Source organism: Streptomyces sp. NPDC016677, from assembly GCF_055562815.1.
Map to the genome: position 1 here is coordinate 856,858 of NZ_JBVHEO010000002.1, position 56,398 is coordinate 913,255.

At 72.9% G+C, this 56,398-nt stretch carries 50 protein-coding genes and 1 pseudogene (2 of these 51 running past the window's edge); 19 read left to right on the forward strand and 32 right to left on the reverse strand.

The features are described 5' to 3' along the window. From shc to ACZ3IG_RS09195, 13 genes are all read right to left on the reverse strand, one after another. Positions 1-1,100, reverse strand: partial view of a squalene--hopene cyclase gene (gene shc, locus ACZ3IG_RS09135; RefSeq protein ID WP_467430337.1) — the 5' portion only. The gene continues 931 nt to the left of window position 1, outside the view; 1,100 of the gene's 2,031 nt are visible here — the first part of the coding sequence; it begins with the start codon at positions 1,098-1,100; the stop codon falls past the left edge of the window. Positions 1,101-1,207: 107 nt separating this feature from the next. Beyond that, positions 1,208-2,272 carry a polyprenyl synthetase family protein gene (locus ACZ3IG_RS09140; protein WP_467430568.1) on the reverse strand — a complete coding sequence of 355 codons (1,065 nt, stop codon included), beginning with the start codon at positions 2,270-2,272 and terminating at the stop codon, positions 1,208-1,210. Positions 2,273-2,337: 65 nt separating this feature from the next. Beyond that, a complete protein-coding gene (gene hpnE / locus ACZ3IG_RS09145; RefSeq protein ID WP_467430339.1) occupies positions 2,338-3,756 on the reverse strand; it encodes a hydroxysqualene dehydroxylase HpnE in 1,419 nt (472 codons plus the stop codon). After that, complete coding sequence (locus ACZ3IG_RS09150; RefSeq protein WP_467430340.1) at positions 3,753-3,866, reverse strand: DUF6380 family protein; 114 nt, start codon at positions 3,864-3,866, stop codon at positions 3,753-3,755. Before ACZ3IG_RS09150 ends, hpnE begins: the two co-directional genes overlap by 4 nt. Then, entirely contained in the window at positions 3,866-4,813 is a 948-nt protein-coding gene (hpnD, locus tag ACZ3IG_RS09155; protein WP_467430342.1) for a presqualene diphosphate synthase HpnD, read from the reverse strand. The genes ACZ3IG_RS09150 and hpnD overlap by 1 nt, the downstream gene beginning before the upstream one ends. Further along, complete coding sequence (gene hpnC / locus ACZ3IG_RS09160) at positions 4,810-5,712, reverse strand: squalene synthase HpnC (protein WP_467430343.1); 903 nt, start codon at positions 5,710-5,712, stop codon at positions 4,810-4,812. Before hpnC ends, hpnD begins: the two co-directional genes overlap by 4 nt. Before the next feature lie 360 nt (positions 5,713-6,072). Further along, the gene (locus tag ACZ3IG_RS09165; RefSeq protein ID WP_467430344.1) at positions 6,073-6,852 is read right to left on the reverse strand and encodes an ABC transporter ATP-binding protein; all 780 of its coding nucleotides are present in this window, start codon (positions 6,850-6,852) and stop codon (positions 6,073-6,075) included. Further along, complete coding sequence (locus ACZ3IG_RS09170; protein WP_467430346.1) at positions 6,845-7,780, reverse strand: ABC transporter permease; 936 nt, start codon at positions 7,778-7,780, stop codon at positions 6,845-6,847. Before ACZ3IG_RS09170 ends, ACZ3IG_RS09165 begins: the two co-directional genes overlap by 8 nt. Before the next feature lie 95 nt (positions 7,781-7,875). Next, positions 7,876-8,748, reverse strand: a complete 873-nt coding sequence (locus tag ACZ3IG_RS09175; protein ID WP_467430569.1) for a glycosyltransferase family 2 protein — start codon at positions 8,746-8,748, stop codon at positions 7,876-7,878. 8 nt (positions 8,749-8,756) lie between these two features. After that, positions 8,757-9,500, reverse strand: a complete 744-nt coding sequence (locus ACZ3IG_RS09180) for a CDP-alcohol phosphatidyltransferase family protein (RefSeq protein WP_467430348.1) — start codon at positions 9,498-9,500, stop codon at positions 8,757-8,759. Between the two features lie 13 nt (positions 9,501-9,513). After that, complete coding sequence (locus ACZ3IG_RS09185) at positions 9,514-10,575, reverse strand: iron-containing alcohol dehydrogenase family protein (protein ID WP_403543436.1); 1,062 nt, start codon at positions 10,573-10,575, stop codon at positions 9,514-9,516. Beyond that, entirely contained in the window at positions 10,563-11,318 is a 756-nt protein-coding gene (locus tag ACZ3IG_RS09190; protein WP_467430350.1) for a phosphocholine cytidylyltransferase family protein, read from the reverse strand. The genes ACZ3IG_RS09185 and ACZ3IG_RS09190 overlap by 13 nt, the downstream gene beginning before the upstream one ends. Then, the gene (locus ACZ3IG_RS09195; protein ID WP_467430353.1) at positions 11,315-13,129 is read right to left on the reverse strand and encodes a DUF5941 domain-containing protein; all 1,815 of its coding nucleotides are present in this window, start codon (positions 13,127-13,129) and stop codon (positions 11,315-11,317) included. The genes ACZ3IG_RS09190 and ACZ3IG_RS09195 overlap by 4 nt, the downstream gene beginning before the upstream one ends. Positions 13,130-13,567: 438 nt before the next feature. On the opposite strand from ACZ3IG_RS09195, the gene ACZ3IG_RS09200 reads away from it, so the two are divergent. Beyond that, positions 13,568-14,512, forward strand: coding sequence for a cation diffusion facilitator family transporter (locus tag ACZ3IG_RS09200; protein WP_467430355.1), 945 nt, complete (start codon positions 13,568-13,570; stop codon positions 14,510-14,512). 284 nt (positions 14,513-14,796) lie between these two features. Next, entirely contained in the window at positions 14,797-15,390 is a 594-nt protein-coding gene (idi, locus tag ACZ3IG_RS09205; RefSeq protein WP_467430356.1) for an isopentenyl-diphosphate Delta-isomerase, read from the forward strand. Positions 15,391-15,419: 29 nt separating this feature from the next. Here the strand turns inward: idi and ACZ3IG_RS09210 are convergent, their stop codons facing one another. Beyond that, complete coding sequence (locus ACZ3IG_RS09210; protein WP_467430570.1) at positions 15,420-15,938, reverse strand: ATP-binding protein; 519 nt, start codon at positions 15,936-15,938, stop codon at positions 15,420-15,422. 281 nt (positions 15,939-16,219) lie between these two features. On the opposite strand from ACZ3IG_RS09210, the gene ACZ3IG_RS09215 reads away from it, so the two are divergent. The 4 genes from ACZ3IG_RS09215 (at position 16,220) to ACZ3IG_RS09230 (ending at position 20,987) form a co-directional block, all read left to right on the forward strand. Then, positions 16,220-16,975: an enoyl-CoA hydratase/isomerase family protein gene (locus tag ACZ3IG_RS09215; RefSeq protein WP_467430357.1), complete on the forward strand. Its 756-nt coding sequence runs from the start codon at positions 16,220-16,222 to the stop codon at positions 16,973-16,975. A 52-nt stretch (positions 16,976-17,027) separates the two neighbouring features. Next, entirely contained in the window at positions 17,028-17,897 is an 870-nt protein-coding gene (locus ACZ3IG_RS09220) for an SCO6745 family protein (RefSeq protein ID WP_467430359.1), read from the forward strand. Positions 17,898-18,382: 485 nt separating this feature from the next. Then, on the forward strand, positions 18,383-18,514 hold the full coding sequence (locus tag ACZ3IG_RS09225; protein WP_252100478.1) for an LPFR motif small protein: 132 nt from the start codon (positions 18,383-18,385) through the stop codon (positions 18,512-18,514). A 103-nt stretch (positions 18,515-18,617) separates the two neighbouring features. After that, positions 18,618-20,987: a Tex family protein gene (locus ACZ3IG_RS09230; protein ID WP_467430361.1), complete on the forward strand. Its 2,370-nt coding sequence runs from the start codon at positions 18,618-18,620 to the stop codon at positions 20,985-20,987. A 28-nt stretch (positions 20,988-21,015) separates the two neighbouring features. Here ACZ3IG_RS09230 and ACZ3IG_RS09235 read toward each other — a convergent pair whose 3' ends face one another. Next, entirely contained in the window at positions 21,016-22,656 is a 1,641-nt protein-coding gene (locus ACZ3IG_RS09235) for an ABC-F family ATP-binding cassette domain-containing protein (protein ID WP_467430362.1), read from the reverse strand. Between the two features lie 36 nt (positions 22,657-22,692). Then, positions 22,693-23,727: an oxidoreductase gene (locus ACZ3IG_RS09240; protein WP_467430363.1), complete on the reverse strand. Its 1,035-nt coding sequence runs from the start codon at positions 23,725-23,727 to the stop codon at positions 22,693-22,695. Between the two features lie 65 nt (positions 23,728-23,792). Here ACZ3IG_RS09240 and ACZ3IG_RS09245 point away from each other — a divergent pair, with 65 nt between their 5' ends. Beyond that, complete coding sequence (locus ACZ3IG_RS09245; protein ID WP_467430364.1) at positions 23,793-24,746, forward strand: FAD-dependent oxidoreductase; 954 nt, start codon at positions 23,793-23,795, stop codon at positions 24,744-24,746. A 247-nt stretch (positions 24,747-24,993) separates the two neighbouring features. Here ACZ3IG_RS09245 and ACZ3IG_RS09250 read toward each other — a convergent pair whose 3' ends face one another. Both ACZ3IG_RS09250 and ACZ3IG_RS09255 read right to left on the reverse strand, forming a co-directional pair. Continuing rightward, positions 24,994-26,673 (reverse strand): BCCT family transporter, encoded by a 1,680-nt coding sequence (locus tag ACZ3IG_RS09250; protein ID WP_467430572.1) that lies wholly within the window; start codon positions 26,671-26,673, stop codon positions 24,994-24,996. Positions 26,674-26,855: 182 nt separating this feature from the next. After that, the gene (locus ACZ3IG_RS09255) at positions 26,856-27,254 is read right to left on the reverse strand and encodes a VOC family protein (protein ID WP_467430367.1); all 399 of its coding nucleotides are present in this window, start codon (positions 27,252-27,254) and stop codon (positions 26,856-26,858) included. Between the two features lie 102 nt (positions 27,255-27,356). Between ACZ3IG_RS09255 and ACZ3IG_RS09260 the strand changes: the two genes are divergently transcribed. Next, complete coding sequence (locus tag ACZ3IG_RS09260; protein WP_467430368.1) at positions 27,357-28,370, forward strand: helix-turn-helix transcriptional regulator; 1,014 nt, start codon at positions 27,357-27,359, stop codon at positions 28,368-28,370. Between the two features lie 24 nt (positions 28,371-28,394). Here ACZ3IG_RS09260 and ACZ3IG_RS09265 read toward each other — a convergent pair whose 3' ends face one another. Then, the gene (locus ACZ3IG_RS09265) at positions 28,395-29,885 is read right to left on the reverse strand and encodes an amino acid permease (protein WP_467430369.1); all 1,491 of its coding nucleotides are present in this window, start codon (positions 29,883-29,885) and stop codon (positions 28,395-28,397) included. Between the two features lie 265 nt (positions 29,886-30,150). On the opposite strand from ACZ3IG_RS09265, the gene ACZ3IG_RS09270 reads away from it, so the two are divergent. Further along, the gene (locus ACZ3IG_RS09270) at positions 30,151-30,933 is read left to right on the forward strand and encodes a MerR family transcriptional regulator (RefSeq protein ID WP_467430370.1); all 783 of its coding nucleotides are present in this window, start codon (positions 30,151-30,153) and stop codon (positions 30,931-30,933) included. A gap of 88 nt (positions 30,934-31,021) precedes the next feature. Here the strand turns inward: ACZ3IG_RS09270 and ACZ3IG_RS09275 are convergent, their stop codons facing one another. The 6 genes from ACZ3IG_RS09275 to ACZ3IG_RS09300 all read right to left on the reverse strand — a co-directional run bounded on the left by ACZ3IG_RS09275 (position 31,022) and on the right by ACZ3IG_RS09300 (position 37,445). Beyond that, entirely contained in the window at positions 31,022-33,199 is a 2,178-nt protein-coding gene (locus ACZ3IG_RS09275) for a 3-hydroxyacyl-CoA dehydrogenase NAD-binding domain-containing protein (RefSeq protein ID WP_467430371.1), read from the reverse strand. Between the two features lie 142 nt (positions 33,200-33,341). Then, positions 33,342-34,556, reverse strand: a complete 1,215-nt coding sequence (locus tag ACZ3IG_RS09280; protein WP_467430372.1) for an acetyl-CoA C-acetyltransferase — start codon at positions 34,554-34,556, stop codon at positions 33,342-33,344. Continuing rightward, on the reverse strand, positions 34,553-35,716 hold the full coding sequence (locus ACZ3IG_RS09285; protein ID WP_467430374.1) for a CaiB/BaiF CoA transferase family protein: 1,164 nt from the start codon (positions 35,714-35,716) through the stop codon (positions 34,553-34,555). The genes ACZ3IG_RS09280 and ACZ3IG_RS09285 overlap by 4 nt, the downstream gene beginning before the upstream one ends. Before the next feature lie 293 nt (positions 35,717-36,009). Beyond that, positions 36,010-36,267: a morphogenic membrane protein MmpA gene (gene mmpA, locus ACZ3IG_RS09290; RefSeq protein WP_467430375.1), complete on the reverse strand. Its 258-nt coding sequence runs from the start codon at positions 36,265-36,267 to the stop codon at positions 36,010-36,012. A gap of 68 nt (positions 36,268-36,335) precedes the next feature. Further along, positions 36,336-37,031 (reverse strand): endonuclease V, encoded by a 696-nt coding sequence (locus ACZ3IG_RS09295; protein WP_467430376.1) that lies wholly within the window; start codon positions 37,029-37,031, stop codon positions 36,336-36,338. A gap of 54 nt (positions 37,032-37,085) precedes the next feature. Then, complete coding sequence (locus ACZ3IG_RS09300; RefSeq protein ID WP_467430377.1) at positions 37,086-37,445, reverse strand: plasmid stabilization protein; 360 nt, start codon at positions 37,443-37,445, stop codon at positions 37,086-37,088. A 317-nt stretch (positions 37,446-37,762) separates the two neighbouring features. Here ACZ3IG_RS09300 and ssgD point away from each other — a divergent pair, with 317 nt between their 5' ends. Further along, on the forward strand, positions 37,763-38,179 hold the full coding sequence (gene ssgD / locus ACZ3IG_RS09305; protein ID WP_467430378.1) for a spore wall synthesis regulator SsgD: 417 nt from the start codon (positions 37,763-37,765) through the stop codon (positions 38,177-38,179). 22 nt (positions 38,180-38,201) lie between these two features. On the opposite strand, the gene ACZ3IG_RS09310 is transcribed toward ssgD, so the two are convergent. Next, positions 38,202-38,834: a GOLPH3/VPS74 family protein gene (locus tag ACZ3IG_RS09310; RefSeq protein ID WP_467430380.1), complete on the reverse strand. Its 633-nt coding sequence runs from the start codon at positions 38,832-38,834 to the stop codon at positions 38,202-38,204. Between the two features lie 427 nt (positions 38,835-39,261). Here ACZ3IG_RS09310 and ACZ3IG_RS09315 point away from each other — a divergent pair. The 3 genes and pseudogenes from ACZ3IG_RS09315 to ACZ3IG_RS09325 all read left to right on the forward strand — a co-directional run. Beyond that, positions 39,262-39,768 (forward strand): annotated as a pseudogene (locus ACZ3IG_RS09315) (ATP-binding cassette domain-containing protein); the annotation flags it as partial. 333 nt (positions 39,769-40,101) lie between these two features. After that, the gene (locus ACZ3IG_RS09320; protein ID WP_467430574.1) at positions 40,102-40,833 is read left to right on the forward strand and encodes an ATP-binding cassette domain-containing protein; all 732 of its coding nucleotides are present in this window, start codon (positions 40,102-40,104) and stop codon (positions 40,831-40,833) included. 231 nt (positions 40,834-41,064) lie between these two features. After that, positions 41,065-42,039, forward strand: coding sequence for an acyl-ACP desaturase (locus tag ACZ3IG_RS09325; RefSeq protein WP_467430381.1), 975 nt, complete (start codon positions 41,065-41,067; stop codon positions 42,037-42,039). 372 nt (positions 42,040-42,411) lie between these two features. Here the strand turns inward: ACZ3IG_RS09325 and ACZ3IG_RS09330 are convergent, their stop codons facing one another. Beyond that, positions 42,412-42,657 (reverse strand): WhiB family transcriptional regulator, encoded by a 246-nt coding sequence (locus ACZ3IG_RS09330; protein ID WP_467430575.1) that lies wholly within the window; start codon positions 42,655-42,657, stop codon positions 42,412-42,414. A 197-nt stretch (positions 42,658-42,854) separates the two neighbouring features. On the opposite strand from ACZ3IG_RS09330, the gene ACZ3IG_RS09335 reads away from it, so the two are divergent. After that, positions 42,855-43,643: a VOC family protein gene (locus ACZ3IG_RS09335; protein ID WP_467430382.1), complete on the forward strand. Its 789-nt coding sequence runs from the start codon at positions 42,855-42,857 to the stop codon at positions 43,641-43,643. Between the two features lie 136 nt (positions 43,644-43,779). Here ACZ3IG_RS09335 and ACZ3IG_RS09340 read toward each other — a convergent pair whose 3' ends face one another. Both ACZ3IG_RS09340 and ACZ3IG_RS09345 read right to left on the reverse strand, forming a co-directional pair. Then, positions 43,780-44,814 carry a LacI family DNA-binding transcriptional regulator gene (locus ACZ3IG_RS09340; RefSeq protein ID WP_467430383.1) on the reverse strand — a complete coding sequence of 345 codons (1,035 nt, stop codon included), beginning with the start codon at positions 44,812-44,814 and terminating at the stop codon, positions 43,780-43,782. A 59-nt stretch (positions 44,815-44,873) separates the two neighbouring features. Next, complete coding sequence (locus tag ACZ3IG_RS09345; RefSeq protein WP_467430578.1) at positions 44,874-45,959, reverse strand: multicopper oxidase domain-containing protein; 1,086 nt, start codon at positions 45,957-45,959, stop codon at positions 44,874-44,876. Positions 45,960-46,195: 236 nt separating this feature from the next. Here ACZ3IG_RS09345 and ACZ3IG_RS09350 point away from each other — a divergent pair, with 236 nt between their 5' ends. Both ACZ3IG_RS09350 and ACZ3IG_RS09355 read left to right on the forward strand, forming a co-directional pair. Next, positions 46,196-48,682, forward strand: coding sequence for a ThuA domain-containing protein (locus tag ACZ3IG_RS09350; RefSeq protein ID WP_467430386.1), 2,487 nt, complete (start codon positions 46,196-46,198; stop codon positions 48,680-48,682). Between the two features lie 14 nt (positions 48,683-48,696). After that, positions 48,697-50,883 (forward strand): OmpL47-type beta-barrel domain-containing protein, encoded by a 2,187-nt coding sequence (locus tag ACZ3IG_RS09355; RefSeq protein ID WP_467430580.1) that lies wholly within the window; start codon positions 48,697-48,699, stop codon positions 50,881-50,883. Between the two features lie 9 nt (positions 50,884-50,892). Here ACZ3IG_RS09355 and ligD read toward each other — a convergent pair whose 3' ends face one another. Then, the gene (ligD, locus tag ACZ3IG_RS09360; RefSeq protein ID WP_467430387.1) at positions 50,893-51,906 is read right to left on the reverse strand and encodes a non-homologous end-joining DNA ligase; all 1,014 of its coding nucleotides are present in this window, start codon (positions 51,904-51,906) and stop codon (positions 50,893-50,895) included. 74 nt (positions 51,907-51,980) lie between these two features. On the opposite strand from ligD, the gene ACZ3IG_RS09365 reads away from it, so the two are divergent. Together ACZ3IG_RS09365 and arr are read left to right on the forward strand one after the other, a co-directional pair. Next, positions 51,981-53,051: an ATP-dependent DNA ligase gene (locus ACZ3IG_RS09365; RefSeq protein WP_467430389.1), complete on the forward strand. Its 1,071-nt coding sequence runs from the start codon at positions 51,981-51,983 to the stop codon at positions 53,049-53,051. Positions 53,052-53,139: 88 nt separating this feature from the next. Then, positions 53,140-53,568, forward strand: coding sequence for an NAD(+)--rifampin ADP-ribosyltransferase (gene arr, locus ACZ3IG_RS09370; RefSeq protein WP_467430390.1), 429 nt, complete (start codon positions 53,140-53,142; stop codon positions 53,566-53,568). Here the strand turns inward: arr and ACZ3IG_RS09375 are convergent, their stop codons facing one another. After that, complete coding sequence (locus ACZ3IG_RS09375; protein ID WP_467430392.1) at positions 53,569-54,759, reverse strand: zinc-dependent alcohol dehydrogenase; 1,191 nt, start codon at positions 54,757-54,759, stop codon at positions 53,569-53,571. Between the two features lie 168 nt (positions 54,760-54,927). Here ACZ3IG_RS09375 and ACZ3IG_RS09380 point away from each other — a divergent pair, with 168 nt between their 5' ends. After that, positions 54,928-56,034, forward strand: coding sequence for a DUF3048 domain-containing protein (locus ACZ3IG_RS09380; RefSeq protein WP_467430393.1), 1,107 nt, complete (start codon positions 54,928-54,930; stop codon positions 56,032-56,034). Positions 56,035-56,043: 9 nt separating this feature from the next. Here the strand turns inward: ACZ3IG_RS09380 and ACZ3IG_RS09385 are convergent, their stop codons facing one another. Continuing rightward, positions 56,044-56,398: the 3' portion of a MarR family winged helix-turn-helix transcriptional regulator gene (locus tag ACZ3IG_RS09385; RefSeq protein ID WP_467430395.1), read on the reverse strand. 110 nt of this gene lie beyond the right edge of the window; 355 of the gene's 465 nt are visible here — the last part of the coding sequence; the start codon falls outside the window, past its right edge — the gene reads right to left on this strand; it ends in the stop codon at positions 56,044-56,046.

The following is a 56,398-nucleotide window of genomic DNA, read 5'->3' on the forward strand; positions in this document are numbered from 1 at the left end:
CAGTCCGCGGCCTTGACCAGCTGCGGGTGGTCGGCGGGCACGCCCGCGTCGGCCAGCGCGATGGTGGCCAGGCAGGTGTCCCACACCGGGGACTGACATGCCTCGATCATCCGGGCCCCGTCCTCGCGCCACACGGCGAACCGGTCCAGGGACTCCAGCCCGGCCCGCACGACGGGGTGTTCGAGGTCGTAGCCGAGCAGGTACAGGGCGATGATCGAGTACACGGCGGGCGGCTGGATGCCGCCCCAGCAGCCGTCGTTCTCCTGGCGCTCGATGATCCAGCGGGCTGCCGCGTTCATCGCGGCGCGGCGCGTACGGCGCGGGGCGACCTTGCGGAAGGCGTGCAGCGCCCGGTCGGCGCGCTGGAAGGCGCCGTCCCAGGTGATCGCCGGTGCGAGGGGCCGGCGCGGGTTGGGGTCGGCCGGGTCGGTGTGCAGTTCGTCCAGCGGGAAGGGCGCGGGCCTGACCGGACGCTTGGCCGACACGATGGTCAGCGGCACGATCGTCTGCCGGGCCCAGCAGCCGAAGTCGTAGATGTTGAGCGGCATCCAGGCCGGGAACCAGATGAGTTCCGGCGGGAGTTCGGGCAGGTCCTCCCACTTCCACCAGCCGAACAGGGCCAGCCAGATCCGGGTGAAGACCCGGGCGGCGGCGATGCCGCCCCGGCCGCGGATCCACTCGGCGGCCCGCGCCATGTGCGGGGCGTCCGGCGCGTCGCCGGCCAGGCGGAGGGCGACGTACGCCTCGATGGTGGTGGACAGTTCGCCAGGGCCGCCGTAGAAGGAGGCCCAGGTGCCGTCCTCGCGCTGCTCGCCGCGGATGAACAGGGCGGCGGCCCGGGTGGTGTCCTCGTCGAGGATGCCGAGGAACTGGCGGAGCAGCAGGTCTTCGGCGTCCATGGTGACGTTGGTCTCCAGGTCGCCCTTCCACCAGCCCTCCGCGTCCTGCCGCGCGAGCAGGAAGTCGGTGGCGCGCCGGGTGGCGCGGGCGGCGGCTTCTTGTACCCCGGCCGCCTCGGGGAGGGAGTTGTCGGTGTGGCTGGCCGCGGCTGCGCGGGGCGGCAGGGTGGCCCCGGTGCTTCCGTCGGTCGTCGCTGTCATGGCTTCCCCTTCGTGCAGTGTGCGTGTGCTGTCTGCTGCGGGTCCGCCGTCGGCCGGTGCGCGGGCACCGGCCGGCGACTAGGCGAGGACTATTCGACCGATACTGATCATCTCTTCCGTACGACGACGAAGTCGGCGAGCGCCGCGAACCGGTCCCGTACCTCCACGGGCATGTCGACGGCGTCGAGGGCTTCGATGGCGATGGTGTGCTGGCGGCGCGCCTCCTCGGCGCACCACTCGCGCCCGCCCGCCTCCTCGATGAGGGCGGCGCGGGCCGCGAACTCCTCCTCGGAGAAGTTCGCGAAGTCACTGCTCTTGGCGTCGGCGGCGAGGATCTCGCCGAGCCGTTCGGAGGCGGGGCCCCCGGCCGCGAGGGCGGCGACGACCGGGAGGGACTTCTTGCGCTGGCGCAGGTCGCTCCAGGTCTGCTTGCCGGTGGCGTCCGGGTCGCCCCAGATGCCGAGGAGGTCGTCGACGGCCTGGAAGGCGAGGCCCAGGTGGTAGCCGTACTTCTCCAGGACGTCGGCGGTCCGCTCGTCGGCGCCGCCGAGGACGGCGCCGATGGAGGAGGCGCAGGCGAGCAGGGCGCCGGTCTTGTTGCCCTCCATCTCCAGGCACTCCTCGACACTGACGCGGTCGCGGTGCTCGTAGGAGATGTCCTGGGCCTGACCGTCGATCAGGGCGCGGGAGGCGGCGGTCAGCCGGCGCGTGGCCCGGCCCGCCTCTACCGTGCCGATCTCCAGGAGCACCTCGTTGGCCAGGGCGAACAGGGCGTCACCGACCAGGATGGCCTGGGCGGGGCCGTGCACCTTCCAGACCGTGTCGCGGTGGCGGCGCTGTTCGTCGCCGTCCATCAGGTCGTCGTGGAGCAGGGAGAAGTTGTGGACCAGTTCGACGGCGACCGCGCCGGGGACGCCGGTGCGCGGGTCCGCCCCGGTGACCTCGGCGGAGAGCATCGCCAGCGCGGGCCGGACGGCCTTGCCGCCGTCGCCGTCGGCCGGCCTGCCCTGGGCGTCGATCCAGCCGAAGTGGTAGGCGGCGACGGTGTCCATGGGAGGCGCCAGACGGTCTACGGACGCCCGCAGCACCGGCGTGGCCAGGGTCCGGCCGCGCTCAAGGAGCGCGGTCACGTCCACCGTGGTCCGTCGGTCGGCCGCCGGGGCCGGGGGCACAGTGGGCACAGTCTCTCCTCCAGTTGCGGTACCGGGGGTGCGGTCGGTGCCACGCGGGTCGGTCCTCATGCCGCCTCCTCGAAGGAGTCCTCGAAGAAGTCGGGGAGGACGTCGCGGGACCGGCCCAGGGCGCCGAGCGCGGCGCCCGCCGCGCCGACACCGCTGCGGACCGCACTCTCCATGGTCGCGGGCCACCCGGTGGCGGTCCACGCTCCGGCCAGGTACAGGCCGGGTGCCTTGGTGCGGGCGCCGGGCCTGAGCCGCCCGACGCCGGGGGCGGGGGCGAACGTCGCGGTGCGCTCCCTGGTCACGAAGAAGTCCTCGACCCCGGCGCCCCGGGCCCGGGGCAGCAGCCGCTCCAGTTCGGGCAGGTACCGCTCCCGCAGCACGGCCACGGGGGCGTCGATCTCGTCCTGCGCGGCCGACTGCGACACCGCCAGGTACTGGCCCTCGCCCAGGCCGGAGGCGTCGGTGCGGTCGAACACCCACTGCAGCGGGGAGCCGAGGGCCGTGAGGAACGGGGTGTTCAGCACCTTGCGGTCGTAGACGACGTGGACGTTGAGGATCGGCGCGGTGCCGATCTCCAGGAGCCGTTCGGGGGCGTCGAGCGCGCCGGCGGGCAGCAGGCCGTGCGCCTCGCGCTGCGGTACGGCGAGGACGACCGCGTCCGCTTCGAGCGTCTCGCCGGGAACCTGAACGCTCCACCGTCCGTTTTCGTCTGTGGAGACGGAGGTGACGCGTGTACGGACCTCGGTACGGACGCCCGCGGAGTCGAGCGCCTTGCGGGCCAGCCGGTCGTGCAGTTCTCCCAGCGGGACGCGGGCCCACCCGATGTCGGCCGCGCCCGGGTCGGACAGCAGACCGGTCTTGAACACCATCGCGGCGAGCCCCAGGGAGCAGTCGCCCGCGACCGCGTTGAGGGTGGCGACCCCGACCAGGTCCCACAGGGCCTCGACGGCACGCGGTGACTGGCCGTGCGCGGCCAGCCAGCTGCCGAAGTCCTGGGTGTCCAGGGCGGGATCGGCGAGGTCGAGCCGGCCCAGCGCGAGCGCGGCGCGGACCGCCCCGGCCCGGTCGGCGAGCGGGAGGTGCGGATACGTGGCGAGGCTGCGCGCCAGGTGCAGGGGCACCGGCAGCGCGTCGCGCCGGATCCTGCCGAGCCGCCGTCCCTCGGGTCGGGCCACGTCGACGACGGGTACGTCGAGGCGTTCCTGCAGCGGTGCCAGTGCGGTGCCCTCGATGCGGTCGAGGAACCAGCGGTAGGCCGTGCAGCAGCGCAGATAGACGTGCTGGCCGTTGTCGACGGTGAGGCCGCCGCGCTGGAAGGAGAACGCGAGCCCGCCCAGCCGCGGCCTGCCCTCCAGGAGGGTGACGCGGACGCCGGCGTCGGCGAGCGCGAGCGCGGCGGTGACGCCGGCGAGCCCGCCGCCGACCACGACGGTGTGTCCCTTGGGGGTGTGCGGTGCGTCGTCGCCGTGGGTCATCGTGCGCCCTCCCCCGTCGGGCCTGCCGTTGCCGTCAGGGACGCGGCGGAACGACGGAGGGTTGCCCGCCGTTTCTCCCCGGCCTCCTCGCCCTGGACCGTGGTGCCCATCAGACGCGCCTCCTGACGGTCCGTCGCGTGACGTGCCGGGCGTCCAGGCCGGACAGGCCGCGCACGGCGACGTACGCCTTCTCGCGTCCGGGCAGCGAGACCCGGCCGCGCAGCACGGCCTCGGGGTCGCGCTCGATGCGGTCGAGCAGGCGGCGGTAGATGCCGGCCATGGCGGCGACGCAGGCGCCGCTGCGCCGGTCGAGCAGGGGGAGCAGCCGGTAGCCCTCGGCGAAAAGGGCGCGGGCCCGACGCACTTCGAAGTGCACGAGGCCCGCGAAGTCGGAGCCCTCCGGTGGTTTCGGTCCCTTGAACCCGGCCGAGCAGCCGAACTTGGCGAGGTCGTCGGCGGGCAGATAGGTCCGCCCGTCCTCGGCGTCCTCGCGGACGTCCCTGAGGATGTTGGTGAGCTGGAGGGCGAGCCCGAGCGTGTCGGCGTACTCGGGTGCGCGCTCGGCGCCGCGCGCGCCCCGTTCGGTGCCGAAGACGCCGAGCGAGAGCCGCCCGATGGCGCCGGCCACGCACCGGCAGTAGACCTTCAGGTCGTCCCAGGTCTCGTACGTCTCGCCGCGCAGGTCCATCCGGACGCCGTCGATCAGCTCGTCGAGCCCGCCGAGCGGGATCGGGAAACGCCGCGCGGCGTGCGCGAGGGCGACCGCTACCGGGTCGGTGTCGTCCTCGTCGACGGCGCCCTCGCGGATCCGGGCGAGCAGCGCCCGGGTGTCGTCGAGCCTGGCCACCTTGACGTCGGGGGCGAGTACGCCGTCGCCGATGTCGTCGACGCGCCGCGAGAACGCGTACAGCGCCGACATCGCCCGCCGCTGGGGCGTGGGCAGCAGTCGGATGCCGTACGCGAAGTTACGGGCCTGCTGTCCGGTGACGGCCTCGCAGTAGCTGTACGCGGCGAGTACCGGTGCGGACACGGGTGCTGACTCCACCGTCCGGATCACCCCTCTCCTCGCAGAGTCGCGCCCGCCTCGCGCAGCAACTGCACCTTGCCGGGCTTGGGCGGGCCGGGAAGTACGTCGAATTCGGCGGCGGCGATCGCCCGGAGCGCCGCCCTTCCTCCCGCCACGAAGCCGGCCAGCAGCAGTCTGAGCCTGCCGTGGACGCTACCCACCAGCGGGGCGCCTTCATCCAGGAGGTCACGGGCGCGTTGTGCTTCGTAGGCAATCAGCGCGCGCACCGATGCGCCAGCGGTTTTCGCGGCGAGGTCGGCTTCCTGGACGTGGAAGCGTTTCATGTCCTCGGCGGGCAGGTAGATCCGGTCCCGGGCCAGGTCCTCGGCGACGTCCTGGAGGTGCTCGACGATCTGCAGGGCCGTGCAGATCGCGTCGGAGCGGCGGACGCGCTCGGGTGTGGAGGTGCCGGTGACGGCGAGCACCAGGCGGCCGACCGGGTTGGCCGACAGCTCGCAGTAGGCGAGGAGGTCGTCGTAGGTCTCGTAGCGGGAGACCAGCTGGTCCTGGCGGTTGGCGGCGATCAGGCCGAGGAAAGGTTCAGGCGTCAGCGCGCGGCGGCGCACGGTCGGCTGGAGGCGGCGCAGGATGGGGTGGTGCGGGGTGGCGTCGAAGACCCGGCGCAGGTCGGTCTCGTAGGCGTCGAGCAGGACGGTCCGGTCGCCGGCCCGCTCCGGCGGGACGCCGAGGAGGCGGGCGTCGGCGCCGCCGGGGGCCAGGTCGCCGTCGCCGATGTCGTCGACCAGGCGGGCGAAGCCGTAGACGGCCATGAGGTCGGCGCGCCACTCGCGGGGCAGGAAAAAGGGGGCCACGGGGAAGTTCTCCCCCGCGGCCTTGTCGAGCGTGCCGCGCTCCGGGTCGACGGCTTGTGCCGTCCCGGTGGCCGTCATCGCCGGCCGCCGGGGGCGGGGACGGCGCACGCCTCGCGGCGATGGGGAGTCTCCGTAGCCATTGCCGTCACATCTCCCGTTCTACACTGCCTACGCAATACACACTATTTCGGACACGCCGCCCGGCTGCCCGTGCGGCAGCCCCGACAGAGGGTGCCGGGCATTATCGCCCCATGTGCCGCGTTTCGGGACCGGTACAGCTTACGTTGTACAACTCATCGAGCTGCGCGGGGGCCGTCCGCACATCACAACAACACACCGATTGGCTTCAAGATTCCTATGGCCGACCGGAGTTGACGCTTCCTTTGCGGACGCGAGACCCCGTCGGAACGGTTCCGGCGGGGTCCGGCGGCCGTACGGTCACTTGCCGACGAACTTCTCGTACTCCTTGAGCACCTCGTCCGTCGGGCCGTCCATGCGCAGTTCGCCGCGCTCCAGCCACAGGACGCGGTCGCAGGTGTCGCGGATGGACTTGTTGTTGTGGCTGACCAGGAACACCGTCCCGGCTTCCTTGCGCAGCTCGCGGATGCGGGCCTCGGAGCGCTTCTGGAACTTGCGGTCGCCGGTGGCCAGGGCCTCGTCGATCATCAGGACGTCGTGGTCCTTGGCCGCGGCGATGGAGAAGCGCAGCCGGGCGGCCATGCCGGAGGAGTACGTGCGCATCGGGAGGGTGATGAAGTCGCCCTTCTCGTTGATGCCGGAGAAGTCGACGATGTCCTGGTAGCGCTCCTTGATCTGCTCCCGGGACATGCCCATGGCGAGGCCGCCGAGGATGACGTTGCGCTCGCCGGTCAGGTCGTTCATCAGGGCCGCGTTCACGCCGAGCAGGGAGGGCTGGCCGTCGGTGTAGACCTTGCCCCGCTCGGCGGGGAGCAGGCCGGCGATGGCGCGCAGCAGGGTGGACTTGCCGGAGCCGTTGGAGCCGATCAGGCCGATGGCCTCGCCCCGGTGGGCGACGAAGGAGACGCCCCGTACGGCGTGCACCTTGCGCACGCCGCGTTCCTCGCCGCGCCTGAGTATCCGGCTCAGGGCTGCGGTGGCGCTGCCCTTGCCGCCGCGGGCGCCGTTGACGCGGTAGACGATGTGCAGGTCGTCGGCGATGACGGTGGGGATCCGTGCGCCCTCGTACGGTTCAGCCACGGCCGTACCTCTCCTCGGCCTTCCAGAAGTAGACGAAGCCGACGGCACCGGCCAGGACCGCCCAGCCCAGGGCGAAGGCCCAGACGTGCGGCGGCAGGTAGGAGGAGCCGTAGCCGTCGATCAGCGCGAAGCGGATCAGGTCCATGTAGACGGCGGCCGGGTTCCACTGGAGGATGTCGCTGAGCCAGCCCGGCACGTCCTTGTCGGCGAGCATCGCCGGGATGGAGAACATCACGCCGGACGCGTACATCCAGGTGCGCATCACGAACGGCATCAGCTGGGCCAGGTCGGGGGTCTTGCTGCCCATCCGGGCGAAGATCAGCGCGAGGCCGGTGTTGAAGACGAACTGGAGAGCCAGCGCGGGCACCACCAGCAGCCAGCCGAGGCTCGGGTAGCTGCCGAAGCCGATCATGATGATGACCAGCACGATCATCGAGTACAGCAGTTGCTGGAGCTGCTGGAGCGCGAAGGAGACGGGCAGCGAGGCCCGGGGGAAGTGCAGCGCGCGGACCAGGCCCAGGTTGCCGGAGATGGCGCGGACGCCCGCGAGCACCGAGGACTGCGTGAAGGTGAAGACGAACACGCCGGTGACCAGGAACGGCACGTAGATGTCGTGCGGGATGCCCCGGCGGGCGCCGAGCAGCAGGCCGAAGATGAAGAAGTAGACGGCGGCGTTCAGCAGCGGGGTGGCCACCTGCCAGAGCTGGCCGAGTCTGGCCTGGCTGTACTGGGCCGTCAGCTTCGCCCGTGAGAAGGCGAGGATGAAGTGCCGCCGGTCCCAGAGCTGGCGGACGTACTCGACGAGTGAGGGCCGGGCGCCGCTCACGGACAGGCCGTACTTCTCGGCGAGCTGTGCCGCCGTGAGGCCCTCGTCGGATGGCACGGGCCTGGTCGCCGCGACCGTGCCGTCGTGCGTTGTCTCACTCACTAGTGGAAACTTTCGTCTTCGAAGATGCGCGGCCGGTACCGGCCTGGCGCATCCCGCGGTTCTCGGACCGCGGGATGCCCCGGGGTACGAGCTTCTCAGATCACGGGGGGCCGGCCCAGCCGGGTCAGCCGCCACACCGTACGCCACTTCATGGGCCGGCGGGGACCGCAGGGCGTGGTCCAGCCTTCCCGGAAGCCGCCGAACCACGCCTTCAGCGCGGGGCGCGAGGGGCGGCGGGCGAGCGTGAGCAGCATCCAGACGCCGAGGTAGACCGGGACCAGGGGGGCGGGCAGGTTGCGGCGGGCCAGCCAGACCCGGTTGCGGGCGACCATGCGGTGGTAGACCGCGTGCCGCGAGGGCGCGGTCGTGGGGTGATACAGCACCATGTCCGACCGGTAGTCGATCATCCAGCCCGCGTCGAGCGCCCGCCAGGCCAGGTCGGTCTCCTCATGGGCGTAGAAGAACGCGTCCGGCAGGCCGCCGACCTCCTTCAGGACCGCGGTCCGTACGGCGTTGGCGCCGCCGAGGAAGGTGGTGACCCGGGAGGAGCGCATCGGGTCGGCGGCGCGCAGCCGGGGGACGTGGCGGCGCTGGGTCTCGCCGGTGGCCGGGTCGGCGATGCGGAAGCTGACGATGCCGAGCTTCGGATCGGCGGCGAAGGCCTTCCGGCACAGTTCGGCGGTGTCGGTACGGGCGAGCAGGCCGTCGTCGTCGAGGAACAGCAGGATGTCGACCTCGCTGCCGCCGGGGCCGAAGGCCTCTATGCCGACGTTGCGGCCGCCGGGGATGCCGAGGTTCTCCGGCAGTTCCACGGTGCGCACGCCGTCGGGCACGTCCGGCACGGGCGAGCCGTTGCCGACGACCACGACCTGCACCGGCTCGCCGTCCTGCTTGACGACCGAGTCGATCAGGGCGCGCAGTTCGTCGGGGCGGTTGCCCATGGTGATGATGACGGCGCCGACCTTCATGGGGCGGCTCACTTCAGCCTGCTGGAGGCCAGGACGGACACCAGGTGCAGCAGGGTCTGGAGGAGGGCGATGCCGGCCAGGACAGCGGTGCCGAGGCGGGTGAAGAACAGGTCGCCGCGGACGTGGTCCACGATGGCCAGGACCAGGATCAGCAGGGACGCCTCGATGCCGAGGATGAGGCGGTGGAACTTGAGCATGGCGGCGGCCCGGCGGGCCAGGGCCATGCCGGAGGAGCGCATCTCGGCGGCGGCCTCCTTGACCGGGGGCATCCCGTTCTGGTGGCGGGCGACGCCGACCAGGTCGGTCTCGGCCTTGATCAGGATGGCGCCGAGCGCGGCCAGGGTGCCGAGGAAGGCCCACAGCCAGTCGATCCGCCCGGTGCCCCACAGGTCGGCGGCGCGCAGGCCGAGGCCGACCAGGACGGCGGCGTCGGTGAGGTAGGCGCCGACCCGGTCCAGGTACACGCCGCCGAGCGAGTACTGCTTCTTCCAGCGGGCGATCTCGCCGTCGACGCAGTCCAGCAGCAGGTAGAGCTGGACCGCGACGACGCCGAGCACGGCGCCCCAGACCCCCGGCACCAGCAGCGCCGGGGCGGCGAGCACGCCGCAGACGGTCATCAGGTACGTGAGCTGGTTCGGCGTGACCCTGGTGTTCACCAGGTAGCGGTCGACCCGCAGGGACACCTCGCGCATGTAGAGGCGTCCCATCCAGTGCTCACCGCTGCGCCGGTCCTTGACCCCGGCGGGGTGCACGACCGGACGTAGTTCAGCTACCGATGGCCTTGACATAGTCGGTGTAGACGTCCTTGATCTGGTCGGTTTTCAGGTCGAGGTGTTCGAGGATCGTGAATCGGCCGGGCCGGGTCTCGGGAGCGAACTCCACGGCGCGGACGAACTCCTCGGGGGTGAAGCCGATCTCCTCCGGCAGCACCGGCAGTCCGTGCCGGCGCAGCACCTCGGCCATGTACACCGACTCCTCGTGCGCCCCGCGCAGGTACATCGCGAAGGCCGCGCCCAGGCCGCACTGCTCGCCGTGGGCGGCGGCACGCTTGGGGAAGAGCAGGTCGAAGGCGTGGTTGATCTCGTGGCAGGCCCCGGAGGACGGCCGTGAGTCGCCGGAGACGGACATGGCGATGCCGCTGAGCACCAGTGCCTCGCTCAGCACCTGGAGGAAGTCGTTGTCGCCGATGCCGCCGGGGTGGCGCAGCACGGCCTCGCCGGCCTGGCGGGCCATGGCGGCGGCCAGTCCGTCGATCCGCTCGCCCTTGATCCGGTTGGCCAGCTCCCAGTCGGCGATCGCGGAGATGTTGGAGACGGCGTCGCCGATGCCGGCCCGTACGTAGCGCACCGGGGCCTCGCGGATGACGTCGAGGTCGATGACGACGGCGATCGGGTTGGGCACGCCGTAGGAGCCGCGGCCCGCGTCGTTGTCGAGGGTCGCGACCGGGGAGCACAGGCCGTCGTGCGCGAGGTTGGTCGGCACGGCGACCAGCGGCAGGCCGACGCGGGCGGCGGCGAACTTGGCGCAGTCGATGATCTTGCCGCCGCCGAGTCCGACGACGGCGTCGTAGTGGCCGGCCTTTATGTCGCCGGCCAGCCGGACCGCGTCGTCCAGGGTGCCGCCGCCGACCTCGTACCAGGTGGCGCCGGGCAGGGACGGGGCGACGCGCTCGCGCAGCCGGGCGCCGGAGCCGCCGCTGACGGCGACGGCGAGACGGCCGGAGTGCGAGATGCGCTCGTCGGCGAGGACACAGCCGAGGTCGTCGAGGGCGCCCGGGCGGATGTCGACGACCAGCGGCGAGGGGATCAGCCGGGTCAGTACTGGCATGCGATCTCCCGTCCACGGGCGAGATCGTCGTGGTTGTCGATCTCGACCCAGCTGACGTCGCCGATGGGGGCCACGTCGATGCGGAAGCCGCGGTTGACCAGTTCCTGGTAGCCGTGCTCGTAGAACTGCTGGGGGTCGGTCTCCCAGACCGTCTTCAGCGCGTCGGCCAGGTCGGGGGCGGCGTCGCCCTCGATGAGGGTGACGCCGATGTACTCGCCGGTCGCCTCGGCCGGGTCCATCAGCTTGGTGATCTTCGTCATCTTCCCCTCGGCGGGGTCGACGACGACCTTCATCTCCTCGTCGGCCAGCGACTTCACGGTGTCCAGGGCGAGGATGATCCTCTTGCCGTCACCACGCGCGGCGAGCAGTGTCTTCTCGACGGAGACCGGGTGCACGGTGTCGCCGTTGGCGAGGATCACGCCGTCCTTGAGGGCGTCACGCCCGCACCACAGGGAGTAGGCGTTGTTCCACTCCTCGGCCTTGTCGTTGTCGATGAGGGTCAGCTTGAGGCCGTACTTGGCCTCCAGGGCCGCCTTGCGCGCGTAGACGGCCTCCTTGCGGTAGCCGACGATGACCGCGACCTCGGTCAGGCCGATCTCGGCGAAGTTGCCGAGGGTCAGGTCCAGGACCGTGGGTTCGCCTTCTATGCCCGCGGGCCCCACCGGCACCAGCGCCTTCGGCAGGCTGTCGGTGTAGGGGCGCAGACGCCGTCCGGCGCCGGCCGCGAGCACGAGGCCGATCATGCGGTTTCTCCTTCGTCGTGTACGGCGGGTGAGCCGGCCCGGTGGGCGGACACCCAGTAGCGGATGCTCTCGACGAGCACCAGCAGGGCCACGGCCACGGCGAGGACCGTGAGCGCGACGGTGAACTGTGCGGCGGTGAGCAGCGCGGCCAGCAGGGCGACCAGCAGCGTGCGGCCCTCGTGTCCCCCGACGGCCCGGCGCAGCCAGTTCGGGGGCGCGTCCGCGCCGCCGCGGATGCGGTAGACCGTGTCGTAGTGATGGTAGGCGACCGCCGCCACCAGTCCGAAAGCCGCCGGCAGGGCTCCGTTCACGTCCGCTCGGGCCGCCAGCAGCAGGACGGTGCCGTACTCGGCGGCGCGGAAGAAGGGCGGGACCAGCCAGTCGAGGGCGCCCTTGAGGGGGCGCGCGACGGCGAGGGCCGAGGTCAGGGCGTACACGACGGCGGCGACCAGGGTCCAGGGGGTGCCGAAGCCGGTCAGCCCGGCCGTGGCGGCGACGGCGGCGCCGCCGATCAGGGCGGCGACCGGGGCGAGGCCGCCGGGCAGCCCGCGCACCACCCGGGCCGGCGCCTCGGCGAGCGGCCCGGTGTCCGCGAGGTCGGCCAGTGCCGTCGCGGCGCGGTCGGTGCGGCGGGCCTTGCGGGCCAGCGAGCGCAGGACGCGGCCGGCCGTGGTGTACGTGGCGGCGAAGGCGCAGCCGATCAGCAGGACGTAGAAGGTGATCCGGGGGGTGGTGGCGGCCGTGAGGACGGCGATCATGGCCCAGCGTTCGCCGATCGGCAGCACGATCATGCGGCGGACCCAGACCGTCCAGCCGACGCTGTCGAGCTTGCCGGAGAGGGCGGCGGTGGGACTGGTGTTGGCGGTGGCGTCAGTGCCTACGACGTGTGCCTCGTTGAAGGAGAAGTCGACCACGTGCCGGCAGGTCTGGAGGACCATCGCGCCGAGGGCCAGCGCCCATACGTCGTCGCCGCCGCGGGCGGCGCCGAGCGCGAGGCCGGCGTAGTAGGCGTACTCCTTGGCCCGGTCGAAGGTGGCGTCGAGCCAGGCGCCGAGGGTGGAGTACTGGAGGGAGTAGCGGGCGAGCTGGCCGTCGGTGCAGTCCAGCACGAAGGAGAAGAGGAGCAGGAGGCCGGCGGCGACGAAGCCGCCGCGGGTGCCGGTGGCCGCGCAGGCCGCCGCTATGAGCGCGGTGAGCAGGGAGGCGGTGGTGACCTGGTTGGGGGTCAGACCGCGGCGGGCGCACCAGCGGGCGAGGTAGCGGGAGTAGGGGCTGATGCAGAAGGTGGTGAAGAAGCCGTCGCGGGCCTTGACCGCCGACTTCAGGCGGACCGCCTCGTCGTCGACGGCGGCGACCGCCTGCCGGGCCTCGTTGCGGGCCTGCGGGTCGGCGGGTACGGCGGCGACCAGGCTGCCCAGCTCGGGCCGGTGCACCTCGGTGCCGTCCTCGCCGTCGAGGGCGGTGACGATGCGGTCGGCGAGGCTGTCGGCCAGGGTGGTGCCTCCGGCGGTGGAGGTCTGGCGGGCCATCGCGCGGGTCAGGGCCTGGCGTCCGGCCGGCTGGGCCGTCACGGCGCCCGGAACGGCGGCGAGCGGGAAGCGCGGGTCGGTGAGGCCGAGGCGCAGGGTGTGCAGGTGGCCGACGAAGCGGGCGTCGACCACGGCGACGCGTTCCCCGCCGGGTACCCGGGCCAGCTGGGTCTCGGCGTCGGCGGCGTCGGCCGCGAGGCGGACCTCGAAGCCCAGCTCCCGCAGATCCGCCTCGATCGACGAACCGGGAACCGGCTGACCGGTGAGGATGGCGGTCGACAACCGAACTCACTCCCTGGATGCCGACGCCGTGCGCCGGGCCTGTGCATGGTGGGGGCGCCTGTGTCCACAGCCCCCGGGCGGCATGTCGGCAGAGGTTATCGGATGACCGGAACGCCGTGTTCACCGGCCGTTTCACGGACGGTCGACACGACGTGCCCACGCCTTTGCCGCGATCATCATCGGGGATGCGGGGCCCGGCCCACAAACCGCGCCCCCGCCCGCACCGGACGGCGGCGGGCCGCGGAGCCCGGGTGGAGGGTGCGGCCGGGGGTACGCGAGGAGGCGGGCCGGCCGGGCGGACCACCTGTTCGCACACCCTGACCTGCGGAACGTTTGCGCAGGTCAGAGCAGATGACAACGGTGTTCAGTGCCGCGTTGCCGGATGGTGCCGGCCCGTAGTTCACTGTGCTCCCGGCGGACGACAGGGAGGCGGCTCTCATGGGGGCTGGGCACGATCACGGGCATGCCCACGGACACGGCGCGCCCGCCGGCGGTACGGCGACCGCGGCGTACCGGGGCAGGCTGCGGGTGGCGCTGGCGATCACGCTCACGGTCATGGTCGTGGAGATCGTCGGCGGCGTGCTGGCCGACTCGCTCGCGCTGGTCGCCGACGCGGCGCACATGGCGACGGACGCGGTGGGGCTGGGCATGGCCCTGCTGGCGGTCCACTTCGCCGGCCGGCCGCCCAGCGACCGGCGCACCTTCGGGCTGGCCCGGGCCGAGATCCTGGCCGCGCTGGCCAACTGTCTGCTGCTGCTCGGGGTGGGCGGATACGTCCTGTACGAGGCGGTCGAGCGGTTCGTCTCGCCGGCCGGGACCTCGGGCGGGCTGACCGTCGTCTTCGGTGCGATCGGCCTGGTGGCGAACTCGGTGTCGCTGGCGCTGCTGATGCGGGGCCAGGCGGAGAGTCTGAACGTGCGCGGCGCGTTCCTGGAGGTGGCGGCGGACGCGCTGGGGTCGGTCGCGGTGATCGTGTCCGCCCTGGTGATCGTCACCACCGGCTGGCAGGCCGCCGACCCGATCGCCTCGCTCGTCATCGGCGTGATGATCGTGCCGCGGACGGTGAAGCTGCTGCGCGAGACGCTGGACGTCCTGCTGGAGGCGGCACCGAAGGACGTCGACCTCGCCGAGGTACGGGCCCACATCCTGGCCCTCGACGGGGTCGAGGACATCCACGACCTGCACGCGTGGACGATCACGTCCGGCATGCCGGTGCTCTCCGCGCACGTGGTGGTCGGCTCGGAGGCACTGAGCGCGACCGGCCACGAGAGGATGCTCCACGAACTCCAGGGCTGCCTGGGCGACCACTTCGACGTGGAGCACTGCACCTTCCAGCTGGAGCCGGGCGGGCACGCGGAGCACGAGGCGCGGCTGTGCCACTGAGGCGACGGGGGCGCACGGGTATCGGGACGGGGCGCGTCTTCCGGGGAAGGCGCCCGGGAACGCAGCTGTCCGCCGGTCCGCGGGCGTCCTGATCCCCGGCAGGTCCGGCGCGGGCGGTTCCCCGTCGGCGGACCGGGCACGATCACCCGCCGGGCCCGCCCCGGCGCCCGGCCGTACGCTCCGGCCTCCCGGGCGACGGTGCCGGACATGCGGGCGGGGAAGTGCGGGGAGCACCGGCCGCGTACGGCACACTTGGGGCGCGAGGACCGATGCGAAGGATGGGTATGCCGATCACTCCTGCCACCGCGGCGAACAGTTCGTCGAGCGGCACCGCGGACGCGATTCTGCTGGAACTCGTCGACGAGGACGGCGCCACGATCGGCACCGCGGAGAAGCTCGCCGCGCACCAGCCGCCCGGGCGGTTGCACCGCGCCTTCTCGGTGTTCCTCTTCGACGAGCGCGGCCGGCTGCTGCTCCAGCAGCGGGCGCTCGGCAAGTACCACTCCCCCGGCGTGTGGTCCAACACCTGCTGCGGCCACCCCTACCCCGGCGAGTCGCCGTTCGCGGCGGCGGCCCGGCGGACCTTCGAGGAACTGGGGGTCTCCCCGTCACTGCTCGCCGAGGCGGGCACGGTGCGGTACAACCATCCGGACCCCGCCTCGGGCCTGGTGGAGCAGGAGTACAACCACCTCTTCGTGGGTCTGGTGCAGGCGGCGGCGCGGCCCGATCCGGCGGAGGTCGCCGGGACGGTCTTCGTCTCCCCGGCCGAGCTGGCCGAGCGGCACGCGCGGGACACCTTCTCGGCGTGGTTCATGACGGTGCTGGACGCGGCGCGTCCGGCCGTCCGCGAGCTGACGGGTCCGTCCGCCGGCTGGTGAGCCCCGGTCCGTGGAGCCGTGCGGACGCCCTACGGGAAGGCGGGCCCGAGCGGCAGGGCCACCCAGACCACCTTGCCGCCGTTCGCCGTGTGGGCGATGTCGCACGCCCCGCCGGCCTCCCGGGTGATCTCCCGGACCAGCAGCAGGCCCCGGCCACCGGTCCGGCCGTGGTCGGTCTCCAGGGCGGTCGGGCGGTAGGGGTGGTTGTCCTCGACGGACAGCCGGAGCCAGCCGGAGCCGACGGCGACCTCCACGGAGAGTGTCGGCGAGAGCACCGCCGCGTGCCGGACGGCGTTGGTGACCAGTTCGGAGACGATCAGCAGCAGCCCGTCCGCGACGTCCTCCGCGACCGGAACGCCCTGGTGGGCCAGGAGGTCGCGCACGGCGTGCCGCGCCTGCGGGACCGACGCCTCGACGGAGGGGGCGGTGAACCGCCAGACGCCTTCGTACGGCAAGGGATCCGCGCGGTCCGCGGGTCTTCCCGCCTCCGGATGCGGCTGGGGTCCCGGAATCGGAACCGTGCCGTCCTCCCGCTCGTGGTCGTCCATCGTCGGGTCGCCGCCCTTGCGCTCGATTGTCACCACACCCCTGAGTGTTGGTAACGAGTCGCTCCGCCCCGAGGTACTGAATGGAAGTCAGCGTGTATCGAACAGTTCTGACCGTTGGCGTATGACACAGTCAGTTGTGGGACTGATCCTGTCCCGGTTGCACCGTCTCGGCACACTATTCCGGTTGTGCTGGTTTGACCGTCGGACGGGCGGGACGTCGGGCGGACGGGACGACGGGAGAATCGGACCACCGGTTCGAACCGGCCGGTAACATCCGGCGCATGGAGCCCCAGTTGCTGCATCACGTCACGGACGCGGTGGCCACCGTCGTCGTCCACCACCCGGCCAAGCGCAACGCCATGACGGCCGCGATGTGGCGAGCGCTGCCCCCGCTGCTCGACGCCCTCGCCGCGGACCGGGCGGTCCGGGCGCTGGTGCTCACCGGCGCGGAGGGCACCTTCTGCGCCGGGGCCGACATCTCCACGCTGGCCGGCGGGCCGCGCGAGGCGCAGCGGCTGGCCGTGGACGCCGAGGAGGCCCTGGCGGCCTTCCCGAAGCCGACGCTGGCGGCGGTCCGCGGGCACTGCGTGGGCGGCGGGGTGCAGCTGGCCGCCGCCTGTGACCTGCGGTTCGCCGAGGAGGGGGCACTGTTAGGGGTGACCCCGGCCCGGCTGGGAGTGGTCTACCCGGCATCCGCCACCCGGCGGCTGACATCACTGGTGGGCCCGGCCGGCGCGAAGTACCTGCTGTTCTCGGGCGAGCTGGTCGGGACCGGGCGGGCGCTGCGCACGGGCCTGGTCGACGAGGTACTGCCGACGGGCGGGCTGGACGCGCGGGTCGCGGAGTTCACCCGGGTCCTGGTGGCGCGGTCGGGGCTGACCCAGGCGGCGGCGAAGGAGTTCGTGGACGGGCACACCGGCCGGGAGGCGTACTGGGCGGCACAGGCGGACGGCAGCGGCGACACGGCGGAGGGCGTCGCCGCGTTCCTGGAGCGCCGTCCGCCCCGGTTCACCTGGCACGCCCCCGCGTCGGATTGAACCGGCCGCACGACGGTTCCGCACATACTGACCGGTTGGTAACGTGCCCGGTATGACGACTGCCGCCATCGACCGGCGCCCCGGCCGCCGCTGCCACAACGTGCTCAACTCGCTGCACTCCACGCACTACTTCTCGCCCGACCTGGGCCGGGAACTGGGCGCCCTCGGGGTCACCGACCCCCGGGCCGTCAACTTCGCCGTACGGGCCGCCGCGCTGGGACCGGTCGGCGCGGGCGCGGTCAGCGCCGCCTTCTACAACTACAAGCACGAGCTGGTCGCCCGGCACGTCCCGGCCGTCTGGACGACGGTCACGCCGGAGCAGGCCCTCGCGGCACGCGCGCGTGCCGTCGACGCCACCCTGCGCCGGCTGCTGGGCGAGGATGCCCTGGTGTCGGCCGGGATGGCGGAGGCCGCCGGGCTGGCGCTGCGCGCCGCCGAGGGGTGTTCGCGCGCCGCCCGGCCGCTGTACTCCGCCCACGCCGACCTGCCGGTGCCCGACGCGCCGCACCTGGCGTACTGGCACGCGGCGACCCTGCTGCGCGAGCACCGCGGCGACGGGCACCTGGCCGTGCTCATGGCCGCGGGTCTGGACGGCCTGGAGGCGCTGGTGACGCACACCGCGACCGGCAAGGGGCTGGCTCCGAAGTGGGTGTTCGGCACGCGCGGCTGGTCCCAGGAGGAGTGGGACGCGGCCGTCGCCCGGCTGCGGGACCGCGGACTGCTCGACGCCGGCGGGGACCTGACCGAGGAGGGCGCGGCGCTGCGCGCGGAGATCGAGCGGGAGACGGACCGGCTGGACGCCGGCCCCTACGAGCACCTCGGCGCGGCGGGCGTCGCGCGGCTGACCGAACTGGGGTCGGCCTTCGCCCGCACCGCGCTGGGCGCGGGCGCCTTTCCCGCGGATCTCTTCGGGAAAGCGTGAGGGGCGGCGGGAAGGCCGTCGCGGGGTCCCAGGAAGGCCGGGGGCACACCGGTCGGCACGCGGGCCGGCGCAAGGCCGTACGAAGGCCGCGCACACCGGTCGGCACGAGAGCCGCCGCAAGGCCGGTGTGCGGGCCGGCGGCGGGCCCGAGCCCCGGCTGCCCATCGCGCTGGCCGCCCGCCGGCCGGACGCGGGGTGAGGATCGTCGCGCAGGGCCGACACCGGGCCGCTGTACGGGCCCGCTGTAGCGGCCGACGCGGGCGGCCCGCGTCGTACGCCCCGTACGGCGGCCGACGCGGGCCGCCGTACGGGGCGGCCTACGGGCCGTCGGCGGGGCCCGCCGTGCCGGCCATAGGCGGGGCGGTGCGTGGTGTCAGGCAGGTCGGGTACGCCGCGCTGATCGACTCGGCGGGCATAGTGGGGCCGCCGCGAGGTACCCGTTCTTCACCCGGTCGGACCGGCCGGGTGGACCGAGGGAGGCTCTTGTGTTCCGTGCCATCGCAGACGTGCTGCGCCAGATCGGCGGCGCCATCGCGACCGTCGTGACGCTGCCCTTCCGGGCCCTGGCCCGGCTCTTCGGCGGGGCGTCGAGCTCGACCCGCAGCCGCCGGGCCTGAGCGCGCCGCCTCCGACCTGCCCGGACGCCCGCCCTGATCCCCGAGTGTCGGTGCGGCCTGCCACAATTGCCGCGCAACCTCAGTGAGAAGGCGGTACGGGATCGTGACGACACCCGAGTCGATCGACGTTGGGTCCATCGAAGGCAGGATCGCCGAGGAGCTCGGCGTACGGGAGCGGCAGGTGAAGGCCGCGGTGGAACTGCTCGACGGCGGTTCGACCGTGCCCTTCATCGCCCGCTACCGCAAGGAAGCGACCGAGATGCTCGACGACGCGCAGTTGCGCACGCTCGAGGAGCGGCTGCGCTATCTGCGGGAGCTGGAGGACCGGCGGGCGGCGATCCTCGACTCGGTGCGTGAGCAGGGCAAGCTCACCGAGGAGCTGGAGGCGCGCATCCGGGGCGCCGAGACCAAGGCGCGCCTGGAGGACATCTACCTGCCGTACAAGCCCAAGCGGCGCACCAAGGCGCAGATCGCCCGCGAGGCCGGTCTGGAGCCGCTGGCCGAGGGCCTGCTGGCCGACCCGGGCGTCGAGCCCCTGGCGGCCGCCGCGGCGTTCGTCGACGCGGGCAAGGGCGTGGCCGATCCGCAGGCCGCCCTGGACGGGGCGCGGGCCGTCCTCACCGAGAAGTTCTCCGAGGACGCCGACCTGATCGGCGAGCTGCGCGAGCGGATGTGGACACGCGGGCGGCTGGCCGCCAAGGTGAAGGACGGCAAGGAGGAGGCGGGCGCCAAGTTCGCCGACTACTTCGACTTCGCCGAGCCGTTCACCGAGCTGCCCTCGCACCGGATCCTGGCGATGCTGCGCGGCGAGAAGGAGGACGTCCTCGACCTGGTGCTGGAGCCCGAGGAGCCGGCGGAGGGGCCCTCGTCGTACGAGGGGATCGTCGCGTCGCGGTTCGGGATCGCCGACCGGGGGCGCCCCGGTGACAAGTGGCTGACGGACACGGTCCGCTGGGCCTGGCGCACCCGCATCCTGGTCCACCTGGGCATCGACCTCAGGCTGCGGCTGCGGACGGCCGCCGAGGACGAGGCGGTGAACGTGTTCGCGGCCAACCTGCGCGACCTGCTGCTGGCCGCCCCGGCGGGCACCCGCGCGACCCTCGGCCTCGACCCCGGTTTCCGTACGGGCGTGAAGGTCGCCGTGGTCGACGCGACGGGCAAGGTGGTGGCGACCGACGTCATCCACCCGCACGTCCCGGCCAACAAGTGGGACGAGGCCATCGCGAAGCTGGCCAGGCTGGCGAAGGAGCACGCGGTCGAGCTGATCGCGATCGGCAACGGCACGGCGTCCCGCGAGACCGACAAGCTCGCCGGGGAACTGATCACCAGGCACCCCGAGCTGAAGCTCACCAAGGTGATGGTGTCCGAGGCGGGCGCCTCGGTGTACTCGGCCTCCGCGTTCGCCTCGCAGGAGCTGCCCGACATGGACGTCTCGCTGCGCGGCGCGGTGTCCATCGCCCGCCGGCTCCAGGACCCGCTGGCCGAGCTGGTGAAGATCGACCCGAAGTCGATCGGCGTCGGCCAGTACCAGCACGACCTGTCCGAGGTGAAGCTGTCGCGCTCCCTGGACGCGGTCGTCGAGGACTGTGTGAACGGTGTCGGGGTGGACGTCAACACCGCCTCCGCGCCGCTGCTCGCCCGCGTCTCGGGCATCACGTCGGGCCTCGCGGAGAACATCGTGGCCCACCGCGACGCCAACGGGCCGTTCAAGGCGCGGGGCGAGCTGAAGAAGGTCGCACGGCTGGGCCCGAAGGCGTACGAGCAGTGCGCGGGCTTCCTGCGGATCCGCGGCGGCGACGACCCGCTGGACGCGTCCAGCGTGCACCCGGAGGCGTACCCGGTGGTGCGCCGGATGGTGAAGACCGCCGGGCAGGAGGTGGCCTCGCTGATCGGGAACACCTCGGTGCTGCGGTCCCTGCGGGCGACCGACTTCGTGGACGAGACGTTCGGTCTGCCGACCGTGACGGACATCCTGAAGGAGCTGGAGAAGCCGGGCCGTGACCCGCGTCCCGCCTTCAGGACGGCCACCTTCAAGGAGGGCGTCGAGAAGATCTCCGACCTGTCCCCCGGGATGGTCCTGGAGGGTGTCGTGACGAATGTGGCGGCCTTCGGGGCGTTCATCGACATCGGTGTGCACCAGGACGGGCTGGCGCACGTCTCCGCGTTGTCGAAGACGTACGTGAAGGACCCCCGTGACGTGGTCAAGCCCGGGGACATCGTCAAGGTGAAGGTGCTGGACGTCGACATCCCGCGCAAGCGGATCTCGCTGACGCTGCGCCTGGACGACGAGGCGGCGCCCAAGGGCGAGCAGCAGCCGCGCCGGCAGCAGCGGGACGGGGGCGGCGGACGGCCGCCGAAGCAGCGTCAGCAGCCCTCCGGCGGGAAGGCCGGCGGCAAGGGCAAGGGGCGGTCGGCGCCGCCGCCCGCCAACAGCGCGATGGCCGACGCCCTGAAGCGGGCGGGGCTGGCGTGAGCGGGCGGGGCGGCGGGGTGACAGGTCCTCAGCGTTCCGTCACCTTGCCGTCCGCCACCTCCAGGCGGCGGGTCACCCGCAGGGCGTCCAGCATGCGGCGGTCGTGGGTGACCAGGAGCAGGGTGCCCTCGTAGGCGTCGAGGGCCGACTCCAGCTGTTCGATGGCCGGCAGGTCGAGGTGGTTCGTGGGCTCGTCCAGGACCAGCAGGTTGACGCCCTTGCCCTGGAGCAGGGCGAGGGCGGCCCGGGTGCGCTCGCCCGGGGAGAGGGTGGCCGCCGGGCGCAGCACGTGGTCCGCCTTGAGGCCGAACTTGGCCAGCAGGGTGCGCAGCTCGGCCGGTTCGGTCTCCGGGACGGCCGCGTGGAAGGCGTCGAGCAGCGGCTCGGGGCCGTGGAACAGCTTCCGGGCCTGGTCGACCTCGCCGAGCAGGACGCCCGAGCCGAGGGCCGCGTGCCCGGCGGTCAGCGGGACGCGGCCCAGCAGGGCGCCGAGCAGCGTGGACTTGCCCGCGCCGTTGGCGCCGGTCACCGCGACCCGGTCGGCCCAGTCGATCTGGAGGGTGACCGGGCCCAGGGTGAAGGGGCCGCGCCGCACCTCGGCGTCGCGGAGCGCGGCGACGACCGCGCCGGAGCGCGGGGCCGCCGCGATCTCCATGCGCAGCTCCCACTCCTTGCGGGGTTCCTCGACGACCTCCAGACGCTCGATCATGCGCTGGGTCTGGCGGGCCTTGGCGGCCTGCTTCTCGCTGGCCTCGCTGCGGAACTTGCGGCCGATCTTGTCGTTGTCGCTGCCCGCCTTGCGCCGGGCGTTCTTGACGCCCTTGTCCATCCAGGAGCGCTGCGTCTGCGCCCGGTCCTGGAGCGCGGCCCGCTTGTCGGCGTACTCCTCGTACTCGTCGCGGGCGTGCCGACGGGCCACCTCGCGCTCCTCCAGGTAGGCGTCGTAGCCGCCGCCGTAGAGGTTGATCCGCTGCTGGGCGAGGTCGAGTTCGAGGACCTTGGTGACGGTGCGGGCGAGGAACTCGCGGTCGTGGCTGACGACGACGGTGCCGGCGCGCAGGCCGGAGACGAAGCGTTCGAGGCGTTCCAGGCCGTCCAGGTCGAGGTCGTTGGTCGGCTCGTCGAGCAGGAAGAGGTCGTAGCGGGAGAGCAGGAGGGAGGCGAGGCCGGCGCGGGCGGCCTGGCCGCCGGAGAGGGAGGTCATCGGCTGGTCGAGGTCCACGGCCAGGCCCAGGGTGCCGGCCACCTCCTCGGCGCGGTCGTCGAGGTCGGCGCCGCCGAGGGCCAGCCAGCGTTCCAGGCTGGTGGCGTAGGCGTCGTCGGCGCCGGGTGCGCCGTCGACCAGGCCCTGGGTCGCCTCGTCCATGGTCCGCTGGGCCTCGGTGACGCCGGTGCGCCGGGCCAGGAAGGCGCGTACCGTCTCCCCCGGTCTGCGCTCGGGTTCCTGTGGGAGGTGGCCGACGGTGGCGCTGGGCGGGGACAGGCGCAGCTCGCCCTGTTCGGGGGCGGTGAGGCCGGCGAGCATCCGCAGCAGCGTGGACTTGCCGGCACCGTTGGGCCCGACGAGGCCGATCACGTCGCCGGGGGCGACGACGAGGTCGAGCCCGGTGAACAGGGAGCGGTCGCCGTGGCCGGCGGCGAGGTTCTTGGCGACGAGGGTGGCAGTCATCAGGGCGCCGATTTTAGCGGCCGGTGCGGGGCGGACTCAGCCGGGTTTCCCGTGCGTCACCGCCGCCACCAGCACGCTTTCCGATGCCCGGGCCACGAGGCAGGAGCGGCCCTTGACCGCCGCGGCGTCCAGGGCGACGCGGTGGGCACCGGGCTCCAGGACGCCGTCGAAGGCCTCGCGGGTGTGGGTGCGGCGCAGCCGGTCCAGACGGTACGCGGTGAGGCGCACCCGGCAGGGCGAGGTGACCTCGATGTCCGCCGCCTCGCCGGTCGCGGTGAGGCGGGTCAGCCGGCGCCGTTCGGCGGGGGTGCGGTCGAGGGCGTGTTCGATCTGGGCGACCAGGACGGGGACGATCGGGGCGAGGCCGTCGACGCAGGCGACGTCGGCGCCGGCCTCGGTGAACGCCGCGCGGACGGCGGCGCGGTCCTGCTCGGGCACCGCGGCGCCGAAGGCGACGGCCCCGTACTCGCGCAGTTCCCCGGCAAAGGCGCCCGCCAGGTCGGGGGTGATGTCGGCGCCGATGTCGATGGTGCGCAGGGCCGCGGCGAGCTTGGCCAGGACGGCGACCCGGGCGCCGATCAGCAGAACGCGGCGGCGCGGCGTGCCGGGGCCTCGCCGGAGCAGGGCGGAGAGCGCCGCGCGGTACTCGGCGCCGGGGAAGCGGAACGGGCCGATGCCCTGGTAGCCGTTGAGCCGGAGGTCGGCGTGCGGGCCGGTCTGCCAGGCGAAGTCCTGCCAGACGTAGTCGTCGCCGTCCCGCCGGATCACGGCGGTGACCGCGCCGCACGCCAGGTCCTCGCACTCGGGGCAGCCGTAGATGATGTACCGGCCGCCGGGCAGCGGTGGTTCGGCCTCCAGCAACAGGCCGCGGACCTGTGCGGTGAAGAGGGCGGGCGGGACGTCGGAGGCGAGCGGGGAGACGGCGTCGAGGTCGCTGAGGCGGAACAGCAGCGGCCGGCCGTCGACGATGAAGTCGAGGAAGTCGCGGTGGACCTGGTACGCACCCCCGGCGAGGACTCCCCCGGTCCGGGTGGCGGGGGCCAGGCCGAAGGTCGTGTACTCGGCAGACATGCGGTGAGTATTCCCGCTGCCGCGGCGTTGTGCGCATGGCCGGCGGGTTCCGCTACCGTCCGCCTGTGGAAGCCGAACGGGATGGCGAAGTGGTCGTGGTGGGCGGCGGCGTGATCGGGCTGACGACCGCCGTCGTCCTGGCCGAGCGCGGCAGCCGGGTACGGGTGTGGACCCGGGAGCCCCTGGAGCGGACCACCTCGGCGGTGGCGGGGGCGCTGTGGTGGCCGTACCGGATCGCGCCGGCCGCGGCGGCGCGCGCGTGGGCGCTGCGCTCCCTGGACGTGTACGAGGAGTTGGCGGCCCGTCCGGAGCGGACCGGCGTACGGATGGCCGAAGGGGTGCTGGGCGAGACGGAGCGGCACGAGGTCGACGGGTGGGCGGCCGAGCGGCTGCCGGGGCTGCGGGCGGCGACGGCCGGCGAGTACCGGGGCTCCGGGCTGTGGGCCCGGCTGCCGCTCATCGACATGTCGGTTCATCTGCCCTGGCTGCGCGAGCGGTTGCTGGCGGCGGGCGGTTCGGTCCAGACGCGGGCGGTGACCGGGCTGCGGGAGACCGGGGCGCCGGTGGTGGTCAACTGCGCGGGTCTGGGGGCCCGGACGCTGGTGCCGGATCCGTCGGTGCGGCCGGTGCGCGGGCAGTTGGTCGTCGTCGAGAACCCGGGCATCCGCACCTGGGCGGTGTCCACCGATCCGGAGTCCGGGGAGATGGCGTACTTCTTCCCGCACGCGGGGCGGCTGGTGCTGGGCGGTACGGCGGAGGAGGACGCCTGGTCGGCGGAGCCGGACCCGGCGGTGGCGGCCGCGATCGTCCGGCGGTGCGCGGCACTGCGGCCGGAGATCGCCGGGGCGCGGGTCCTGGAACACCGGGTGGGGCTGCGGCCCGCCCGGGACGCGGTACGGCTGGAGCGCGAGGTCCTGCCGGACGGGCGGCTCCTGGTGCACAACTACGGCCACGGCGGCGCGGGCGTCACCGTGGCCTGGGGGTGCGCGCGGGAGGCGGCGGAGCTGGCGGGCCGCTGATCGGCGGCGGCCGATGGCCTGACTGCCGCGTGCCGGGCACGGGACGGGCGGGGCCGGTACGACCGCCCCGAGCGGGCGGGCGGCCGCCCGCCCGTCACCGCCGGAGTCCGGGCCCGGAACGGCAGGGGCGGTACCGGCGTACGGCTACGGTGGGCGCGGTACCGGCCGTGCGGCCGGGGCCCCGCGTGCCGTCGGCGCGGGTGCCCAGGGCCGCCGGGTCCCCCGGGTCCGGCGGGTACGCCCGGTGTCAGTGGTGCCTGCCGATGGGGTCGCCCTCGGTCTCCGGACCGCGGCCCGGACCCACCCTGATCTCGAACTCGCCGTCGTACCTGCGGTGGCCCTCGACGACGGCCATCTCCACGGCCTCCGAGCCCATCTCGCCGCGCACGATGAGCGGGTCCCGGCGCAGGTCGCGCATGAGGGCCACGCACATGAAGATCATCACGATGACGAACGGGGCCGCCGCGAGGATCGTGAGGTTCTGCAGGCCGGTCAGCGCGTCGCCCTGCCCGCTGCCCACCAGGAGCATGATCGCGGCCACGGCCCCCGTGACCACGCCCCAGAAGATGACCACCAGACGGCTCGGTTCGAGCGCGCCCCGCTGCGACAGGGTGCCCATCACGACCGACGCCGCGTCGGCGCCCGAGACGAAGAAGATGCCGACCAGGACCATCACCAGCAGGCTGGTGACCGTGGCGACGGGGTACTCCTGGAGGACGGCGAAGAGCTGGCCCTCAGGCGTGGCCTCCTCCCCCAGCCGGCCCTGCTCCTGGAGCTTCATCGACGAACCGCCGAAGATCGCGAACCAGACCAGGCTGACCGTGCTGGGCACGAGGATGACGCCGCCGACGAACTGCCGGATCGTCCGGCCCCGGCTGATCCGGGCGATGAACATGCCGACGAACGGCGTCCAGGAGATCCACCACGCCCAGTAGAAGACGGTCCAGCTCGCCAGCCAGTCGGCGACGCCCTCGCCGCCGGATGCCTCGGTGCGGGCGGCGAGTCCGGGCAGGTCGCCGAGGTAGGAGAAGACCGAGGTGGGCAGCAGGTCCAGCACTATCACGGTGGGGCCCGCGACGAACACGAACAGGGCGAGGATCACCGCCAGCACCATGTTGATGTTGGACAGCCACTGGATGCCCTTCTCCACACCCGAGACGGCGGACGCCACGAACGCCACCGTCAGCACCGCGATGATGGTGACCAGCAGCGCCGTGCTCACCTCGTCCAGCCAGTCCAGCTCCCGTACACCGGAGCCGATCTGCAGCGCGCCGAGCCCCAGCGAGGCCGCGGAGCCGAAGACGGTCGCGACGATGGCGAGGACGTCGATGACCCGGCCCAGGCCGCCGTTGGCGTTCTTCTCGCCGATGAGCGGGGTGAACACGGCACTGATGGTCTGCCGACGGCGCCGGCGGAAGGTGCTGTACGCGATGCCGAGCCCGACCACCGCGTAGATCGCCCACGGATGGAGCGTCCAGTGGAAGAGGGTGGTCGCCATGGCCGTCTCCATGCGTTCGCCGGAGTCGGCCGGGTCGGTGCCCGGCGGGGACGTCGTGTAGTGCGAGAGCGGTTCGCTGACGCCGTAGAACATCAGGCCGATGCCCATGCCGGCGCTGAACATCATCGCGACCCAGGACACCGTGCGGAACTCGGGGGCCTCGCCCTCGACGCCGAGGTGGATGCGGCCGTAGCGGCTGATCGCGATCCAGAGGGCGAAGACGACGAAGCCCGAGGCCGCCAGTACGAACGCCCAGCCGCCGTTGTGCATCAGCCCGCCGAGCATCGCGCTGGAGGCGTCCTCCAGCGAGTCGGTGGCGACGGCGCCCCACACCACGAAGGCGAGGGTCAGGGCCGCCGTGACACCGAACACGACGCGGTCGGTACGGGGCCTGTCCTGGCCGGGCAGGCCCGCTTCCGACCCCGGCAGTGAGCCCTTCGGGTGGAGCTCCTTGTCGTGGGGCGGGTCCTGGTGCGGGTCGTGGCCGTGTGGGTCATGCGTCACAAGCGGCACCTTTCGCCGAGCGGATGGGGAAAGGGATGTTCCCCGAGTCCGCGGCCACCACACTTGACGTGGCCCTCATCCGCTCGGCGGGCCGTGCCGGGCCGGTGTCAGCGGCCGAACCGCTCCCTGGCGGCCGGGGTGACGGGGGTGAAGAAGTTGACCAGGTTGCCGTCGGGATCGCGGAACAGCAGCGCGCGGTTGCCCCAGGGCATCGTGGTCGGCTCGTTGACGAAGTCCTCCACGGTGCCGGCGAGGTTCTCGTGCACGGCGTCCACGTCGTCGACGAGGAATTCGAGGATCACGCTGCGGTTGGCGGCCGGGTCCGCGGAGCCGGGGGCGAACAGCGGGACCGTGCGGGTGCTGCCGATGGCGAGGGTGCCGGAGCCGGTGCGCACTTCGGCGAAGTCGTCGTTCGCCCAGTCGGCGGTGGTGCCGGTGACCTTCTCGTAGAAGGCGACGAGGCGGGCGACGTCGTCCGTGATGACGCGGACGGAGACGAAGTTCATGGGGGTCTCTCCTGGATCTTCTGGCCGTGCGGTGTTTCCGCGCCCCACGCTAGGAGGAATACCGGGCGGAACCCGCCCGGTATCCGAGAGAGACTGTCCGGCATGCCCCGCCCGCTCGCCCGTGTGCTCGCCCTGCTGGAACTGCTGCAGTCGGGCGGTGTCCGTACCGTCGGCGAACTCGCCGGCCGGCTGGAGGTCGACGAGCGCACCGTGCGACGCTACGTCGGCCACCTCCTCGACCTCGACGTGCCGGTGGAGTCGGTGCGGGGCCGCTACGGCGGCTACCGGCTCGCCCCCGGGTACCGGATGCCGCCGCTGATGCTGACCGACGAGGAGGCGCTCGCCGTACTGCTGGGGCTGGTCGCGGGCCGGCGGACCGGACTGGCCACGGCCACCGCCACGGCGAGCGAGACGGCGGCGGCCAAGATCCGGCGCGTGCTGCCTCAGCGGACACGGCTGCGGCTCGACGCGCTGCTCGGCTCCCTCGCCTTCACCGCACCGCCCGGCGAGGCGGCGCCCCCGGACGCCACGGTGCTGCTCTCGATCGCCGACGCGGTCGGCCACCACCGGCCGGTCGCGGTCCGCTACACCTCCGGCGGCGGCCGGAGCGGCGAGCGCACGCTGCACCCGAACGGGCTGGTCGTCCACTCGGGGAAGCTGTACGTGACGGCCACGGAGCCCGCGACCGGCGAGGAGCGGACGTTCCGGCTGGACCGGATGAGCGGGGTGCGGGTGCTGCCCGGATCGTTCACGCCGCCCGCCGGGCTGCCCGGTCCCGCGCAGCGCCTGCTCACCGGGTTCGCCACGGCGCCGTACCGGCACGAGGTGTCCCTGCGCATCCAGGGCACGGCGGAGCGGATCCGCACCCGGCTGCCGCCCGGTGTGGCGGTGGTGACGGAACTGCCACTCACGGACGGCACGGACGGCGCGGACGGCGCGGCTCCGGAGGCCGGGCGCTGGTGCCGGGCGGAGCTGCGCGTGGAGCGGCTCGACTGGCTGCCCGGCGTACTGGCCTGCCTGGACCTGCCGTTCGTCGTCGAACGCCCGGACGCGCTGCGCGGCCTGGTGGAGGACCTCGCGCGCCGCCTCGGGGAGTCGGCGCGGCGTGACCCGTGAGCCGGGCGGCGGCTCACGGCCGCGCTACTGCTGCGACTGCTGCGACTGCTGCGACTGCTGCGACTGCTGCGACAGCTGAGCGGTCTCGCCGACCCGGCGGCGGACGCCGAACCAGCCGGCCACCAGCATCACCGCGATGACCGGGACGAGGAGGAGGGTCCTGCGGCCGACCTCCTCGTCGTTCCACATCATCCCCAGGCAGGCCAGCAGGAAGACGATCGTGGCGATCTCCGTGACAGGGCTGCCGGGCAGCCGGAAGTGCGGGCGGGTGAGGCTGCCCTCCTTCGCCCGCCGGACGAAGACCAGGTGGCAGAGCATGATGATCACCCAGGTGCTGATGATGCCCAGGGAGGCCACGTTCAGCACGATCTCGAAGGCCTGGGACGGCACCAGGTAGTTCAGGCCGACGCCGAGCACGCAGACCGCGCAGGTCAGCAGGATGCCGCCGTAGGGCACCTGGGTGCGGCTCATCACGCCGGTGAACTTCGGCGCGGAGCCGGACATCGCCATGGAGCGCAGGATGCGGCCGGTGGAGTAGAGGCCGGAGTTCAGCGACGACATCGCGGCGGTGAGGACGACCAGGTTCATGACGTCGCCGGCGGCCGGGACGCCGACCTTGGACAGCACGGTCACGAAGGGGCTCTCGGCGCCGGAGTAGAGCGAGCCGGGCAGCAGCAGGGCCAGCAGGACGACGGAGCCGACGTAGAACAGGGCGACCCGCCACATGATCGAGTTCACCGCGCGCGGGACGACCTTGTGCGGCTCGGCGGTCTCGCCGGCGGCGACGCCGACCAGTTCCAGGGCGGCGTACGCGAAGATCACGCCCTGCATGACCAGGATCACCGGCATCACGCCGTGCGGGAGGAAGCCGCCGTGGTCGGTGATGACTCCGGTGCCCGGGGTGTAGCCGCCCACCTCGTGCTGGGTGGCGAGCAGGAAGATGCCGACCAGCATGAAGGCGACGAGGGTGGCGACCTTGACGATCGCGAACCAGAACTCCATCTCGCCGAAGATCTTCACCGAGATCAGGTTCACGGCCAGCACCACCGCGAGGGCGATCAGCGCGAGCACCCACTGCGGGATGCTGGTGAACGCGCTCCAGTAGTGCGTGTACAGGGCGATCGCCGTGATGTCGGCGATCCCGGTCGTCGACCAGTTCAGGAAGTACATCCAGCCGGCGACGTAGGCGCCCTTCTCGCCGAGGAACTCGCGCGCGTACGACACGAACGAGCCGGACGAGGGCCGGTGCAGCACCAGCTCGCCGAGGGCCCGGACGACGAAGAAGGCGAAGACTCCGCAGACCAGGTAGGCCACGGCCAGTGCCGGTCCGGCGTCGTGCAGGCGCCCGCCGGCGCCGAGGAAGAGGCCGGTGCCGATCGCGCCGCCGATGGCGATCATGTTGATGTGGCGGGCCTTGAGGTCCTTGCTGTAGCCGGCGTCGCCCGCGTCCGCGGGCGCCTGGGCCACCTGGGGATCGTCAGCGGCCTGTGCCGTGTCCACGGCGTCCTTGCTCACGGGTGGTTCCACTCTCTGGTGCGCCCGGGTGTGGTGCGCCCGGGACGTCCGTACGTGACACGGCCCGCACGCCCTTGTCGGGGTACAGGCCAGAACAGCACTTTCCCACGTCACGGGGGTCTCATGCGGTGGCTCTTGTCACAGCGCGTGACTTCTCACATGATCCGCTCCGGGTGTCCACACGTCCGGACTGGGCCGCGGGAGCTTCCACGCGAGGTTCCGCGGGAGGTTTCACAGTAGTGGTGAGACAGCGATACTGCTGCACATGACGACCGACACCGAAGAGCCGCGGGGACGTGCCGGAGGCGACGAGGCGGACGGGGAGCCGGTCCTCACGGTCGACGAGCTGGCCGCGCGGGCGGGGGTCACGGTGCGCACGGTTCGGTTCTACGGCACCCGGGGCCTGCTGCCACCACCGGTGATCGGTCCCCGGCGGGTGGGGCGTTACGGCCGGGAGCACCTGGAACGGCTGGAGCTGATCGAGGAGCTGCAGCGGCAGGGCATGACGCTGGCGGCCATCGAGCGCTATCTGGAGCGGCTGCCGCCGGACGTCAGCGCCCGGGACCTGGCCGTGCACCGGGCGGTGGTGTCCGCCTGGGCGCCGGACGCCGTGGAGACGGTCGGCCGGGAGGAGCTGGTGCGGCGGGCCGGGCGGGCACTGGCGGACGACGCCGTCGAGCGGCTGGCGGCGATGGGCGTGATCCGGCCCGCCGGCGGTGACGGCTATCACGTCGACCTCGCGCTGTTCCGGCTCGGGGTGCGCCTGCTGGACATGCCGTTGTCGCGGGAGTCCCTCGTCGCCGCGCGCGAGGTGCTGCTCGGTCACTCCCGGCAGGCGGCCCGTGAGCTGTCGGAGCTGCTGCGCGGGGAGACGGCGCGGCGGGACGCGCGGGACGTGCGGTCGCTCTCCGCGGACATGCAGCCCCTGGTGGTGCAGGCGCTGCTGACGGCCTTCCAGCGGTCGCTGAAGGAGGAGCTGGGCGTGTGGCTCGACCGGGGTTCCCCGGGCGGTGAGGCCGACCGGTCTTTCCCGGACGGTGAGGCGTAGGGGGGCGCGCCGCACGAGCAGGAACGACGGTCGGCCGGCGGGGCGCCCGCCGGCCGACCGTCGTTCCTGCTCGTGGCCGTGGTCTGTTTCAGTGCTCGTCGGTGAAGACCTCGCCCTTCTCCGCCTTCTCCACCAGCAGCGCGGGCGGCGTGAAGCGGTCGCCGTAGCGGTCGGCCAGTTCACGGGCGCGGGCCACGAAGCCGGGCAGTCCTCCGTCGTAGCCGTTGATGTACTGGAGGACGCCGCCGGTCCAGCCGGGGAAGCCGATGCCGAAGATCGAGCCGATGTTGGCGTCGGCGACGGAGGTCAGTACGCCTTCCTCCAGGAGCCGGACCGTGTCCAGCGCCTCGGAGAAGAGCATGCGTTCCCGCATGTCCCGGAAGGGGATCTCGTGACCGGGCCTGGTGAAGTGCTCCCGCAGGCCCGGCCACAGCCTGCCGCGCCTGCCGTCCTCGCCGTACTCGTAGAAGCCGGCGCCGCCGCTGCGGCCGGTCCGGCCGAACTCGTCCACCATCCGGTCGACGACCGCCTCGGCGGGGTGCGGCGTCCAGGTGCCGCCGGCCTCCTCCACGGCCCGCCGGGTCTCCTGGCGGATCTTGCGGGGCAGGGTGAGCGTCAGCTCGTCCATCAGGGAGAGCACCTTGGCCGGGTAGCCGGCCTGGGCGGCGGCCTGCTCGACGGAGGCGGGCTCGATGCCCTCGCCGACCATGGCGACGCCCTCGTTGATGAAGTGGCCGATCACCCGGGAGGTGAAGAAGCCGCGGCTGTCGTTGACGACGATCGGCGTCTTCTTGATCTGCCGGACCAGGTCGAAGGCGCGGGCCAGGGCCTCGTCGCCGGTCCGCTCGCCCTTGATGATCTCCACCAGCGGCATCTTGTCGACGGGCGAGAAGAAGTGCAGCCCGATGAAGTCGGCCTGGCGCTCGACGCCCTCGGCGAGGGCGGTGATGGGGAGCGTGGAGGTGTTGGAGCAGAGCAGGGCGTCCGGCGCGACGACGTTCTCGATCTCCTGGAACACCTTGTGCTTCAGTGACGTGTCCTCGAAGACCGCCTCGATCACCGCGTCGCAGCCGGCGAGGTCGGCGGCCTCGGCGGTGGGGGTGATGCGGGCCAGCAGCGCGTCGGCCTTCTCCTGGCTGGTGCGGCCCTTGGCGACCGCCTTGGCGCACAGTTTCTCGGAGTAGCCCTTGCCCTTGAGGGCGGCTTCCAGGGACACGTCCTTCAGGACGACGTCGATGCCCGCGCGGGCGCACGCGTAGGCGATGCCCGCGCCCATCATCCCGGCGCCGAGCACGGCGGCCTTGCGGACCTGGCGGGGCTCGACGCCGCGCGGGCGGTTGGCGCCGGAGTTGACGGCCTGGAGGTCGAAGAAGAACGCCTGGATCATGTTCTTCGAGGTCTGTCCGGCGGCCAGCTCCACGAAGTAGCGGGCCTCGACGACCTGGGCGGTCTCGAAGTCGACCTGGGCACCCTCGACGGCGGCGGCCATGATGGCGCGCGGCGCCGGGTAGGGAGCGCCGTTCGTCTGCTTGCGCAGGTTGGCCGGGAAGGCGGGCAGGTTGGCGGCGAACTTGGGATTGCTGGGGGTGCCGCCCGGGATGCGGTAGCCGGGCAGGTCCCAGGGCTGGGCGGACTCGGGGTGGGCGTCGATGAAGGCGCGGGCCTTGGCGAGCAGGTCGTCGGCGGTGTCGGCGATCTCGTGGACCAGGCCGTTGTCCGCCGCGCGGCGCGGGTCGTACTGGGTGCCCTGGAGCAGCACCTTCAGCAGCGCGTCGGTGATGCCGAGGAGACGGACGGTACGGACGACGCCGCCGCCTCCCGGGAGCAGGCCGAGGGTGACCTCGGGCAGGCCGATCTTGGAGCCGGGGGCGTCCAGGGCGACGCGGTGGTGGCAGGCGAGGGCGATCTCGTAGCCGCCGCCGAGGGCGGCGCCGTTGATGGCGGCGACGACGGGCTTGCCGAGGGTCTCGATGCGCCGCAGGTCCCGCTTGACGGCGAGGCTCGCCTCGAAGGACTCCTGGGCGCTGTCCGGGGTGACGCGGATCAGGTCGCGCAGGTCGCCGCCGGCGAAGAAGGTCTTCTTCGCGGAGGTGACGATGACGCCGCGGACGGTGTCCTTCTCGGCCTCCAGGCGGTCGGCGACCGTGGCGAGGGAGGCGCGGAACGCCTGGTTCATGGTGTTCGCGGACTGGTTCGGGTCGTCCAGGACGAGGGTGACGACGCCGGTGCGGTCCTGTTCCCAGCGGATGGTGGATTCGGTGCTCATGCGGGGGTGCTCCTGGAGATCCGTCGTTGATCCGTCGTTGCTGCGTCGTTGATCCGTCATTGAGCCGTCATTGAGCCGTCGTGACCGGTCATTGATCCGTCGCGACCGGTCATTGATCGGTCATTGATCGGTCACGACGGGGTCAGACGCGCTCGACGACGGTGGCGATGCCCATGCCGCCGCCCACGCACAGGGTGGCGAGGCCGTACCGCTTGTCCTGGCGCTCCAGTTCGTCGACCAGGGTGCCGAGGATGATCGCGCCGGTGGCGCCCAGCGGGTGGCCGAGCGCGATCGCGCCGCCGTTGACGTTGACCTTGTCCAGGGACAGGCCCATGTCCTTCACGAATCGCAGCACGACCGCCGCGAACGCCTCGTTGATCTCGACCAGGTCGATGTCGTCGATGGTCAGCCCGGCCTTGGCGAGCGCCTTGCGGGTGGCGGGGGCGGGCCCGGTGAGCATGATCGTGGGTTCGGAGCCGGAGACGGCGGCGGAGACGATCCGCGCGCGCGGGGTGAGCCCGTAGCGGTCGCCGACCTCCCGGGAGCCGATGGCGACCAGGGAGGCGCCGTCCACGATGCCGGACGAGTTGCCCGCGTGGTGGACGTGGTCGATCGTCTCCACCCAGTGGTACTTCTGCAGCGCGACGGCGTCGAAACCGCCCAGTTCGCCGATGTCCGCGAAGGACGGCTTGAGCTTCGCGAGGGAGTCGGCGGTGGTGCCGGGCCGCAGGTGCTCGTCGTGGTCGAGGACGGTCAGGCCACCGCGGTCCCGCACGGGCACGACGGACCGCTCGAAGCGGCCCTCCTTCCACGCCGTGGCCGCCCGCTCCTGGGAGAGTGCCGCGTACTCGTCGACGTCCCGCCGGGAGAAGCCCTCGATGGTGGCGATCAGGTCGGCGCCGATGCCCTGCGGCACGAAGCCGGTGGCGAGGTTGGTCATCGGGTCGTTGAACCAGGCCCCGCCGTCCGAGGCCATCGGCACCCGGGACATCGACTCGACACCGCCCGCCAGGACCAGGTCCTCCCAGCCCGAACGCACCTTGGCGGCGGCCATGTTGACGGCCTCCAGACCCGAGGCACAGAAGCGGTTCTCCTGCACGCCGGCCACCGTGTCCGGCAGCCCGGCGGCGACGGCGGCGATCCGCGCGATGTCGGAACCCTGGTCACCGACCGGACCGACCACGCCGAGCACGATGTCGTCGACGGCGGCCGGGGCGAGGCCCGGGAAGCGGGAGCGGATCTCGTGGATGAGCCCGACGACCAGGTCGACGGGCTTGGTGCCGTGCAGGGCACCGCCTGCCTTGCCGCGCCCGCGCGGGGTGCGGATCGCGTCGTACACATACGCTTCGGTGGTCACTGGTCGGCCTTTCGGTGAGGGCGGTGAGAGGGCTCGGGGCGCGGTCCGGGCAGGTCCCAGTCGCGGGCCACGGCCTCGGCGCCGGCGCCCGGCCGGGCGGGGCCGGTGCGGACGGCGGTGGGGGTCGCGGAGAAGCGGGGCGCCGGGGCGGGCTGGGTGAGGCCGCCGTGGTCGGTGAAGGTGGCGCGGGCGGCGAGGTGCGGGTCGTGCGGGGCCTCGCGCAGGGAGAGTACCGGGGCCACGCAGGCGTCGGAGTCCGCGAAGACGGCCGTCCACTCGCTCTGGGTACGGGTGCGGAAGCGGGCGGCGATCGCCGCCCGCAGTCCGTCCCAGCGGGCGAGGTCGTCGCGGGCCGGGGCCCGCTCGGGGATGCCGAGGAGCGTCATGAACTCGTCGTAGAACCGCCGTTCCAGGGCACCGACCGCCATGTACCGGCCGTCGGACGTCTCGTAGGTGCCGTAGAAGGGGCAGCCGCCGTCGAGGAGGTTGGCGCCGCGCCGGTCCTGCCAGGTGCCGGCGGCGAGCATGCCGTGGATCATCGCGGTCAGGTGGGCGGTGCCGTCCACGATGGCCGCGTCCACCACCTGTCCGGCGCCGGTGGCGCGGGCGTGGTGCAGGGCGGCCAGGACGCCGACGACCAGGTAGAGGGCGCCGCCCGCGTAGTCGCCGAGCAGGTTGGCGGGGGCGGCCGGCGGGGCGTCCGGGGCGCCGGTCAGGCCGAGGGCTCCGGTGAGGGCGATGTACCCGATGTCGTGGCCGGCCCGCCGGGCGAGGGGGCCGTCCTGGCCCCAGCCGGTCATCCGGCCGTAGACCAGGCGCGGGTTGCGGGCGTGGCAGGGCTCGGGGCCGACCCCGAGGCGCTCGGCGACGCCGGGGCGGTAGCCCTCGATCAGCACGTCGGCGCGGGCGGCGAGGGCGAGGACGCGGGCGGGGCCCTCGGGGTCCTTCAGGTCGACGACGACCGACCGCTTGTTGCGCCGGGTGACGTCGTACGCCGGGTCGATCGCGAGTCCGGGGCCGCCCGGGCGGTCGACCTGGACGACGTCGGCGCCCAGGTCGGCCAGGAGCATCCCGGCGAACGGGCCGGGGCCGATCCCGGCCAGCTCGACCACGCGCACGCCGGTGAGCGGACCGTGCGAGGGCGTCGTCGCCGTGGTCATCGGGTCCCCACTCTGTGACAGCAACGGTGTAACACCATCGATGCTAGGAACGGGCTCCGGCCCGCACAAGGGCCCTGCGCGCCGGATCTGAGCAAGCGCTTGGCCCAGCTTCGCCCGTCCACGCCTCTCACGCTAGCCCCGGCCACCGACAGCGGCGCGCGCTGCGCGACCGACGGGACGCGGCCGGGGAGCGCCGGCCGGGTGACACCGGGCGCCGGACGCCGCGCACGAGGGACACGCGCCACGAGGGACGTTCGTCAGGAGGACCGTAGAACCCTACGCACAAGGCCCCGTCACAGGACCCACCCGCCGATGGTCCACACCATCCCGCTCGTCCAGGCCAGCCCCGCCACCGCCGCGAGCGCCATCCCCGCCTTCACCGACCGCCCGACGGGCCGCCCGACGGGCCGCCCATCGAATCGGTCGCCGAATCCGCCGCCGAATCCGCCGCCGAATCGGCCGTCGCGTCGGCCGTCGCGTCGGCCATCGGATCGCTCGACGTACCGGCCGGGCCGGGCAAGGGACTTCTGGGCTCGCTGCGGGTTCGTCATGCGGCCCAGCCTGCCCGGGGCCACCCGGCCGGCACATCCGTACGGATACTCAGGTACCCACCCGCGCCTCAGGCCGGACAGCCGGCCTCCCGCAGCGCCCGCCGGCACAACGCGTCCGCCCTGCGGGTGGTCTCCGGGAGGCGGTAGGCGGGGCTGAGCGCCAGGGCGTGCGCGCAGGCGTTGTCCAGGCCGACGCGGTGCCCGACGGAGACGTAGACCGGCTTCACGCCGTCCCGGGTGCGCAGGGCGCGGCCGACCTCCTCGCCGTCCGCGAGCAGCGGGGACGTACTGCCGCGCGGCGTGTCCGGACCGTCGTGGGTGAAGGCGAACGGGTTCTTGGCGACGCCGATCGTGGGCAGGCCGGTGAGGACGCCCAGGTGACAGGCGAGGCCGAAGCGGCGCGGGTGGGCGAGGCCGTAGCCGTCGCAGACCACCAGGCCGGGCCGGCCGGGCAGGGCGTCGAGCGCGGCCAGGACGGCGGGGAGTTCGCGGAAGGCGAGCAGGCCGGGCACGTACGGGAAGGAGACCCGCCCGACGGCCGTGGCCTCGGCGACGACGGTGAGGGTCGCCGCGTCCAGGACGACGGCCGCCGCCGCGACGAGGTCGCGGGCGTCGTCGTAGGCGACGTCGACCCCGGCGACACGGCCCGTGCCGGGCGGCGGGCCGGGTTCGTCGAGCACCAGGCGGGCGCGCAGCCGTTCCTGGACCGCGCGGGCCTGCTCCTCGGTCGCGGGCCAGCCCTCGGGAATCGGTACGGTCGTCATGGTGACCACGAGCCTACGAGGGGCGGGGCACCCGCCACGCACCGGGCCGCCGGGTCACTTGCCCAGCGCGCGCCGCAGCTCACCCTTGTTCATGTTCGAACGTCCGTGCACGTCACGGCGCTTGGCCTCCTGGTACAGCTGGTCGTAGGTGGGCTCCTGGGAGCCCTGCCCGGACCGCTGCCCGCCACGCTTGCCCGAGGACGTGCCCTTGTCCGGGGAGGAACCCTTGGACGAGGAGGTGCCTTTGGACGACGTACGGCTCGCGGTCTTGGACTCGCCGGAGCGGGCGCGTTCCTTGTTCACCGTCCGGGACGCCATCTCCTTGGCCCGGCCTTCGCCCGCGCCGCGCTTCTCGGCGCTCTCCTTGATGTGCTCGTACTGCCGCTCCCGTTTGGGGCTCGATCCGCGTGGCATGTCCGGTCACGTCCTTTCACTTCAGCGAACGGATACTCACGTTACGGACAAACCCGGCACCCCGCGCGGTGTCCGCCGGCCCGGTACGGCAGACGGGGTCAACGGCGGGTGAGGACGGTGCCGTTCGGCCACCCGAGGAGAGCCGCGTCACTCGTCATCACTCCTGTGAATGAAGGCGGTGACAGAGGTCACTCTCCTCCAGTGCACGGAGCGGCGCGTTCCGGCGTCTCATTCAATGCCCGCCTCATCCACGAGCCCGCCCGTCCGTCAGCCCGTCCGCCAGCCCGTCCGTCCAGCCGTCCCGAGGGAGCAAGGCGTTGTCCATCGTCATCGAGCAGCCCGTCGAGGCGCGCCTCGTCGCCGCCGCGCCCCGTATGCCGAGCATTCCCGCGAAGCTCCGCTACGACCGTCGAGACCCGTTCGCCGTCCGCATGACCTTCCCGGCCCCGGCCACGCTGGAGGGTGTGGACGTCTGCTGGACCTTCTCCCGTGAGCTGCTCCTGGCGGGCATGCGGGAGCCCGAGGGCCACGGCGACGTCCGGGTGCGGCCGTACGGCTACGACCGCACCGTCCTGGAGTTCCACGCCCCCGAGGGCACCGCCGTGATCCACGTCCGTTCGGGTGAGCTGCGCCGGTTCCTGGCGGCGACGAGCGAGCTGGTGCCCCTCGGTCTGGAGCACCTCCAGCTCGACCTGGACCACGACCTGGCGGAGCTGATGCGCGGCACCCGCTGACGGGCTCACGGCGGGGGCGGGCTCAGCCGGCCGCCGGCGCCGGGGCCCCTGCGGTGGCCGCGCCCACCGCCGCGCACAGCTCCCGCATGATCCACGGGACACCGGGCACCCCCGCGCCCCGGGCGGCCAGCGCCTCGCCCCGGGCGCCGTCCGCGGGCCGGCCCACCCCGCGGACCCGCGCCGCGGCGGCCAGGACGGCGACGGCCGCGTCCTGGACCGGGACCGCGGCGACCGGCACCGGGCCGCGCAGGACGTGCCGGGTCCGCTCCCGGAGCGCGTCCACGAGGGCGGGGCTGGCCAGGGCGTACGACACGGACGGGAAGACGCCGAGCACCCGCCGCTTCTCGGCGCGCAGGCACCGCTCGGCGACCAGTTGCTCCCGTACGGCGTCATAGGTGATCCGGGCCCGCAGCCGCACCCAGGTCCGCCAGTCGTGCGGCAGGGACTCACGGACGAGGTCGAGGAGCCCGTCCAGGACGGGGTCACCGGTGCGGGAGTCCAGGTCGACGGGGGTGGCGATGCCGTCGTCGTCGACGAGCAGGCCGCGCCGGACGAGTTCGGCGAGGGCGCCGGCCCGCACCAGGCGGTGCGGTGGCGCGGCGTCCCCCGCCAGCAGGCACAGACGGGCGGGCAGCGAGAGCGAGCCGTGGGGCACGGGTGTCTCCTTCGGGGCGGGCGGTGCGACCTCGGCGGGAATTCGGTTGACACCCCACCCGGCCGGTTCTTACGGTGGACGGGTCTTGTCGTCGTCGATCGGAGTAGGACGTTGCTCGTCTGAGGTCCTGAGACACCGCGTCACACCGCTCAGGTGTGTGCGCCGTGTGCGACCTCGGCATCCGAGCCGTCCCCGACGAGCAGGGCTCCCCTCACCTCCAGGACCCTCCTCTCCCCCGGCCCGGCCCCTCGGCCCGGCCGGTCGACGACGGTCTCCGTCCCGCGGTGTCTCGATACGCGTTTGCCCCTGACCGCACCACGCAACCGCGGAGGCACGCCTCATGCATACTTCCATCAGCTGTACGGCCCTCACCTTCGCCTGGCCGGACGGCACCCCCGTCTTCCAGGACCTCGACGTCGCCTTCGGCCCCGGACGCACCGGACTCGTCGGCGTCAACGGGGCGGGCAAGTCGACCCTGCTGAAACTCGTCGCCGGAGGGCTCACCCCGGCCGGCGGCACCGTCCGGGTCGCCGGCGAGGTCGGCCACCTCCCGCAGAACGTCACCCTCGACACCGCGCTGCGCGTGGACGAGGTGCTCGGCATCGCCGCGCGGCGGGCCGCGCTGCACGCCATCGAGGCGGGCGACGCGGCCGAGGAGCACTTCGAGGCCCTCGGCGACGACTGGGACGTCGAGGAGCGCGCCCGCGCCACCCTCGGCGAACTCGGCCTCGGCCACGTGGACCTGGACCGCACCGTCGGCGAGGTCTCCGGCGGCGAGTCGGTGCTGCTGCGGCTCGCCGCGCTGCTGCTGCGCCGGCCCGACGTCCTGCTGCTGGACGAGCCGACCAACAACCTCGACCTGTACGCCCGCAGACGGCTGTACGCCGCCGTCGCCTCCTGGTCCGGGGTGCTGGTCGTGGTCAGCCACGACCGCGAACTCCTCGACCTGGTCGACCAGATCGCCGACCTGCGGCGCACCGGTACCGCCGGGCGCGGCGACCCGGGCGGCGGCGAGATCGTCTGGTACGGCGGCAACTACTCCGCCTACGAGGAGGCCCTCGCCGTCGAGCAGGAGGCGGCCGAGCGCATGGTGCGGGTCGCCGAGTCGGACCTGCGCAAGCAGAAGCGCGAACTGGCCGACGCCCAGGTCAAACTGGCCCGCCGCAAGCGGTACGGCCAGAAGATGTACGAGCAGAAACGCGAACCCAAGATCGTCATGGGGGCGCGCAAGCGCGCGGCGCAGGAGTCCGCCGGCAAGCACCGCATCATGCACGAGGAGAAGCTCGCCGAGGCCCGGGAACGGCTCGACGACGCGGCGGAGGCCGTACGGGACGACGACGAGATCCGCGTCGACCTGCCGTACACGGCCGTCCCGCCGGGCCGTACGGTGCTCACCCTGCGCGAGCTGGAACTGCGCTACGGCGCGCGGGTGACGGGCGGTTTCGACCTGCACGGGCCCGAGCGGATCGCGCTGGTCGGACGCAACGGCGCGGGCAAGACCACGCTGCTGCGCACCATCGCCGGGGAGCTGGCCCCGGTCGCGGGCGAGGCGACGGCGCATGTGCCGCTGCGGTTCCTGCCGCAACGGCTCGACGTGCTCGACGACGAGCTGTCCGTCGCCGAGAACGTGGCCCGGTTCGCGCCGGAGGCCACCGGCAACCGGATCCGGGCGCGGCTGGCCCGCTTCCTGTTCCGGGGCGCGCGCGCCGACCAGCGGGCGGGCACCCTCTCCGGCGGGGAGCGGTTCCGGGCGGCGCTGGCCGCGCTGATGCTGGCGGAGCCCGCGCCGCAACTGCTGATGCTGGACGAGCCGACCAACAACCTGGACATGGCGAGCGTCCGGCAGCTCACCACGGCCCTGGAGTCGTACGAGGGGGCGCTGATCGTGGCCAGCCACGACCTGCCGTTCCTGGAGTCGCTCGACATCACGCGCTGGCTGCTGCTGGAGGAGGGAGAACTGAGGGAGACGACGGCGGAAGCGATGGCGGAGAACTCCTGACCGGGGTTCCGGGGACGGGACGGGGCGCGGCGCCGCGGGACGACCGGCAGGCGGCGCGCGTCCGGGCTCCGTCCCCGGTTTTTTCTCCTGCGCGTGAGGTACTTGAGCAGGACCTTTACACCGCACTTAACCTACGGTCACGTAACCTACGGTGTCGTAGCCTACGATGCCGTAGGTTCCGGCACCGCTCGCCGGACCCGTCGAACGGTCACCCGTCCCCCTGGAGTTTTCGTGACGCTCACTTCCCCCCATCTCGGCAGCCCCTCCGCCTGGACCGACGCACGGCTGCTGTACGCGCTGGAAGAAGTGGTCGAAAAAGAGCTGAACCGGCATCTGAAGGTCGCCAAGGACTGGATGCCGCACGAGTACGTGCCGTGGAGCGACGCCCGCAACTTCCCCGGCCTGTTCGAGGACGGCGAGGCCTGGGAGAAGGGGCAGTCCAAGGTCACCGAGATCGGCCGGATCGCGCTGGTGGTGAACCTGCTCACCGAGGACAACCTCCCCAGCTACCACCACGAGATCGCCTCCCTCTTCGGCCGCGACGGCGCCTGGGGCACCTGGGTGCACCGCTGGACGGCGGAGGAGGGCCGGCACGGCATCGTGATGCGGGACTACCTGCTCGCCTCGCGCGCGGTCGACCCGGACAAGCTGGAAGAGTTCCGGATGGCCCACATGAGCGAGGGCTTCGAGTCGGACAACCGGCACTCGATGCTGCACTCGGTCGCCTACGTCGCCTTCCAGGAACTGGCCACCCGCATCTCGCACCGCAACACCGGCCACCAGTCCGGCGACCCGGTCTGCGACCGGATGCTGGCCCGCATCGCCACCGACGAGAACCTGCACATGGTCTTCTACCGGAACCTGCTGAAGGCGGCGTTCGAGCTGGCGCCCGACCTGACGATGCAGGCGGTCCGGGACGTCGTGGTCAACTTCCGGATGCCCGGACACGGCATGCCGGGGTTCGAGCGGGCGGCGGCGCAGATGGCCATCGGCGAGGTCTACAACCTGCGCATCCACCACGACGACGTGATCCAGCCCGTGCTGCGCTTCCTGAAGATCATGGAGATCGACGGGCTGGGCCCGGAGGGCATGCAGGCGCAGGAGGAACTGGGCCTGTACATGAGCGGGCTGGACTCCGAGGCGTCCAAGTTCGACGAGAAGCTGGCGGCGCGCAAGGCGCGGATGGCGGCCCGCGCGGCCGGCTGACCCCGCCCGGCCATCTGGGCGACGGGACGGGCCGTTCGGTGCCTTCCGGTACCTTCGGCGCCTCGCGTGCCCTCGGTGCCTTGGCCTTGGGTGACCTCGGTGCCTTCCGTGCCCTCGGTTCCCTCGTGCCGCGTGGTCCGGCGAGGCGGTCCGGCCGCAGGGGCCGGGCGGCCGGGTCCCCGCGGGCGGCGGTCGGGCCGACGACCGGACGGGCCGCGGCCGGTGACGGGCGTTCCGGTTCAGGCGGCCGAGGGGGTACGGGACGCGCGCGCCGTCGTCCGGGCCGGTCGCGGCGCCCGTCGGCGCCCGTACCGGAGCCCTCGGAAGCGTCGGCCGACGGGGCGAGGACGGTGAGCGCCCCGGGCGCTCCCGTCAGGGCGTGGCGCGCCGCAGGGCCAGCCGTTCCTTCTCCGAGAGGCCGCCCCAGACGCCGAAGCGCTCGTCGTTGCTGAGGGCGAACTCCAGACAGGCCGAGCGGGTCGGGCACAGGCCGCAGATCCGCTTCGCCTCGCGTACGGAGCTGCCGGGCTCGGGGAAGAAGAAGTCCGCCCCGGTCTGCGCGCACAACGCCTCCTGCTGCCAGGCGAGGTCGGGCGCCGTGATGGTGTCGTTGAGCATGGGCAGCAGCGTGCCGAGCGGCGCAAAACGTTCGATCAACGCGGGATCAACGCCCGGGTCGCCGGCCTCCGGCCCCCCGATGATCACCCGTACGGCGCCGGGAGGCACGGCGGCGCGCGGGACGGCGGCGGCGATTGTCAGTGGGCGGTGCGAGACTCGGCGGAGCAGGCCACGGGACCCTTCCGAGGAGGGCGAGGATGCTCACCGACCGATACGTCACCGGCGCTCCGAACTGGATCGACGTCGCCACGCCCGACGTCGCCGGCGCCGCCGCCTTCTACGGCGGCCTCTTCGGCTGGCGGCTGCGTCCGGCGCCCGCCGGCGACCACGGCTGCTTCGAGCGGGACGGCGCCACGGTGGCCGGCTGTCTGGGGATCGCCCCGCAGCAGGGCCCGCCGTCCTGGACGGTGTACTTCCGGACAGCGGACGCCGAGGCCGCCGCCCGGTCCGCCGAACGGGCGCGCGGCCGGGTGCTGGTGCCGCCGACGCCCGCGCTGGAGGAGGGCGTCACGGCCGTCCTCGCCGACCGGGCGGGGGCGCCGTACGGCGTCTGGCAGCCGGGCCGGCGCAAGGGGCTGGACCTGGTGGGCGACACGGGCGCGCTGTGCTGGGCCGAGCTGTACACCCCGGACATCGCGGCGGCCGCGGCCCACTACCACGCGGTGCTCGGTCTGGAGACCTCCGCCCTGACCTTCCCCGGGGGCGCCTACACCTGCGTCAATCCGCCGGGGGAGGGCGAGGAGGGCATGTTCGGGGGCGTGGTCCCGCTCGCCGACGACCCGGTGGAGACGGAGGCGCACTGGCTGCCGTACATCGCGGTGGCCGACCCGGACGAGGTGGTCGCCCGGGCCCGGGAGCTGGGCGGCGAGGTCCGGCTGCCCGCCACGGACGTCGAGGGCGCGGGCCGTCTGGCGCGGCTGGCCGATCCGTACGGGGCCCGGTTCGCGGTGCTCCGGCCGGCGCCGGGCGCCGCCGGGGCGGACTGAGCCGGAGCGTCGCGGGAGAGCGGGCCGGCAGGCAGTCGTGCTCCGGTACCGGCACTGGTCGCATGCCGTCGCGTGCGGTCGCCCGCGGTCGCCCGCGGTCACCCGCCCGGCGGCGTCGCCCGACGCTGCCCGGCGCTCAGGCCGAGGCGCGGCGCACCAGGGTGGTCGGCAGGATCACGCCCGACGGTGCCGCCCCGGGCGGCGCCGAAGCCGGGCCGTCCAGGCCCCGCAGCAGGAGCCGGGCCATCAGACGGCCCATCTCCTCGATGTCCTGACGGACCGTGGTCAGCGCGGGCTCGGTCTGCTCGGCGACCGACAGCATGTCGTCGAAGCCGACCACGGCCACGTCCTCGGGCACGCGCCGCCCGTGCGCGCGCAGCACCCGCAGGGCGCCCGCCGCCATCAGGTCGTTGGCCGCGAACACGGCGTCCAGGTCCGGGCACCGGCCGAGCAGTTCCCGCATCGCGTGTTCACCGCCGCCCGGGGTGAAGTCGCCCCGGACGACCAGCGCGGGGCCGGCGTCGGCCATGACGTCGCGGTAGCCGGCGAGCCGGTCGGCGGCCGAGGTCTGGTCCAGCGGGCCGGTGATGTGCGCGATCCGGGTGCGGCCGAGGGCGGTCAGGTGGCGTACGGCGTCCCGGGCGCCGCCGCGGTTGTCGCTGTCGACGTACACCACGTCGCCGCCGCCGTCGCTCCAGCCGGGGCGTCCGCCGAAGACGGTCGGCACCCCGGCGCGCTGGATCAGGCCCGGCAGCGGGTCGTCGAGGTGCAGGGAGAAGACCAGCGCGCCGTCGACATGTCCGCCCGCGAGGTAGCGGCCGACCCGGGCGTGGTCCTCGCGGCCCTCGGTGAGCAGCAGGACGAGCTGGTTGTCGTGGGCGGTCAGCTCCTTGCCGATGCCGCGCAGCTGGAGGGCGAAGAAGGGGTCGGCGAAGACCCGTGCCTCCGGTTCGGCGACGACCACGGCGACGGCGCCGTGCCGCCGGGTCACCAGGGAACGGGCGGCCTGGTTGGGCACGTAGCCGAGTTCCTCGACCGCGCGCCTCACCCGTGCGGCGAGCGCCTCGCGGACCCCCGCCGCCCCGTTCACCACCCGTGACACGGTGGCCCGCGAGACTCCGGCCCGCGCGGCCACCGCCTCCAGCGTGGGACGCGGCGCGATGTCGGTCACGTGGTCTCCTCCCCGGCGGCTGTGGATCAGGATAGCCGTGGGCCACCGGGGGGACACCGTCAGTGGTGGTGCTGCGAGGTCTTCTCCGGCGTCTCCTCCGGCGTCTCGTTCGGCGTCTCGTTCGGTGTCTCGTTCGACGACCGCTCCGCGGTGCCCTCGGGCGCCGCCTTCGCGTCCGGCCCGTGGTCTCCGTGGTCGTGCGGGTCGTACCCGGGGATCGTCCCGTCCGCCTTCTTCACCAGGAACAGCCCCACCATGCCCATGTCGGAGTGGCTCTGCACATGGCAGTGGTACATCCACGCCCCGGCGCCCACGCCCTCCCCGGCGATCACCTGGAAGCCGAAGGAGTCGGCCGGGCCGGTGATCTTGTTGTCGATGACCCGGCTGGGGTCGTCGGGGCCGGTGAGCAGGCCCGTGCGGTTGTCCGCCCAGCGGTGACCGTGCATGTGGAAGGTGTGGTAGTACTCGCCGTGCGTGATCATCACGAACTCGACGCGGTCGCCGACGGTGGCCTCGAAGTCGGGTCCGGTGTGGGCGGGCCGGTTGTTGATGAGCATGTCGTTGAAGACGACGGTGTGTGTGGCGTCCGGCAGGATGTCGCCCACGCGGCGGACGATCACCGGCCCGTACAGGCCGTTGCGTATGCCGCCGGTGCCGTGCTCGGTGCCGACGACGTGGTCGTGGTAGTGCCAGTAGCCGGCGCTGCCGGGCCGCCAGGTGCCGTCGGCCCGTCGGCCGGGCTTGTGGGTGCGCCAGGTGTAGGTCCGGGTGCCGCCGGGCGGGACGTCGCTCTTGTTCATCGCGGTGCCGTCACTGGTGATCTCGTAGTCCAGGCCGTGGACGTGCAGGCTGACCGGGATGTCCATGGTGTTCTCGAACTCGACGTGGAGCGTGTCGCCCTCGTTCAGCTCGATCAGCGGCCCGGGGACCGTCGCCTTCCCCTTCTCCAGGCCGTATCCCATCTGCCCGCCGGAGAGCCGTTCCGCGTACAGCTTGAGGTGCCGGACCGCTCCCCCGGCCGGAGCCGTCCTCACCGCGGCGGCGGCCGCGGGGGCGCCGGACGACTCCGACGCCGCCACGGACAGCGAGGTCGCGACGGCCGCGCCGCCCAGCAGCACCCGCCGGTTGAAGCCGCGTCTGTCCATGCCGATGTCCATGCCGAACTCCCCCATCTGGTCACGGGATTGACGGGACGTAGCTGTGATGAACCTGTGCGACAGTACCGGCCACCCCGCCGTTTATCCACACTCAGGACAAAGTTCTGCGTATCCCGGTCATACCTATTGGCGAGTCGGGCAAAGAGGTCTAGCTTCCTTGGCGCTGCTGCCGCGACCGAGGAGGGGTGGGTGACCACGTGCGGTTCTCTGCATCACACAGGCCCATGCACTTACGAGGGTTGAGCGCCACGGGAAAGAGAAGACGGGTCCGGGCGGCGGCGCTGACCGCCGGGTTCCTGACCGCGGGGTTGCTGTCGGCCCCCGCGGCCGGCGCGTTCCCCGCCCCGGAACCGCCCCTGACAACGATGTCGATCAAGTCGCCGCCGGGCAGTGCCGATGTCCGGGTGCTGGTCTTCTACGGGTCGGCCGCGGCCGGCGAGGAGTCGCCGGTCGTCAACGCCGGTATCGCGGCGATCGAGCGGATCGGCCTGACCGGGCCCACGGACCAGCGTTTCACGGTCACGGCCACGGGTGACGCGTCGGTGTTCACCAACGAGAAGCGGCTCGGCCGCTTCAACGCGGTGGTGTTCCTGACCGGCGGCGGGGACGTGCTGGACCCCGAGCAGGAGGCGGGTCTTGAGGCGTACATGGAGGCCGGCGGCGGCTTCCTCGGCGTCCATGACGCGGCGCGCGCGGAGCCGTACTCGGACTGGTTCACCGGTCTGATCGGCGCCCGTCCCGCCGCCGGGGCCGCGCCCGCCGTCCAGCGGGCCACCGTGGAGGTCGGCGACCGGCTGCACCCGGCCACCAAGGACCTGCCGGTGCAGTGGAAGCGCCCCGACAAGTGGCTGAACTGGGCGAAGAACCCGTCCGGCGAGGTGCACACCGTGGCGCGGGTGCGCGAGTCGACGTACACGCCGGGGGCGAACGCCAACGGCTGGGACCACCCGGTGAGCTGGTGCCGCGACTACGACGGCGGACGGTCCTTCTACACCGGCATGGGCGGCACGGCCTCCTCCTACGACGAGACCGACTTCCGCACCCATCTGCGCGGCGCCCTGCTGTGGACGACCCGGCTGGTCCAGGCCGACTGCAAGGCCGCCATCACCGGCAACTACGAGGCGGAGCGGCTGACCCAGCCCAACCAGCCCGGCCACAACGACCAGATCGGCGAGCCGCACGGCCTGGTCACCGCGCCCGACGGCCGGGTCTTCTACATCGGCCGGGGCGGCGCGGACGCCTCCCGGCCGGTGGTCACCGACTGGAACGACCCGGACATCGGCAAGGGCACGGGCGAGATCCACGTCTACGACCCGGAGACGAAGAAGGTCACCCTCGCCGGTGCGCTGACCGTCTTCGGCAACAAGGGCGGCGGCGAGGAGCTGGTCAAGGTCGAGGAGGGCCTGCTCGGCATCGAGCTGGACCCGGACTTCGAGGACAACGGCTGGGTGTACCTGCACTACACACCGCACTCGGAGATCAACCGGGACACGCACATGGCCGAGCGGCGCGTCTCCCGCTTCACCCTGGACCAGGCCACGAACAGACTGGACCTGGACAGCGAGAAGGTGCTGCTGCACTGGCCGGTGCAGATCCACAGCTGCTGCCACGCGGGCGGCGGCATGGCCTGGGACTCGAAGGACAACCTGTACATCGCCACCGGTGACAACAACTCCAGTGGCTTCAGCGGCGGTTACTCGGGCAACAACCCGGAGCCGAACTTCAAGGGCGTCTCCTTCGCCGACGCCCGCCGCACCGCCGGCAACACCAACAACCTCAACGGCAAGATCCTGCGCATCCACCCCGAGCCGGACGGGACGTACACCCTCCCCGAGGGCAACCTCTTCACCGGCGAGGAGACCGCCGAGGGCGGCGGCAAGACGCGCGGCGAGATCTATGTGATGGGCGTACGCAACCCGTCCCGCATCTCCGTCGACAAGGCGACCGACACCCTGTACGCGGGCTGGGTCGGCCCGGACGCCTCCAGCCCGTCCCCGACCTGGGGGCCGGCGAAGTACGACACCTTCGCGGCGATCACCGAGGCGGGCAACCGGGGCTGGCCGTACTGCATGGGCAACAAACAGCCCTACCGGGACCGGAACCTGCCGGACCCGTCGCAGCCGCTGGGCTGGTACGACTGCGACCACCCGAGGAACGAGTCGCCGAACAACGACGGCCTGGTCAACCTGCCGCCGGTGACCGGCAACAACATCTGGTACTCGCCGCAGGGCGGCGGCCCGGACTTCCCGCGCGACGAGAACGGCGTGCCGTCCTACGAGCAGGACGAGAGCACCTACCTGCTCCCGTGGCTCACCGGCGGCAGCCAGGCGGCGATGACCGGACCGGTCTACCGCTACGACGCGGCGAGCGACAGCACGGCCAAGTGGCCCGCCTACTGGGACGGCAAGTGGTTCGTCGGCGACTTCTACGACGCGGGACAACCGCGCAACGCGGTGCTGATGGACCCGAAGACACAAGGGGACGGCGGTCTGCCGGTGCACTCCGAGTCACTGAAGAAGATCGTTCCGGTCGGCGCGGACGGCATCAAGAACCTGATGGACTGGAAGTTCGGTCCGGACGGGGCGCTGTACGTCCTCGACTACGGCCGCGGGTTCTTCACCTCGGACGCCAAGTCGGCCCTGTGGCGGGTCACCTACACGGGCGGCGGGCCGACGCCGGCCGCAGGACAGCTGGCGAGGGGGACACAGTGATACGGCGACGAAGAGTGTGGGCGGCCCTGCTGGCCGGTGTGCTGATGGTGCTGGGGCTCCAGACCGCGGCCGTCGGCGAGGACGAGCCGGCCGCCGCCGCGCCCGCCGCGCAGCAGGTCCTCACCTGGACCGCCGGGGACGACATCACCAAGTACACCTCCGCGCCCGAGACGGCGGTGGCGGGCCCGGCGACGATCGTCTTCGAGAACAGCGAGGCGACCGGCAACACCACCGGCATGCCGCACACGCTCACCTTCATCACCAGCGACCCCGAGTACAACAACGATGTGCAGCTGAACATCCTGGCGACTCCGTTCGACGCGCAGGGCGGCCGGCACACCGCCGAGGTCACCCTCTCCCCCGGCCGCTACCTCTACCACTGCACCGTCCAGGGCCACACGGAGATGAAGGGCGTCCTGGTGGTCACCGAGGGCGGCGGCGAGGACACCACCGCGCCCGAGACGAGCGCGGACGTGCAGGGCACGCGGAACGCCGAGGGGCAGTACGTCGGTGCGGCGAGCGTGGCGATCGGTGCCACCGACACGGGCGGCTCGGGCGTCGACCGGGTCGAGTACGCGATCGGCGCGGACGGCGCCTGGCAGCCGTACACCACCCCCGTCGTGATCGACGAGGTCGGTGACCACACGGTCCGCTACCGGGCCTTCGACAAGGCGGGCAACGCGGCGGCCGAGAAGAGCGTGACGTTCACGGTCGTCGCCCCGGACACCGACGACACCACGCCGCCGGAGACCTCGGCGACGGTCGACGGCGAGCGGAACGCGGACGGCGCCTACCTCGACATGGCGACGGTGACCGTCAGCGCCTCCGACACCGGGTCCGGCGTCAACACCATCGAGTACGCGGTCGGTGACGGCGCCTGGCAGCCGTACACCATGCCGGTGATGGTGCACCAGGCCGGCACCCACACCGTCCGCTACCGGGCCACCGACAAGGCGGGCAACGCGGCGGCCGGCAAGAGCGTGGAGTTCACGGTCGTCGCCGCTCCGCCGCGGGACACCACCGCGCCGGTGACCGGCGCGACCGTCGACGGCACGCGCAACGCCAACGGGGCGTACGTCGGCGGCGCGAAGGTGACGGTCAGCGCGACCGACGCGGGCGGGTCGGGCGTCGCGGGGATCGAGTACTCCCTCGACAGCGGGCCCTACCTGGCGTACACCGCGCCCGTGCTCGTCGACCGCGCCGGTACCCATACCGTGGCGTACCGCGCGAGCGACAAGGCGGGCAACGTCTCCCAGCCGCTGAGCGTGAGCTTCACCGTCGTCACGGGCGGCGGGGTGCCGGCGCCGCCCTGCCCGGAGTACGACGAACGACTCACGGTGATCGTCGGCACCGTCGACACGGGCGTGCCCAACCGGGTGACGAACAACCGGTGCCGGATCAACGAGCTGATCGAGGACGAGCGGGAGTGGACCTCGCACGCCCTGTTCCTCAAGCACGTGCGCGAGGTGACGGCGCGGCTGCTGGCCGAGGGCGTCGTCGACCAGCGGGAGCTGGAGGCGGTGCGGGCCGCCGCCCGGGAGTCCGGCATCGGCACACCCGGCCAGACCGAGGGCTACCGCACGATCATGGACGGTACGGCGGAGTCGCTGGCCAAGTGGGAGCAGGTGGGCGGCGGTTCGTTCGCGGCCAACGGGGACGGGTCGATCACCTCCGGCACCACCGAGTCCGGCCTGGGCATGCTGTGGTTCCCGGAGCGCGCCTACGGCGACTTCTCGCTGAAGCTCCAGTGGCGGGACGACGCCCCGGGCACGGGCAACGCCAACTCCGGTGTGCTCGTGCGCTTCCCGTGGGTCCACGACCATCCGGAGGAGTCGCGTCCGGAGTGGGCCGCGATCAAGTTCGGCCATGAGGTCCAGGTGTTCGACAGCCCCGTCGGCGACATGTACAAGACCGGCTCGGTCTACGGCTTCGACCGGGTGGGACTCGCCGGCGCCGGGGTGACGCAGAAGGGCACCTGGAACGACTACGAGATCCGGGTGGTCGACCAGCACTACTCGGTCTACCGCAACGGCGTGCTGATCAACGAGTTCGACAACACCGGCGGCCAGGAGTTCGAGCCCCCGCGCTCGGACGACCCGGGCACCGACGGACGGCGGTACGCCGCCGGGTACATCGGGCTCCAGGTGCACGGCACGACGGACGTGGTGTCCTACCGGGACGTACGGATCATGGATCTGTAGGTCACGGATTCACGACTGCCTCTTCGCGCGGCTCGGCTGTACCCGTCTGGGTTCGCCCGGCATCTTCGGATACTCGGGCGGGTACGGCAGATCGCCGAGGCCGTGGTCGCGTTCGTCCTTCGCCGCCAGTTCCAGCAGGGCGTCGAGGGAGTGGGCGTGGTCGTCCATGTCCGCGTGCACGTCGCCGAGTTCGGCGAAGCGCGCGGGCATGGTCGTGAGATCGAAGTCGGCGGGGTGGGCGACGCCGACCTCCGCCCAGCACAGGGGCGCGGAGACGGGGGCGTGCGGGCGGGGGCGTACGGAGTAGGCGGAGGCGATGGTGCGGTCGCGGGCGGTCTGGTTGTAGTCGACGAAGATGCGCTTCCCGCGCTCCTCCTTCCACCACTTGATGGTGACCTGCTCGGGCATCCGGCGCTCCAGTTCCCGGCCCACCGCGATGGCGGCGCGGCGTACCTGGGTGAACGTCCAGCGCGGCTCGATCGGCACGAAGACGTGCAGGCCCCGGCCGCCGGAGGTCTTGGGCCAGCCACGCAGGCCGCCGAACTCGTCCAGTACGGCCCGTAGTTCGTGGGCGGCGCGGACCGCGTCGTCGTAGTCGGTGCCGGGCTGGGGGTCGAGGTCGATACGGAGTTCGTCGGGGTGGTCGACGTCGTCGGCCCGTACCGGCCAGGGGTGGAAGGTGAGGGTGCCGTACTGGGCGGCCCACACCACCGCGGCCTCCTCGGTGGGGCACATCTCGTCGGCGCTGCGTCCGCTGGGGAAGGTGATGTGGGCGGTGGGGATCCAGTCGGGCATGCTCTTGGGCGCGCGTTTCTGGTAGAACCACTCGCCGGTGACGCCGTCCGGGTAGCGCTCCAGGGTGGTGGGGCGGCGGCGCAGGGCGCGCAGGATGCCGGGGGCGACGGCCTGGTAGTAGCGGGCCAGGTCCAGCTTGGTGTAGCCGCGCTCCGGGAAGAAGATCTTGTCCGGGCTGGTCAGCCGTACGGTCCGGCCGCCCGTCTCCAGCTCCACCGCTTCACCCATGCGAGCCACGGTAGGCGCATCGGGCATGCCTCGCACATCAGGCGACAGCGGGCTTTCCCGGTGAGAATCGGTGCATGGACCTGCCCGTGATGCCGCCCGTGAAGCCGATGCTCGCCAAGTCCGTGGCGAAGATCCCGCCGGGGATGCAGTACGAGGCCAAGTGGGACGGGTTCCGGGCGATCGTGTTCCGGGACGGGGCCGAGGTGGAGTTCGGCAGCCGCACCGGCAAGCCACTGACCAGGTACTTCCCGGAGCTGGTGGCGGCGGTGCGGGAGCGGCTGCCCGAGCGGTGCGTGGTCGACGGGGAGATCGTCATCGCCCGTCGGGGGCGGCTGGACTTCGACGCGCTCACCGAGCGCATCCACCCGGCGGACTCCCGGGTGCGGACACTGGCCGAGCGGGCCCCGGCCTCCTTCGTCGCCTTCGACCTGCTGGCGCTGGACGGCGAGTCGCTGCTGGACGTGGGGCTGGCCGACCGCCGGGCGCTGCTGCTGCGGGCGCTGGCCCAGGTCACCGCGCCCGTGCACGTGGCGCCGGCGACGACGGACATCGAGCTGGCGCGGCGGTGGTTCGAGCAGTACGAGGGGGCGGGGCTCGACGGGGTGGTGGCCAAGCCGCTCGATCTGCGGTACCGGCCGGACGAGCGGGCGATGTTCAAGGTCAAGCACGAGCGGACGGCGGACGTGGTGGTCGCCGGTTACCGCTTCCACAAGAGCGGTCCGGTGGTCGGCTCGCTGCTGCTCGGTCTGTACGACGACCGGGGCGCCCTCCAGCACGTCGGTGTGTGCGCGGCGTTCACCATGAAGCGGCGGGCGGAGCTGGTGGCGGAGCTGGAGCCGCTGCGGATGGCGGACGTGACCGGGCATCCGTGGGCGGCCTGGGCGGACGAGGCCGCGCACGAGTCGGCGCGGCTGCCGGGGGCGCCGAGCCGCTGGTCGGGCAAGAAGGACCTGTCCTGGGTGCCGCTCAGGCCGGAGCGGGTGGCCGAGGTGGCGTACGACCACATGGAGAACGGGGCGCGGTTCCGGCACACCGCGCGGTTCCGCCGCTGGCGGCCGGACCGCACCCCGGACAGCTGCACCTTCGCGCAGCTCCAGGAGCCGGTCCGGTTCGACCTGGCGGAGATCCTCGCGCCGCCGGCCTGAGGGCGGTCCTGCGACGAGAGCTGTTCCGACGGCCGGGCCGCGTGGTTCGCTGATGGCCGTTGTCCCGAGCCAGGCCAAAGGAGAGCGCATGGCCGACACCCCTGTCCCCTTCCAGGTGTACGAGGCGGGAACCTACCTGCACGGCACGAAGGCCGACCTGGCTCCGGGTGATCTGCTGACCCCCGGGCACGCATCCAACTTCGAGGCAGGGCGCACCTCCCGCCACGTCTACGTCTCCGAGACCCTGGACGCCGCCGTCTGGGGCGCCGAACTGGCGGCCGGCGACGGGCCGGGGCGGATCTACGTGGTGGAGCCGACCGGCGCTCTGGAGGACGACCCCAACGTCACCGACAAGCGGTTCCCGGGCAACCCCACCCGCTCCTACCGCACCCGCGAACCCGTACGCGTCGTGTCGGAGCTCGAAGGCTGGGTCGGTCATAGCCCCGAGCAGATCGAGGCCATGCTGAGCGGGCTGGCCGACCTGCGCCGCCGGGGCAGCGCCGAGATCCTGGACTGATCAGGGCTGCATCAGCACCTTCACCGCGCCGTCCCGCTTCTTCTGGAACATCTCGTAGGCGTGCGGGGCGTCGGCGAGCGGCACCCGGTGGGTGGCGAAGTCCTGGACGCCGAGCGGGTCCTCGTCGGTGAGGTAGGTGAGGATGTCGTCGCTCCAGCGGCGTACGTTGGCCTGTCCCATCCGCATCTGGATCTGCTTGTCGAACAGGGTGAGCATCGGCATCGGGTCGGCCATGCCGCCGTAGACGCCGACCAGCGACAGGGTGCCGCCGCGGCGTACCAGGTCGATGGCGGTGTAGAGGGCGGCGAGGCGGTCGACGCTCATGCGTTCCGCCAAGGGGCCGCTGAGCTTGCGGGGCATGATCGCGGCGCCCTGCTGCACCAGCCTGGCGATCGCGCTGCCGTGCGCCTCCGTGCCCACGGCGTCGATCACGGCGTCCGGGCCGCGCCCGCCGGTCTCGTCCTGGATGGCGGCGACGAGTTCCTTCTCGCTGTCGAAGGAGCGCAGGTCGTACGTCTCCACGCCCCGCTCGCGCGCCCGGCGCAGCCGCTCGGGGACGAGGTCCACGCCGAACACCCGCCCGGCGCCCTTGACCTGTGCGACCCGGCAGGCCATGTCGCCGATGGGGCCGAGGCCGAGCACGGCGACGGTGCCGCCCTGGGGGACACCGGCGTAGGCGACGGCCTGCCAGGCGGTGGGCAGCACGTCGGAGAGGTAGACGAAGCGGTCGTCCGGCGGACCTTCGGGCACCTTGATCGGCCCGTACTGGGCCTGCGGGACCCGCAGGTACTCCGCCTGGCCGCCGGGGACCGCGCCGTACAGGCGGGTGTAGCCGAACAGGGCGGCGCCCATGCCCTCGCCGGTGACCTGGGTGGTCTCGCACTGGGTGGGCAGGCCGGTGTCGCACATGTAGCAGTGGCCGCAGGCGATCTGGAACGGCACCACGACCCGGTCGCCCGGCTTCAGGTTCGGCACCTCGGGGCCGACCTCCTCGACGATGCCCATCGGCTCGTGTCCGAGGATGTCGCCCGGGGTCATGAACGGGGTGAGCACTTCGTAGAGGTGCAGGTCGGAGCCGCACAGCCCGGTGGAGGTGACGCGGATGACCGCGTCCGTGGGTTCCTGGATCGCCGGGTCCGGCACCTCCTCGACGCGCACGTCCCGCTTGCCCTGCCAGGTCACTGCCTTCATCGTCCCGCGCTCCCTCCGTCACCCGACTGCTCGCTCGTACGGTGGCGCCCGGGTACCCGGGGCCCCCCTCCCGAACCGCCACGCTGGTCCGATCAGCCGATCGAAGGAGCATTGTCATAAGAAGTCGGGTATGGCAACAAATGCGCTAAGAGGCGCACAATCAGTGACGTGGAAGGTGGACGGGTGGTCGGGGTGCGACGAGGCGGGCGAAGAGGGACGGGACAGCGCGGGGCGCGGGCACGGGGCGGCGCGCCGCGGGCCACGCTGACCGCGGCGGTGGCGGCGGCGCTGCTGGCGGCGGGCTGTGCGGCGGGGCCGGGGCCGGCACCGGACGACGACGGGCGCGGATCCGCGCCGCGACCGTCACGGAGCGCCGAGGCCGCCACGTCCGCCCCGCCGGCCGCGCGGACGACCTCCCCGCCGCCCGGGAAGCCGGCCTCACCGCGGGCGCCGCTGGAAGCGGCCTCCCCGCTGGCCGTGAAGATCGACAACGTGCGTGCCGCCCGCCCCCACACGGGACTGGAGGCGGCGGACGTCGTCTATGTGGAGCCGGTCGAGGGCGGCCTGAGCCGGCTGATGGCCCTGTACGCGACGAAGCTGCCGTCGGCCGTCGGCCCCGTGCGCAGCGCCCGCGAGTCCGATCTGGAGCTGCTGCGCCAGTTCGACCGGCCGACGCTCGCCTTCTCCGGTGCCCAGCGCAAGCTACTGCCGCGCATCGACAGCGCGCCGCTGCGGGCGGAGCAGCCCGGCGAGACGTCCGGCGCCTGGGTCCGCGACCTCGGCCGGCCGGCCCCGCACAACCTCTATCTGCGCCCCGGCCGCCTGATGTCCTCGGCCCCGGGCGACACGGCCCTGACCACCGGGTTCCGGTACGGTGCGGCCCCCTCGGGCGGCCGGCCCGAAAGCGCGCGCACGGTGCGCTACCCGGCGGCGCGCTTCACGTTCACCTGGTCGAGGGAGCGCGACCGCTGGCTGCTCGGCATGGACGGCGCCCCGGCCGTCACGTCCGGCGGCAAGCGGCTGGCGCCCGCGACGGTCGTCGTGCAGTACGTAAAGGTACGGGAGTCCGAGCTGCACGACTCCCGGGGCAACCACTCGCCGTACGTGGAGACGGTCGGTTCCGGCCGGGCCGACGTACTGCGCGACGGGCGGACCCACAGCGCCACCTGGCGGCGGGGCTCGGCCACGGACGGTACGGCGTTCACCGCGTCGGACGGCTCGCCGGTGCGGTTCGCCGAGGGGCAGGTGTGGGTGGTGTTCGCGCGGGCGTCCTGAGCGGGCGGTTCAGCGCGGGGCCGCCAGGGGCTCGCCGGGGTCGCGCAGTCCCTCGGCGGCGTCCGCGACCCGCTGGATCAGCCGGAAGAAGAGTTCCCGCTCCTCCCCGGTCAGCGGGGCCAGGAACACCTGGTTCATCCGGGCCGTGCGCACGGTGAGCCTGCGGTGGGTGCGCGTCCCCTCGTCCGTGGGGCGGAGCAGCGCGCGGCGGCCGTCCTGCGGGTCGCGCACCTTGTCGATCAGCCCGCGGCGGCTGAGCCTGCTGATCACCTCGGCGATGGTGGACCGGTCGAGCCCCACCCGCTCCCCCACCGTGCGCTGGTCCAGGCCCGGCTGAGCGACCAGCGCGTTGAGGACCGCGAAC

Coding starts and splice junctions, on each gene's coding strand:
- ACZ3IG_RS09375 (WP_467430392.1), bottom strand. CDS start 54,759: ATGAAGGCAGTGACCTGGCAGGGCAAGCGGGACGTGCGCGTCGAGGAG.
- ACZ3IG_RS09365 (WP_467430389.1), top strand. CDS start 51,981: ATGGACCTGCCCGTGATGCCGCCCGTGAAGCCGATGCTCGCCAAGTCC.
- ACZ3IG_RS09150 (WP_467430340.1), bottom strand. CDS start 3,866: ATGGGCACCACGGTCCAGGGCGAGGAGGCCGGGGAGAAACGGCGGGCA.
- ACZ3IG_RS09275 (WP_467430371.1), bottom strand. CDS start 33,199: ATGAGCACCGAATCCACCATCCGCTGGGAACAGGACCGCACCGGCGTC.
- ACZ3IG_RS09235 (WP_467430362.1), bottom strand. CDS start 22,656: ATGACTGCCACCCTCGTCGCCAAGAACCTCGCCGCCGGCCACGGCGAC.
- ACZ3IG_RS09335 (WP_467430382.1), top strand. CDS start 42,855: ATGCTCACCGACCGATACGTCACCGGCGCTCCGAACTGGATCGACGTC.
- idi (WP_467430356.1), top strand. CDS start 14,797: ATGCCGATCACTCCTGCCACCGCGGCGAACAGTTCGTCGAGCGGCACC.
- ACZ3IG_RS09285 (WP_467430374.1), bottom strand. CDS start 35,716: ATGACCACGGCGACGACGCCCTCGCACGGTCCGCTCACCGGCGTGCGC.
- ACZ3IG_RS09320 (WP_467430574.1), top strand. CDS start 40,102: ATGCACGAGGAGAAGCTCGCCGAGGCCCGGGAACGGCTCGACGACGCG.
- ACZ3IG_RS09255 (WP_467430367.1), bottom strand. CDS start 27,254: ATGAACTTCGTCTCCGTCCGCGTCATCACGGACGACGTCGCCCGCCTC.
- ACZ3IG_RS09190 (WP_467430350.1), bottom strand. CDS start 11,318: ATGATCGGCCTCGTGCTCGCGGCCGGCGCCGGACGGCGTCTGCGCCCC.
- ACZ3IG_RS09350 (WP_467430386.1), top strand. CDS start 46,196: ATGCACTTACGAGGGTTGAGCGCCACGGGAAAGAGAAGACGGGTCCGG.
- ACZ3IG_RS09260 (WP_467430368.1), top strand. CDS start 27,357: ATGCCCCGCCCGCTCGCCCGTGTGCTCGCCCTGCTGGAACTGCTGCAG.
- hpnE (WP_467430339.1), bottom strand. CDS start 3,756: ATGACCCACGGCGACGACGCACCGCACACCCCCAAGGGACACACCGTC.
- ACZ3IG_RS09240 (WP_467430363.1), bottom strand. CDS start 23,727: ATGTCTGCCGAGTACACGACCTTCGGCCTGGCCCCCGCCACCCGGACC.
- ACZ3IG_RS09295 (WP_467430376.1), bottom strand. CDS start 37,031: ATGACGACCGTACCGATTCCCGAGGGCTGGCCCGCGACCGAGGAGCAG.
- ACZ3IG_RS09345 (WP_467430578.1), bottom strand. CDS start 45,959: ATGGACAGACGCGGCTTCAACCGGCGGGTGCTGCTGGGCGGCGCGGCC.
- mmpA (WP_467430375.1), bottom strand. CDS start 36,267: ATGACGAACCCGCAGCGAGCCCAGAAGTCCCTTGCCCGGCCCGGCCGG.
- ACZ3IG_RS09220 (WP_467430359.1), top strand. CDS start 17,028: ATGACGACTGCCGCCATCGACCGGCGCCCCGGCCGCCGCTGCCACAAC.
- ACZ3IG_RS09200 (WP_467430355.1), top strand. CDS start 13,568: ATGGGGGCTGGGCACGATCACGGGCATGCCCACGGACACGGCGCGCCC.
- hpnC (WP_467430343.1), bottom strand. CDS start 5,712: ATGACGGCCACCGGGACGGCACAAGCCGTCGACCCGGAGCGCGGCACG.
- ACZ3IG_RS09210 (WP_467430570.1), bottom strand. CDS start 15,938: ATGGACGACCACGAGCGGGAGGACGGCACGGTTCCGATTCCGGGACCC.
- ACZ3IG_RS09300 (WP_467430377.1), bottom strand. CDS start 37,445: ATGCCACGCGGATCGAGCCCCAAACGGGAGCGGCAGTACGAGCACATC.
- ACZ3IG_RS09330 (WP_467430575.1), bottom strand. CDS start 42,657: ATGCTCAACGACACCATCACGGCGCCCGACCTCGCCTGGCAGCAGGAG.
- ACZ3IG_RS09215 (WP_467430357.1), top strand. CDS start 16,220: ATGGAGCCCCAGTTGCTGCATCACGTCACGGACGCGGTGGCCACCGTC.
- ACZ3IG_RS09175 (WP_467430569.1), bottom strand. CDS start 8,748: ATGAAGGTCGGCGCCGTCATCATCACCATGGGCAACCGCCCCGACGAA.
- ACZ3IG_RS09270 (WP_467430370.1), top strand. CDS start 30,151: ATGACGACCGACACCGAAGAGCCGCGGGGACGTGCCGGAGGCGACGAG.
- ligD (WP_467430387.1), bottom strand. CDS start 51,906: ATGGGTGAAGCGGTGGAGCTGGAGACGGGCGGCCGGACCGTACGGCTG.
- ACZ3IG_RS09185 (WP_403543436.1), bottom strand. CDS start 10,575: ATGCCAGTACTGACCCGGCTGATCCCCTCGCCGCTGGTCGTCGACATC.
- arr (WP_467430390.1), top strand. CDS start 53,140: ATGGCCGACACCCCTGTCCCCTTCCAGGTGTACGAGGCGGGAACCTAC.